Origin of the sequence: Parafrankia sp. EUN1f, assembly GCF_000177675.1 — a bacterium.
Classification (GTDB): domain Bacteria; phylum Actinomycetota; class Actinomycetes; order Frankiales; family Frankiaceae; genus Parafrankia.
The window spans coordinates 1-45,313 of the sequence record NZ_ADGX01000069.1; the positions used below are offsets into that span (position 1 = coordinate 1).

Genomic DNA, 45,313 nt, shown 5'->3' on the forward strand with positions numbered 1-45,313 from the left:
GCGAGGAGCCCTTCCTGGCGCAGGCGCGGCGCATCCGCGACTTCGGCGCCGGCGTGGTCGTGATGGCGTTCGACGAGCAGGGCCAGGCCGACACCACCGAGCGCAAGGTGGCGATCTGCGCCCGCGCCTACGACCTGCTCACGCAGAAGGTCGGCTTCCCGGCGACGGACATCATCTTCGACCCGAACGTGCTGGCGGTGGCCACCGGCATCGCCGAGCACAACGGCTACGCGAAGGCGTTCGTCGACGCGCTGCCGCTGATCAAGCAGCGGTGCCCCGGGGTGCGCATCTCCGGCGGCATCTCGAACCTGTCGTTCTCCTTCCGCGGCAACGACGTCGTCCGCGAGGCGATGCACTCGGCGTTCCTGCTGCACGCGGTTCGCGCCGGGCTCGACATGGGCATCGTCAACGCCGGCCAGCTCGCGGTGTACGCGGACATCCCCGCCGACCTGCTGGAGCTGGTCGAGGACGTCCTGTTCGACCGCCGCGACGACGCCACCGACCGCCTCGTCGCGTTCGCCGAGACGGTCAGCGGCAGCGGCACGAAGCGCGTCGTGGACCTCTCCTGGCGCGAGGCGCCGGTCGCGCAGCGGCTCTCGCACGCACTGGTGCACGGCATCGTCGACTTCATCGAGGCCGACACGGAGGAGGCCCGCGCGGTGGCGGCCCGCCCCCTCGACGTGATCGAGGGCCCGCTGATGGACGGGATGAAGATCGTCGGCGACCTGTTCGGCTCCGGGAAGATGTTCCTGCCGCAGGTGGTCAAGTCCGCCCGGGTGATGAAGCGTTCCGTCGCCTACCTGGAGCCGTTCATGGAGGCGGAGAAGCAGGCGCTGCTCGCCGCCGGCGGCTCCGCCGAGGCCGACTCGGGCCGCCGCGGCAACGGCCGGGTGGTGATGGCGACCGTCAAGGGCGACGTCCACGACATCGGCAAGAACATCGTCGGTGTGGTGCTGGGCTGCAACAACTACGAGGTCATCGACCTGGGCGTGATGGTCCCGGCGAAGGTCATCCTCGACACGGCGGTGGCCGAGGGCGCGGACGCGGTCGGCCTGTCCGGGCTGATCACCCCGTCGCTGGACGAGATGGTCGCGGTGGCCGCCGAGATGCAGCGCCGCGGGCTGAAGCTGCCGCTGCTGATCGGCGGTGCGACCACCTCCCGCCAGCACACCGCGGTGCGCATCGCCCCCGCCTACGACGGCACGACCGTGCACGTGCTGGACGCCTCCCGGGTCGTCGGTGTGGTCTCCGATCTGCTGGACGACGACCGGGCCGCCGAGCTCGCGATCCGCAACCGCTCCGAGCAGCAGGAGCTGCGTGAGGCGCACGAGAAGCGCCAGCAGCAGCCGCTGCTCACCCTCGCCCAGGCCCGGGCGAACCGCGAGCAGGTCTCGTTCGACGACCTGCCCGTGCCCGCGTTCACCGGGCTGCGCGTCGTGCGGCCGGAACTGGCCGAGCTGCGCGCGATGATCGACTGGCAGTTCTTCTTCCTCGCCTGGGAGCTCAAGGGCAAGTACCCGGCGATCCTGGAGCAGCCCGTCGCCCGCGAGCTCTACGACGACGGGAACGCCCTGCTCGACCAGATCATCGCGGACGGCGGCCTGCGGGCCGAGGGCGTGTACGGCTTCTGGCCGGCCGCCGCCGACGGCGACGACATTCTGATCGACGTCGCCGCGGCCGGCACCGCCGCCACAGTCGAGCCGACCGTCTCGGCCGCCGATGGCCGGCTTCGGCTGGCGATGTTGCGCCAGCAGACGACCAAGCCCACCGGTCGGCCCAACCGCAGCCTCGCCGACTACGTGGCGCCGGCCGGCGACCACCTCGGCGCGTTCGCGGTGGCCATCCACGGCGCGGACCGGCTTGCCGCCGAGTACGAGGCCCGCCAGGACGACTACCGGGCGATCATGGTGAAGGCGCTGGCCGACCGGCTGGCGGAGGCGTTCGCCGAGTACGTCCACCTCGAGGCCCGGCGGGCCTGGTTCGAGCCGGGCTCCGAGCCGGCGCTGGAGGACCTGCACGCCGAGCGGTTCCGCGGCATCCGGCCCGCGTTCGGCTACCCGGCGAGCCCGGACCACACCGAGAAGCGGCCGCTGTTCGACCTGGTGGGCGCCGAGCAGGTCGGCCTGGGCCTGACCGAGTCGTTCGCGATGACCCCGGCGTCCGCCGTCAGCGGGATCATCTTCGCGAGCCCGGCGGCGCGCTACTTCACCGTCGGGCGGATCGGCCGTGACCAGGTCGAGGACTACGCGGCCCGGCGCGGCATGAGCGTCGCCGAGGCCGAGAGGTGGCTGCGCCCCAACCTCGCCTACGACCCGGAGTAGTCGCCGGTCGTCGCGGTCGTCGCACCGCGTGGCCGCGGGTCGTTGCACAGGGCCGCTCCCCTGGTGTGGGATCCGCGGTGTCGGGGTGGTCCGGGTGCCGGGGGCGGCCCGTGCAGGGACCGCCCCGGGCCGGGAGGCGCCAGGTGGTCAGATCGTCCGAAGCGCCTGACGGGTCGGCGCGACCCGACGGGTCGGAGTCGGCCGGGCAGTCGGACGGCCGGCTGGGCCGATACCAGCGGAAGCGGGACTTCGGCGCCACCCCGGAGCCTGCCGGTGGTCTGACGGTGGCGCGCCTCGGTCCCGACGGCGCGGCGCGGTTCGTCGTCCAGCGTCATCGCGCCCGACGGCTGCACTACGACCTGCGCTTCGAGATGGGCGGGGTTCTCGCGAGCTGGGCGGTCCCCCACGGCCCGACGCTCGATCCCGCCGCGCGGCGCATGGCCGTGCACGTCGAGGACCATCCCGTCGAGTATCTGGACTTCGAAGGGGTGATCCCGGCCGGCCAGTACGGCGCCGGTGATGTGATCGTGTGGGACATCGGCACCTGGGCCCCGCACGGCACGGATGACCCGGTCGCCGCCGTCGCCGCCGGCGAGCTGCACGCGGACGTGTTCGGCCACAAGCTGCGGGGCCGGCTCGTGCTGATCCGCCGGCAGGAGCCGCAGTGGCTCCTGCTGCACAAGCGGGACGCACAGGCTGTGGCCGGCTGGGACCCGGAGAAGCACCCGCGCTCGGTGCTCAGCGGCCGCACCAACGACGAGGTCCGGGCCGCGCCCGACCGGATCTGGCGGTCCGGTCCGTCCGCGGGCCAGGACGCGGCGGACGCGGCGGACGCGACAGGCACGACAGGCGCGGTGGGCACGACAGGCGCGGTGGGCGCGACAGGCGCGGTGGGCGCGACAGGCGCGGTGGGCGCGGTGGGCACGACAGGCGCGGTGGGCACGGCGGATCCCGCGGCGCCGCCACCGGGGGACGACGAGCTGCGGGCCCTCGACGAGCTGGGCGCGGGCGGGGTCTGGGAGGTCTTCGGCCGGCGGCTACGCCTCACCAATCTCGACAAGGTGCTGTTCCCAGCGGGGGCGGGACGGCCCGCGGCGACCAAGCGGGACCTCGTGCGCTACGCGGCCCTGATCGCGCCGACGGTGCTGCCCTACCTCGCCGGCCGGGCTCTGAACATGCACCGCTTCCCGAACGGGGCGCAGGCCCCTGGCTTCTGGCACAAGCAGGTCCCGGCGCACGCGCCCGACTGGGTCACCCGCTGGCATCCCGGCGGCGGTACCGCCGCCGGGGGGACCACCGAGCATCTGGTCGTGGATTCGCCCGCCACGCTGGTGTGGGCGGCCAACTTCGGGGCGCTCGAATGGCATGCGTGGACGGCGCCGGTGAACGATCCGAGGCACCCGTCCTACGCCCTCATCGACCTGGACCCGGGAACGGAGACGGCCTGGGAGGACGTCCTCGTGCTGGCCCGGCTGCACCGCACGGCGCTCGCGCATCTCGACGTCCGGGCGGGGATCAAGGTCACCGGGCGCCGCGGCATCCAGATCTGGGTTCCCATCACGCCCGGGCCGGACTTCGACAAGACCCGTGACTGGGTGGAGCAGCTCTCGCGGGCGGTCGGAGCCGTCGTCCCGGAGCTGGTGAGCTGGAAGTGGGAGGTGCGTGAGCGAGCCGGGCGCGCCCGGCTCGACTACACGCAGAACGCCCGGAACAAGACGCTGGTCGCCCCGTACAGCCCGCGCGCCGCCGCCGGTGCGCCGGTGTCGGCCCCGATCGACTGGGACGAGCTCGACGACCCGTCGTTGCGCCCGGACGGTTTCACGATCCGCACGTTGCTGGCCCGGCTCACCGAGCGCGGTGACCCCTTCCGGACCGTGCTGGCAGGCGGCCAGCCGCTCCCACCGGTGCGCTGATCCCCGATGCGCCGGGCAGCGGCCCCCCGTAGCCGCAGCTCGAAGATCTGAGGATTTCGGTTGTTCCAACGACCACGATCCTCAGACCTTGCTCGGCAGCAGCTCAGTCGTCGCCATCGATCTGGCTGATCTGCATGACCGGGGTGATCGTGGTGTAGTTCGACAGGTCCGAGGCGATCGCGGTGCTGTCGGCCTTCATCGCCGTGCTGAGGGCGTCCATCGAGTCGAAGCGGAAGTGCGCTGCCGCCACATACGGCCCACGGATGCCCCGGTCGACCTCCACCTGGGTCAGCCCCCACATCCTGCAGGCCATCGGGATGTGCTTGTTCAGGTAGTAGTCATGGTCGAACGTCGCGCCCTCGGTCTTCGGGTACAGCACGCTGAGCCGGATCACGGCGATGGCCTCCTCGCTCGCGGCGCGCCGGATGCGTCGCCTTTTTCCCAGCTTCCCGCAGACCCCCCGACAGGCGCATCTTTCGTGGCAGACCGGGCCGGCCCGGCGGCCGCGAAGTAGTCCAGCGTGGCGCGCGTCTTGGTCTGCTGCGGGCCGGTGAGGTCCACCCCGTGCCGGCGCAGGACGTCGGCGGTGCGGGCGGCGACCCGCAGGGCCTCGGTGGGGGCACAGCGGGTCGACAGCTCGACGATGCGGGAGCCGTCGGGGTAGGTCCACCGCTCGACGAGCAGGCGGCGGCCCAGCCCCTCCGGGCGGATCTTGGCCCGGCGCACGTCCACCGGGCCGAACACCCGCAGCTGGTCGAGGCCGAGACCGGTGGGCAGACGGGCGCTGAGCAGGCGCAGCTGCGGGCGGGTGAACAGGCGGTGCAGGCCCCGGCCCTGGGCCATCACCCGTTCGACGTCGTCGGCGCCGAGGCGGGCCCGCAGCGCGCCGGAGCAGACGTAGTAGCCGGGCATTCCGTCGACCTCGACGACGAAGTCCTTCGATCGGCGCAGCCGCCGGGAGACGTCGCCGGGAACCATCGGACGTAGCTTGACCACCGCGTCGTCCGGGCCGCCGACGATGCTGCGAACCCGGGCGACCGCACCGTTGCGGTGCAGGGCGCGGTCCGCGGTGTCGAGGTAGAAGACCCGCTGCCGGCGGCCTCGGGTGAAGTCGACACCGAGCGCCGCGCAACAACTGTCGTGGGCGTCCACCGGGACGACCAGCTTCAGCTCGACCCGGTCCACCTCGCTGGCGAGCTCCAGCAGCCGATCGAGCTCCTTGTCGGGCAGCTGCCAGAACCGCTGGGCGGCCAGCCGCCGCCGGGCCGACCGGGCTCCGTTCGCCACCGTGGGCCCGGCGTGCGACCGGCCACGGGAAGGACCACGCGACAGGCCGGGCAGGCCGGCCGCGCGGGACACCCGCAGCACGCGCACAGCGCCGGGTCGGTGAGGTTTCATCGTGAATGATCGTAGAGAAGCGGGCGGCAATTCACGCAGCAAAGGGGCTCATTTTTCTTCCAGCCGGGGCTTGACAGGAGGAAATACGTGCACGGGCGGACGTGCCGCCCGTGGTCCCTGCCAGCTCCCCCCGCGGGCCGGGCTCAGTCGTCCGCGAGGCTGATGGCCTGCTTCGGGCAGGCCGCGACGGCTGCCTTCAGGTCGGCGCGCAGGTCCTCGCCGGGCTCCTCGTCCAGGATCACCAGATAGTCGTTGTCGTCCAGCTCGAACACCGACGGCGCGATGCCCACGCACAGCGCGTTGCTCTCACACAGCTTGAAATCGACGACTACTCGCATGCTGACCTCCGTCAGACAGACAGTTCGAACCCGGATGACGCCCGCCGCCCCCGGTGCCGGCTTCCACCGCCGCCGGAGGAGCCCGATGGACGCCATCCCCGTCATCCTTTCGCGCACCTGCTCGGTGTGCGGAGGTCAGGCTACGACCTCTTCGCCTACGAGGGTGGTTCGGTGCATCAGTCTGCGCGACGTAGCCGTGTACGGAATTGCCCGGTGCAGCATGCCGGTGTTGTCCCAGATGACCAGGTCGCCCGGGCGCCAGTGGTGGCGCAGGACGAACCGCGGCTGCGTCGACCAGGCCAGCAGCCGGTCGAGCAGGGCTCGGCTTTCCTCCTCCGGCCAGCCGACGACGTGGCTGGTGGTCGCGCCGACCAGCAGGGACTTGCGCCCGCTGCGGCGGGTCCAGACCAGCGGGTGCTCCCGGCTGGGCACCCGGGCCCACAGCGCCCGGGTCTTCTCCGAGGCGTCCGGCTCGGCCAGACGCTGGGAGGCCGCGAAGCTGTGCACGACGCGCAGCGTGGCGAACTGGGCCTTCTCGTCGTCCGTCAGGGCGTCGTAGGCCGCGTAGGTGTTCGCGAACTCGGTGTCGCCGCCCTCGTCGGAGACCTGGCGCGCCGTCAGCAGGGTGGCCTTCTGCGGCAGCTCGTCGTTCGCGCCGTCGATGTGCCAGAAGAACGTGCCCTTGCGGTACGCGGCGAGCACGCTCTCCGCCGGGTCAAGGGTGATCTTCGAAACCTCGGGGAGACCCTCGATCCCGCCCGTGGGCGCGACCACGACGGTGCCGAGCATGCGGCTGAAGGCGACAAGATCGGCGTCGTCGATGTTCAGCTCGCGGTAGACCACCACGCCGTGCTTCTCCAGCAGCGCCTGGCACTCCGCCGCGGCGGCCGGATCGACGAGCTGGTGGCCTCGCAGGCCGGCGACCTCGACGCCGACCTCGGGGCTGATCGGGGACACGGTCCCGGCCATGGGGAAACTCCTGTCAGATCGTCCTGATCGGACCGTCCGGTCAAACCGTCCGTGGGGCCTTCCGGTCAGATCATCGGTACGGTGCGGTGCCGCCCCCGGCCGATGCCAGGGCGGCGGGATCGTTCGCGGTCGTGACTCGCAACGGTCAGTTCCGGCTCACGACGGTCAAACGGTCAGTTCCGGCTCGCGACGGTCAGTCGTGGCTCTCGTGGAGGTCGTCGTCGAGTGGCAGCTCGAACGAGCTCATCATCATCGCGAGCATGTCGTAGGTGCCGGTGGTGAAGATGATGTCGAGCAGCTGCTGCACGTCGAGCTTGCTGGCGAGAAACTCCCACGTCGCCGCACCGATCCCGCCGTCGATGATCAGTTCGTCGACAGCGCGCAGGAGGGCCGCGTCGAGCGGGTCCAGGAAGGGCGCGTCCGGGCCCCAGGCCACCCGCGCGATCTCCGCGTCGGTCATGCCGAGATCGCGAGCCATGATCACGTGCTGCGCCCACTCGTAGCCGACCTTGCGCACCGTGGCCACCCGCAGGACGATCATCTCGCGCTGACGCAGCGTTAGCGTCGTACCGCGCAGGATGTGCCCGTTGAACGTGAAGAACGCGTGGGCCAGCTCGGGATGGTGGGCCATCGTTCCCAGCGTGTTCAGGGCCTTGGAGCGCCCCTCGGTGGGCAGCGGAGGATGCCGGGGCGCCTCCGGAGTCATCGCCGCGAGGGCCGCGCGCATCTCCTTCGGCCACTCCCGCAGGGGACGCGGTTCGATCCGTGCCATGTAGGCGGCTCCTCTGCCCTTGAACCCAGCACATGCCCTTGAACCCAGCGCACGCGGCCCGACCCCGGCACACGCCCGACAACCGACCGTGATAGCGATCACATTGGGTGCCTTCAGGCCATCATCGCCGAGCCCGGCCCCGAAAGCACCCGATCGACCGAGCCCGACCACCGCCCGGGTGACCACAGCCCAAGCGACCATCGTCCAGGGTGACCACAGCCCATTCGAACGCAACCCACGCTACTGGGCCCACAAAATGCCTATCACCTGGTGTTCGACTGGTCAAGAGCCGCTGATTGACCCTCGACCAGCCGCCAGCCCGGGCCCGCAGGCACTCGCAGGGGCCGCCCATAGCACAATTCTCACCGGCATCACGAGGGCATCTAAGAGAACCCTATATAGCGGCTTCGAGAACAGCCCGCCGTGCGCTTCTCCGCCGCTCTGGAGGTCCAGTTGAAGATCACCTTCTGCGCCCGCCCACAGCGCTCCAGCGAGGTCGACTCCTCGTAGCTCATCAGCTCCGCGCTCGGTCGCGGGTAGCGCTCGACCCGGCCCCCCAGACGGGTTCGCGAAGTGTGGCATCGGCCGGCTCCCGCCGCATCAGCCGTCAGACCGTGAGCAATATTCTCCATTAACGAGAGGCATATTTCCGTTAAGGAGAGCGGAAAGATGACGAACGGAAGGAGTGACCCGAACAGGCCACGGAAGAAGCGTTCGCAGCCCATTGAGAAGCGCGACCGAAACCATTTTCGCGAACCACTCACCGGCGGCCATGTATTTCATTTCGCGGCCACTTCGAAGCCATTTTTCCGGTTTCTTCACGGAGGTTTCCCCGAGCCGGCCACGGGCCGCGAGATGCGGGCTCCGGCGAGATCGGCACCGCGGGAGACCGGTGCCGGGAGAGGTCAGCCGTCCCGAACGAACGGGTAGATCCGGGTGAAGTCGGCCCCGGCCTCGGCGGCCGCGAACCGGTTCCACACCCGCGCCGTGACCGGGGCGACCACCGGCGGGCGGCCGAGCTCTCCGACAGCCTCCAGGTAGAGCGCCACGTCCTTGGCCATCAGCGTGTTGGCGAAGCCGGCGGCGTAGCGCCCGGTGAGAACGTGGTGGGGAAACTTGTCACTGGTCGCCGTGTTCTGACCGCTCGCGCCGTTCAGGACGTCCAGCATGGTGGCCAGGTCGAGGCCGGCCGCGGTGCCGAACGCGACAGCCTCACTGGTGGCGACGAGCGCGGTGGCGGAGAGGAAGTTGTTCGCCAGCTTGAGCGCCTGGGCGAGCCCAGGCCGCACGCCGACCCTCAGGCACCGGTCGCTCAGACCGGCGAGAACGGGCCCGACCGCCGCGCAGTCGTCATCCGAACCGGCGAACATCACCGCGATCGTGCGGGCCCGGGCCCCCGCGACACCGCCCGACACCGGGGCGTCGACGTAGCCGATACCCGCGCCGACCAGCAGCGCGGCCACCCGCCGTGCCGCCGCCACCCCGATCGTCGAGGTGTCCACGACCTGGGTGGCCCGCCGATCCGCCGACCCGACGATCTGCTCGGCGACCTGCTGACTGGCCGCACCGTTCGGAAGACTGAGCACCATCACCTCGGCCCGCCCGGCTACCTCGGCGACACCGCCGGCGCCGGCGGCACCGGCCGGCACCCGCTCCGGCCCGGCGGGGTCGAACGCCACGACCTCGAGCCCCGCGGCGACCAGGTTCGCGGCCAGCACCCCGCCCATGTTGCCCAGGCCGACGAAGCCGACCACCGGGCCGCCGCTCCCTGGACCGCCGCTCCCTGGATCGCCGTCCGCCGGGTGGCCGCCCGCCGGATCGCTGCCCGGACCCGCGTCCGTCATCGCGCGCCCCCTCCCGCCGGCTCCCGACCTTCGAACCCGTCGCGGCACGGCCAAAAGTAGACCTCAACGTATACTTGACGCCCATCACATCAGAGGTCGGACCAGGTAGCAAGGGCCGAGCCCCTCGCGGTCCGCCAGGCTGGACGAGCGGGGCAAGACTTGACAGTAAGTATACGAGTCAGTCTACTTATGGCATGAAGTCGGAGGCCGAGACCACCGAGACCGGGGCGGTGGTGCGGACCCGCACCGGACGGCCGACACCGGCCGAGGCAGCCGAGATCACCGCGCGCCTGCGTCGGGCAGCCGTCGAGATCTTCCTGCGGGACGGCTACGACCGGACCACGATGGAGGCGGTCGCGCAGGCCGCGGGGATCACCAAGCGCACCCTCTACGCGCGCTATGCCGACAAGCGGACCCTGTTTCTCGCCGTGATCTCATGGGCGCTCGCCCGGCACGAGAGGGACCCTGTCGAGCTCGACCGGGTGCCCGACGGCCTGACCGAGGGCCTGACCGTCATCGCGCGGTCGCTGCTGGCCCGGGCGGTGGACCCCGACCTCGTCGCACTGCACCGGATGGCGATCGCCGAGGCGGCGCGGTTCCCCGAGTTCGCCGCGCACTCCCGGACGCTCGTCTGGTCGCCGCGGCTGCAGGCGGTCATGAGCCTGCTGCGCAGGCACGCCGAGCGGGGAACGATCGTCGTCGACGACGTCGAGATCGCCGCGGAACAGTTCATCGCCCTCGTCAGCATGTCTCCGGCCTGGCTGGCCACGTTCGGCATCACTCGGGACCCGGAGGCCGCCGAGCGGCACCTGCGCCACGCGGTCGCGCTCTTCCTGAACGGTGTGCGCCGCCGGGACAACGCCCACGACGCCGGCTTCCCGGCGTCGCACTGACACGCCGGCGGGTCCCCCTCGCCGGCGACCAGCGGAAGGAAGTGTGGAGATGGCTGGGACACTCGCCGGCAAGGTAGCGGTCGTCACCGGTGGCGCCTCGGGGATCGGCCGCGCCTGCGCCGTCCGCCTGGCCCGGGACGGCGCCCAGGTGGCGGTGCTCGACCTCAACGGCGGCGAGGCCAAGGGCGTCGCCGAGGAGATCGAGGCGGCCGGCGGAACGGCCCTGTCGGCCACCGTCGACGTCGCCGACCGCGCGAACATCGACCAGGCGCTGGCGGAGGTCCGTGAGCGCTTCGGGCCGGTCGCGATCCTGGTGAACTCGGCCGGCAAGGAGGGCTTCAAGCGCTTCCTCGACATCACCGTCGAAGCCTGGACGTCGATCCTCACCGTCAACCTGACCGGGACGTTCCACTGCTGCCAGGCCGTCGTCCCCGACATGGTCGAGGCCGGCTGGGGCCGGATCGTCAACATCTCCTCGTCCAGTGCCCACAGCGGCCAGCCGTACATGACCCACTACGTCGCCTCGAAGGCGGGCGTCATGGGCTTCACGAAGGCGCTCGCGCTGGAGCTCGGGCCGTCCGGCATCACCGTGAACACGATTCCGCCCGGTTTCATCGACACCCCGATGACGCGCCGCAACGAGGAGCGGGGCTTCTTCGGCTCGACCGTCGACGAGCTCGCGGCCCGCACACCGGTGCGCCGGGCGGGGCTGCCGGAGGACATCGCCGCGGCCTGTTCGTTCCTCGTCTCCGAGGAGGCCGGCTATGTCACCGGTCAGGTCATCGGTGTCAACGGCGGCCGCAACACCTGAGCCGGCTGCTGACCGCTGGCCGCTGACCGCTGGCTGCTGACCAGGCCGAAACGCCCAGCGCGGGCCCCGTCCGCAGTAGTCCGGACGGGGCCCGCGCTGTTGTCGCAGGACAGCCTTCCCGGCCAGGGGCCGGGAGTGTGCTCAGCGGCGGCTCGAGCCGCCCCGCGGCACGTCGCGGAACGCCACCCCGCGGTCGAGCGCCTGCTCCCGGGGCATGCCGAGCACCCGCTCGGAGACGACGTTGCGGGCCATCTCGGTGGTGCCGCCACCGATGCAGCTCACCTGCCGCAGCAGGTAGTCGTTGCCGCACTCGGCGGTCGCGCCGTCGGCGTCCTCCCAGGCCGCGCCCGTGCCGCCGGCGATCTCGAAGGCCAGCGTCGTCGTCCGCGCGGCGACCACACCGGTGAACAGCCGCCCGACGGCCGCCGACTGGTCCGGAATCCGGCCGGAGCGCAGGCCGACGGCGATCCGCTCCTGCAGGGCGTGGGTGACGACGTCGAGCGTGCGGCCCTCACCGATGAGGTCCCGGGCCAGCGGGTCGTCGAGGCGACCCGCGTCGCGGGCGATCTCGACGAGGTGGGCGGCGCGGATGCTGCCGCGCGCCCCGCCCTTGGGAATGGTGACCAGGGGCGAGTTGTGCAGCATGCGCTCGTGGAACATCCACCGGGTGCCGACGGTCCAGCCGTCGTCGACGTTGCCGACCCGGTCGGAGTCCGGCACCCGCACGTCGGTGATGAACTCCTGGCAGAACTCCTTGTTGCCGTTGAGCATCTCGATGCGGTTCACCTCGATGCCGTCCTGGTGGATCGGCAGGATGAAGACCGTCAGACCACGGTGCTTCGGCACGTCCCAGTTCGTGCGGGCCAGCACCAGGCCCCAGTCGGACCACCAGGCGCCGGTCGTCCAGATCTTGGAGCCGTTGAGGATCCAGTCATCACCGTCCCGGACCGCCGTGGTCAGCGCCGCGGCGACATCCGAGCCCGCGCTCGGCTCGGACAGGAACTGCATCCACAGTTCCTCGCCCTTGAGGATCGCCGGGATGTGCTGGCGCTTCTGCTCCTCGGTGCCGAAGTCCAGGAGCACCGCGGCGCACGGCGAGAAGGTCGGCGCCTGGATCTCCGACGGGTACTCGTACCCGGAGATCTCCTCGCTGAAGGCGGCCTGGTGCTCGGGGGTGAGGCCCTGCCCGCCGTACTCCTTGGGGAAGCAGATGCCGGCGAAGCCCGCGTCGAAGAACATCCGCTGGATCTCGCGCTGGCGAGCGATGGAGGCGAGCTCCTCCTCGTCGCTGTGGCTGGCCCGCATCACGCCGACCAGGGCGTCCGCCGAGAGCGGCGCCAGGTTCGAGCGGATCCAGTTCCGCGCCCGGAGCCGGAAGCTCTCGACGTCCTCGATGTCGCTCGCCGTCGCGGCGCTGCCGCCTGTCGCGCCCGTGCTCATGCTGACCGCTCCTTGAGGTGCTCGACCACACCGGCGATGCGCTGCCGGTGCTCGGCCGGTGTTCCGAACAGCGCCCGGTCAAGCACGACCCGGCGCAGGTAGAGGTGCAGGTCGTGCTCGAAGGTCACACCGATACCACCGTGCATCTGGACACAGTCCTGCAGCAGCTCGGACCCGTAGTCGCCGATGAACGCCTTGGCGATGCTGACCAGCTCGGCCGCGTCGGGCGACTGGGCGTCCACCGCGGCGGCCGCCTTGTCGCTGATGGCGTGCGCCGCCTCCAGCCACGACTTCATGTCCGCGAAGCGGTGCTTGAGCTCCTGGTAGGAGGCCAGCGGCCGACCGAACGAGTAGCGCTCGAAAGCCCACTGGACGGTCAGGTCGAACGCGGTCTGCATCGCGCCGACGCTCTCCGCGGTCAGGATCACCAGCGCGATCTGGAGCTGGCGTTCCACCTGCTCCGCGGCACCGCCCAGCTCACCGACGACGGCGCTGCGCGGCACCCGCACACCGTCGAACCGCACCGTCGAGAAGCGCCGGGTCAGGTCGACCGTCTTCAGCGGGGTGATCGTGATCCCGGGTGCGTCGGTCGGGACCAGCACCTGGGTGAGGCCCTCCTCGGCGCGCCCGGTGACCAGCAGGTACCCGGCCTGGCCGGCCGACTCGACCGGCCGCTTCACCCCGTCGAGGACGATCTCGTCGCCGTCGACCCGGCAGGTCAGCGTCACCGTGCCCAGCCGGTCGTTCGGCGCGGGCTCCGTGTGCGCCCACGACGCGATGGTCTCCCCGGCGAGCAGCGCCTCCAGGACCGCCAGGTGCGCCTCACCGCCGGCCGCGCTCAGCGCCGCGGCGACGACGTTCGCCGACGCCAGCGGGCCCGGGGCCGACCGCACGCCGAACTCGTAGGCGGCGATCGTCAGGTCGACCAGGGGCGACCCGCTGATCGACCCACCGCCGTGTTCCTCCGAGACCAGCAGGGACGTCCAGCCGAGCTCCGCCCCGGCCTGCCAGTAGCCCGCGTCGAAGCCGGCGGGGTCGTCACGAAGCGCCCTGATCCGGTCGACCGGGACGCGGTCGGTCAGATATCGGGCCGTCGCCTCCCGCAGGACTTCCTGATCAGCGTCCAACTCCAGCAGCACAGTCTGATACCTCCACGTTGCTCGACCCCTCACGCGACATCCAGGTCCGCAGGAGGTGACAAAAACTTATAGGCGAATTTGACCAGCGTTCAACCCTTGCCGCGACATCGGACGTCCGGAGCCCGAGCGGACCCCCCAGCAGCAGCGATACTGGCCTGCGCCGGGTGCCGCCGGCAGCCGACCAGGCCCGCAACTGGGACACCGGTCAGCTCACCCGTCAGCGGTTCCGGCGGCAGCCTCGCCAGCGCTTCCGGCGGCGGTCCCGGCGGCAGCCTCGCCGGCGGTCCCGGTGGCGGCCTCGTCGTCCGCGCCGATCTCGAAGTCGTACTCCAGTGGGACGATCGACCGGTACGGCAGAAAGGCGAGCTCCTCGTACGCCCCGCGGTGGGCCGGGTACCGGCCGACGGCCCGCCAGTACACCCTGGCCCGGTCGATCCGCTCCATCACGGCCGCGGGATCGTCCTCGCACAGCAGCAGGTGCAACACCAGGTCGGAGTGCCCCTGCTCCTGGGCCGACGACCCCCGGCCCGGATCGGCCCCTGGAGCAGCCCCCGGAGCGGCCGCGTCGTCGGCCCCCGGAGCGGCCGTGTCGTCGGCCCAGCCCAGCCGGACCGCGGCGAGCACGCCGGGCACCGCCGCCAGGTCGGGCAGGTGCACCCGCTCCCACCAGTCCACCGCCTCGCCCAGCCGGTCGGCCGACGGTGCCCGCCCCAGCGCCACGATCACTCCGCGGTGGGCCAGGTACGGCACGGCCACCGGACGGACCAGGCAGCCGGGGCGGGTCCACGCCGAGGTGACCCGCCACCGCGAGTTGTGCCGCGCCCGCCCGGGCCGCCAGAACCGCCCGGAACGCAGGATCGTCCGGTCCAGCGCGAGCCAGCCCTCGCGGGCCTGCTCCCCGCACATGTCGAGCGGCCCGCCGAACCAGTAGGTGGTCAGGTACGGCGGATGCCCGCCGAGCAGGTCCGAGCGGACGATCCCCGGCGCGGCGCGCAGGTCGCGAGCCGCCACGTAGCGGCGGCCGGCCAGCACGTCCGGTTTGGCGAGGTGCTCGGGCATGTGATCGAGGTCGTACCAGCGGTTGTACTCCGCGGTGAACTCCGCCGGGATCTCCAGCAGCGCGAGCATCATTCCGGTGATCTCCACACCAGCCCCTTCCAGTCGCCCGTTTTCACCCTGGCACCCGGCGCCCGCACGAGCTCGGGACGCCACCGGTCGCCGGTGTTGGGATCTGTTGACCCTCGGTGTGCCGGTGTGGGTCAATGCGGCATCGGCACCGAATTTCGGGGGCCGTCGATCACGGTTTGCATCCGTCCGCCTGCTTCCGGCGAAGGAGACCGATGCGTCCCGAGCATGTTGGCTACGACGTCGTCGACGATCACATCGGTGTCATCACGTTCCGCCGGCCCCGCGCCGTCGAGGACCACGGCGCCCGCGGCGCCCACCACGCGCAGCTCCTGCGCGAGCTGGACGACGCCTGGCAGACCGCCGCGGCGGACAGTCGGGCTCGGGTCATCCTGCTGAGATCAACCGGCCCGAACTTCTTCGCCGGGCCGGACGGCTCCGGCGACCGCGCGGGAGCCGGAGCCGGTGCCGGAGCCCGCGCCGGTGCCGGAGCCCGCGCCGGTGCCGGAGCCCGCGACAGCGCGGTGGTCGCCGCGGCTGGTGCGTGCAATGGTGACCACGACTGGGAGGTCCGCCAGCAGCTCCACTACGCCCAGGTCTGGCGCGACATCCCCAAGCCCGCGGTCGCGGCGGTCCAGGGCCGGTGCATGGCAGGCGGGGTGTTGCTCTGCTCGCCCTGCGACCTGGTCGTCGCCGCTGACGACGCCGAGTTCGCCCGCCCCGTGACCGGCACGGGCGGCGGCCCGGCCGCGGCAGGCAGCCCGCCTCCGGGAGGCAGCTCGGTCACGGCAGGCAGCTCGGTCACAGCAGGCAGCTCGGTCACAGCAGGCAGCTCGGTCACGGCAGGCGGCTCGGCTCCAGCAGGCAGCTCGGCTTCGGCCTGCGCCATCCTGACCGCCGCGCAGGCTCAGGACCTCGGCCTCGTCACCACGGTCGTGCCGCTCGCCGCGCTGCATCGCACAGCCCTCGCGCTGGCCCGCGACCTGGGCGGGAACCGGTGACCGCACGGCCGTAACCACTCAACGAACGCGGCTGGGCGCCTGAGCGTGATGGCCAGGGGGCAAGAGGGCGAGTCCGCCGAGTGCAGGATTGTGGTCGTTCGGGAGCCCGTCGTAGAACCCCGAGCTTCGGGTTTCCGCCGTCGCCACTGCTCTCGAGCAAGAAGTGAGGATTCTGGCTGCGGCAGCATCCGAAATCCTCACCGCTTGCGGATCGCCAAGCAACCTTGCGTCCCGTTTGCGGGGCTAGCCTCCGGCGGCGCGGGCCTGCCGGTCGTCCAGGACCACCACCAGCGCGACGAGCGCCCACACCGGCAGCGCCGCCAGGACCGCGAACCAGGGCAGTGGCAGGCCCGCCGCGGCCGCGGCCGCGATGGCGGCCAGTGCGCCGCAGGCGATGACGACAACACCGAGGCCGGTGATCGGGAACGCGTGCAACGGGGCGTGCAACACCCACACCAGCAGCAGGAACACGATGATCGGCAGTGCGATCGCGAACCCGACGACACCGTCGGACACCTTGATGTGATGGACGAGCGTCTCCGCCGCCACCTCCAGACCGGCACCCAGCGCGGCCAGCGCGGCGAAGACACCGTAGTGGCCGTAACCCCATCCGAACGCCCGCTCCGGGTGGCGGGCGAGCCCGTGCCCGGCGGGAGCCGCGAAGTACAGCCACCAGCATCCGAAGAGCAGCAGCAGCCCGCCGGCACCGAGCAGGACGGTGTCGGCGGTCGCGCCCGCCTCGACGGCCGGCGCGAGCGCCCGGGACGCGGCCAGCACGCTCTCCCCGAGCACGATGATGACGAACAGCCCGTAGCGCTCGGCGATGTGATGGGGATGCCAGGACGTCCGGGCCGCGCGCTCGGCCCACGGCGGGACGGCCAGCTCCAGCGGCACGAGTACGAAGAACGCGATCAGCCCGGCGGTGTCCGGCAGCGCGAGCCGGGCGAGCCAGCCGGCCTGGATCACGGCGGTGCCCAGCGCGTAGCGGTACGCGGTCGCCCGGCTGGCCCGATCGCCACGACCGGCACGCACCCACTGCGTGACCATCGCAACCCTCATGATCACGTAGCCGACGGTGACAGCGGTGTAGTCGGTGTCGTCGAAGGCGGCCGGCACGCCCGCCGCGAGCACCAGCACCCCGGCCATCTGCAGCAGGGTCAGCAGCCGGTACGGGACGTCGTCGCTGTCATACGCGGAGGCGAACCAGGTGAAGTTCATCCAGGCCCACCAGATGGCGAAGAAGACCATCACGAAACCGACGACACCGTGGCCCAGGTGGTCGTCGGCCACGGCATGCCCGAGCTCCGCCGCGGCGGCGGCGATGGCCACCACGAAGGTCAGGTCGAACAGCAGCTCCAGCGGGGTGGAGGCCCGGTGCGGCTCCTCGGCGGAACGCGCACCCATCGGCAGCCGCCACCGGCGCCCGGCGGACGGGCTCGCCGGTTCAACGGTCTCCGGCATACACGCCCCCTTCGTGGTCGGTTGCTGTGGCATCGTCGCCTACCGGCAGCGAGACGCCGAACGCCGCCCCGCCCTCCGGGGCGTGGCCGGCGAAGGGGGTGCCACCGAGCCGGCGGGTCAGGCCGGCGACCAGCGCGAGACCCACCCCGGTCAAGACCGGCCGCCGGCCGCGGTAACGCTCGAACAGCGCCGAACGCTCGAAGGCGACAGCGAGGTCGTCGTCGGTGAGGCCGGGACCACCGTCACGGACCTCGATCACGGCGGCGACCGGGTCCGCGCGCAGCGCGATCACCACCGGCTGGCCGGCCGGCACCACCCGCAGGGCGTTCTCGGCCAGGCCGTCCACGATCTGGCGGAACCGCATCGGATCGGTGCGGGCGGGCACCGGCGCGCCGGGCAGCTCGACCCCGAGACGGACACCGGCAGCCTCGCAGCGGGGGCGCCAGACCGCCGCCGCCTCGGACATCAGTGCCCGCAGGTCGACCTCGGCGAGATCGACACGGAAGTCGTCGGCGCCGAGGCGGGCCAGGTCGAGCAGGTCGCTGACCAGCCGGTCCAGGCGCTGGGCCTCGCCGAGAATGATGCGCCCGGTGCTGGTGACGTCGTCCGGTTCGGTCACGCCGTCCGCGAGGGCCTCGGCGAAGCCCCGCACCGCGGTCAGCGGTGTGCGCAGCTCGTGCGAGACGGACAGCAGGAACCTGCGCTGGCGGTCCTCGCTCTCGGCGAGCGCGGCGGCGAGACCGTCGAGCGCCGCGCCGACGTCCGCGACCTCCGCCGGCCCTGAGCGGACGGTCACCGTCTCCGCGACCGCCCGCCCCGGACGGCCCACCCGCCCCGGCCCTCCCAACCACCCGGGACGGCCCAGCCACCCCGGACCTCCCGCCCGCTCCGGGGCCACGTGCTCCGAGGCCTTGTGTTCCGAGGCCACGTGCTCCGAGGCCTTGTGCTCCGGGCGCACGGCGGCCCGCGGGTCGCGGCCTCGGCGCCCCGCGGCGAGCTGGTCCGCCACCTCGGCGAGGCGCCGCAGCGGCCGGGCGAGCCGGCTGGCGAGCAGCAGCCCGACGGCCGTCGCCGCGGCGAGCCCGCCGGCCAGCGCGACCCCGAACCGCCGCAGCATCGCGCCGGCCAGCTCACCGTTCTCTGTCGCGGGCTGCACCAGCGCGATGGCCCCGCCGCCGTCGAGCGGCCTGGCCGCCACGATCACCCGCCGACCACCGACCGTGCGCGCCGCGCCGACGTCCTGCCCGGCGCCGATCCTGGTGAGGACGTCCGCGGGCAGTTCGAGGCCGTGGCCGGCCCCGGGACCCTGGCGGGTGATCGGGCGGCCGTCAGCCGTGACCCGCACGAAGGTCACCCGCTGAGCCGCGATCGTCCGGGCCACCCCGGCCCTCAGGTCCGCCGTGGCGTTCGGCCGGGCGAACAGTGTCGCGACGACGTCCGCCTGCCGGCCGAGCGCGCGGCGGGCCTCGTCGTCCGCGGCGCCCCCGACCAGACCGGCGAAGATCGTTCCGGTGAGCGCCACCGCCAGCACCGCGACGGCGGTGGTCGCCAACGCGATGCGCGCGGCGAGGCCCGCGGGCCGTCGGCCGTCACGCATCGGCGGTGTAGCCGACGCCGCGGACTGTGCGCAGGGGGCTCGCCGGGCCGAGTTTCGCGCGCAGCTGCGCCACATGGACGTCGACGGTCCGGCTGCCGGCCGCCGCCTGATAGCCCCAGACCTCCGCCAGCAGGCGGTCCCGGGTGTGCACCAGGCCGGGCCGGCGCATCAGCACCGCCAGCAGGTCGAACTCGGTGGCGGTCAGGGTCACCTCCCGCTCGCCGGCCATCACCCGGCGGCGGTCCACATCCAGCCGGACCTCGCCGGCGCGCAGCAGGCGGCCCGGTTCGGAGCCGGAGATCGAGGTCGGGTCCGGGCTCGGGCTCGGGCTCGTGACGGTGCCCCGCGCCGGTGCGTCCCGCGCCGACGCGGCCCTCGCCGACGCGGCCGGGCCGGACGTCCGCCGCAGGACGGCCCGCAGCCGCGCGACGAGCTCCCGCGGGGAGAACGGCTTGGTGAGGTAGTCGTCGGCGCCGAGCTCAAGCCCGACGACGAGATCCACCTCCTCGTCCCGGGCGGTCACCATCAGCACCGGAACCCAGTCGCCCTCGGCGCGCAGGGTGCGCAGCAGTTCGCGGCCGTCCAGGCCGGGCAGGCGGACGTCCAGGATCATCGCGGCGGGCCCGAGGGTGCGCGCGGCGGTGAGGCCGGTCGGGCCGTCGGTGCGGATCTGGACCTCGAAACCCTCCCGGGTGAGGTACATGCGGATGAGCGCGGCGATGTGCGCCTCGTCCTCGATCACGAGGATCAGGTCGGCGCGGAGATCGTCCCTGTCCGCGGGCACACGGGTATCCACCGGTTCGAGTGTGCTTGCCGGTGTCGGCAGGACCGACACCGGATGGGCTGGCACGACCGGCCGGTCAGACGAACGCCAGGCGGGGAAGGCGTGCGTCCGAGCCGAGGACGACGTCCGCCTCGGTCCCGAGCACGCCTTCCAGCAGGGTCGCGTACACCGAGCGGAAGTCGGTGGTCACCCGCAGGTCGCCGTCGTCGAGCGCGGTGAGGCTGGGCTGCTCGCCGAAGCAGCCGCCGCGCACCGGGTGGCCCAGGATCAGCACGGGGCCCGCCGTTCCATGATCGGTTCCTCCGCTGGCATTGGGTACGACCCGCCGCCCGAACTCCGAGTAGACCATCGTCGTCACGGCGCCGGCCCGCGGGCCGGCGGCCAGAGCCCGGTCGAAGCGGGTCAGCGCGGCGTCGAGCTCGCCGAGCAGGCGGGCGTGGGTGCCGCTCTCGGCGGCGTGAGTGTCGAAGCCGCCGAGGCTCACCGAGTAGACCCGGGTCGGCACCCCCGCGGCGATCGCCCGGGCCACCACGTCGAGCTGCACGCCCAGCTCACCGCCATCACCGCCGTCACCGCCGTCATCCCCGGCACCGCCGGCAGCGCCGGAGTCACCGCCGCCGGGCGCCGCGCCCTCGAGCTGGCCGGAGGTCCCCGCGGCACGCTCGGGGGTGTCGGCCAGCACCGGCCCGAGAGCGCCGGCGACCGTGAACATGTCGGCCCCGGACCGCGCCACGCGGGCCCGCAGCGGGCTGTCGGCCGGGTCGGGGCGGTACAGCGTCCGCAGCAGCTCCCCCGCCCGGCCGCCCGGCGCGGCGAACTGGCCGGTGGGGACGGCCGCGCCGACCGCGTGCTCGCCGACGAGCAGTGGCGGGAGCGTCGGCCCGATCGCCAGCGCGAGCAGCGGATCACCGCCGGACGACCCGGTCCGCGTCGCCGTGGCGTCCAGCCACCGCCCGATCCAGCCGGAGGTGGACGCCGCGCGTGGCGACGCCGACTGCCAGATGGCCATCGACCGGAAGTGGCTGTGGTCCGGCTCGGGGTACCCGACTCCGGACACGACCGCGAGCCGGCCCGCGTTCCACAACCCGGCGAGGCCGGACAGCGCCGGGGCGAGCGCGAGGCCGTCGGCGAGCGGGTGGACGTCCTGGGCTGCCGCGGCGAGGTCGCCGCGGGCGGTGCGGTACGCCGGGTCCTCGATGGGCACGAGGGTGTCGAGCCCGTCGTTGCCGCCGTAGAGGGTGACGATCACGAGGATGCCGGTGCCGTCCGCGAGTGGTCGCCGGGTCGCCGCGTCGTGCAGGACATCCCAGCTGACGGCCCCGGCCCCGGCGGCGACGGCCGCGGCCCCGGTCACGCCGGAGGCGAGGAGGAAACGGCGGCGGCTCAGCGGCATGGCGGTCCTTCCGGGTCAGGTCGGGGTCGCGGCTCCGGGCCGCGGTTCGGGGTCGCGGTTCGAGGCCGGGGCCGCGGTTCCGGGCCGGAGTCGGGAGTCGGAGTCGGGAGTCGGAGTCGGGAGTCGGAGTCGGTCAGGTGACGACGTACTCGGGGGCGAGCAGGGCGAGGGTGACCAGCTGCCGCGGGTCGTCCCGGGCCGCCGACAGCGCGTCGCGGGTGCGGGTGCTCCACGCCGGCACCGAGAGCAGCCGGGCCGCGGCGTCGACCCGTTCACCGGGCGGGACGTCCGCCACCGCCGACAGGTCGGCCAGGCCGGTGACCGCGGTGGCGAACCGGGTCCGGGTCAGGCTCGCCGCGGTCGTCAGCCAGGCGCCGCCGGCCGGCCAGCCACCCACGCTCGGCGGGACGAACGGGACCTGCCCGAGGCCGCGCAGCACCGCGATCAGGCGGCTCGGCGCCGCCGCACCCGCCGCCCCCGCCCCCGCCGCCGCACCCGGCTCCGGTACCGCGAGCCGCAGCGCGCGGAGCACACCGACGACGTACTCCACCGGCGGGACGACCAGCTGCCCGGCGGTGGCGCGCAGGCCCGGCGCGAGCAGCATCGCGCGCAGCGCCGCGCCGGTGTCGAGACCGGGACCGTAGGCGGCCAGCAGCCCGGCGATCGCCGGATCGCCCGGTGCCACCGGTGCCGCGTACCGGCTCCACAGCCGGGAGCACACCCAGCGCGGGGACGCCGACGCGTGCGTCACGAGGTCGATGACGTCCTCGCCGCCGAGGTTCCCGGTATGCCCCAGCACGGTCTTGGTGCCGGAGTCGTGCTGGCGGGCCAGCACGGTGAACCGCCCGGACCGGTCGGCCCGCCAGCCGGTGAACGCCCGCGCGGCCTCGCGGACGTCGGTCTCGCCGTACGCGCCGATACCGAGGGTGAACAGTTCCATCAGCTCGCGGGCGAAGTTCTCGTTGGCGTTGGCCCTGACGTTGCGGCCGGCGTCCAGCCAGAGCAGCATCGCCGGGTCCTGGGCGACCGCGAGCGTCAGCTCGTCGAACCGGCCGCGGCCGACGCGGCGGAGGATCTCGTTCTGCGCCAGCATCAGGGCCGGTGACCGCACCTTCTGGATGGAGGTGGCGAAGTGGCCGTGCCAGAAGAGAGTCAGCTTCTCGGTGACCGGGTCGGCGGTCGCCACCATGCGGCGCAGCCACCAGCCGATCAGCGCCTCGGTACGCTCCCGCAGGCCCTTCGCGTAGGCGGCGCGGGCCGCCTTGTCAGCGAGGTCCGGGGGTCGGTGATCGGCCTCCCGGTCGAGGTCGGGTGGTGCCACCGCGGCGGGATCCGGGCGGTCGCGTGCTCGCAGCAGGCTGTCGACGGTCGCCTCGAAGCCGGCCTTCTCGGCGGCGTCGAGCTCGTCGGGGCGGGCGCCGAAGCCGGCCCGGCGGAACAGCAGCGCGAGGGCCGCCCGCCCCTCGGCCGGGGCCCGCTCCTCGGCCGGGGTGGGTGGGCTGACCCGGCCCGGCGTTGTGGCGGCTGGGCCGGATGCGGTGGCGAGAGCCATGGCACCGAGGATGGCGGCGCAACATCAGGAACCGGCGAGGGTCCTGTTCGGGTTCGGTAAGGATCCGAATCAGCCCATGCCGGGCGCGAGTCGTCCGCGTGACCGTTTCGCCACCCGGATCGGCTGCCGTTCGGAAAACTTCCGGTCCGTTCCGGTGGCCGACTCCGACCGCCCCCCGTACAGATGTCGAAGCGAGAGTCATTCGACCACACACCGCTACCAATTAGCATACGGAACGCGATGTTCGTCTTTGGCGAATCAGATGCGCAGCGGCGCCCGGCACGGGATTGTCTGTCATGGCGGATCCCGCCGGGTCCCGCCGCCGTCCCGCTCAGCCTCGTCCAGTGGAAGGTCGACCGATGCACTTCGAACTCACTTCGGATCAGGAGCAGCTCAGGGCCGGGGCGCGCGAGCTCGCCCGCAGCTTCGGGGACGACTACTGGGCGGACAAGGACCAGAAGTGCGAGTTCCCGTGGGAGTTCTACAACGCGTTCGCCGAGGGCGGCTGGCTCGGCATCGCCATCCCGACGGAGTTCGGCGGCGGCGGGCTGGGCATCACCGAGGCGGCGCTGCTGCTGGAGGAGATCGCGGCCTCCGGTGCCGGCATGAACGGGTGCAGCACGATGCACCTGACGATCTTCGGCCTGAACACCATCGTCAAGCACGGCAGCGCCGACCTGCAGAAGGAGATCCTGCCCCGGGCGGCGGACGGCTCCCTGCACGTCTGCTTCGGCGTCACGGAGCCGAACGCCGGTACCGACACCACCCGGATCTCCACGTTCGCCCAGCGTGTCGACGGCGGCTACGTGATCAATGGCCGGAAGGTCTGGATCACCAAGGCCGGCGACTCGCAGAAGATGATCCTCATCACACGGTCGACGAAGCGTGAGGAGGTCACCCGTCCCACCGACGGCATGACGCTGTTCCTCATCGACATCGACCGGGAGAAGATCGACCTGCGGGCCATCCCGAAGATGGGCCGCAACGCCGTCTCCTCCTACGAGGTGTTCATCGACAATCTCTTCGTTCCGGAGAGCGCGCGTATCGGCGAGGAGGGCAAGGGCTTCAAGTACCTGCTGGACGGGCTCAACCCGGAGCGCATCCTGCTCGCCCACGAGGCGCTGGGGATCGGGCGCGCGGCCATCGAGAAGGCGACCCGGTACGCCAAGGAGCGGGTCGTGTTCGAGCGCCCGATCGGCCAGAACCAGGGCGTCGCCTTCCCGCTCGCCGAGGCCCAGATCCGGCTGGACGCCGCCGAGCTGATGGCGCGCCAGGCCGCGTGGCGCTACGACCAGGGCCTGCCCTGCGGGCCGCAGGCGAACATGGCGAAGTGGCTGTGCGCCGAGGCCGGGTTCCAGGCCGCCGACCAGGCCGTCCAGACCCACGGTGGGATGGGCTACGCCCGGGAGTACCACGTGGAGCGCTACTTCCGGGAGTCCCGCGTCATGCGGATCGCGCCGGTCAGCCAGGAGATGGTGCTCAACTACGTCTCCCAGCACGTGCTCGGCCTGCCCAAGTCGTACTGAGCCCCCAGCTGCCCAGGTCCCGGAAGGCCGGTGGGTCCCCTCCCGCCGGCCCCGGGAGCGCGCCGGGCTCAGGCCCGGGTGGAGGAGACGAACTCCAGCAGGTCGGTGCTCAGGCGTTCCCGGAAGGTGACGGCCAGGCCGTGCGGACCGCCCTCGTACACCTTGAGCGTCGCGTCCTTGATCAGTTCCGCCGAGCGCTTCCCGCCGACCTCGAAGGGCACCACCTGGTCGTCGTCGCCGTGGATGACCAGGGTCGGCACGTCGAACGCGGCGAGGTCCGGCCGGAAGTCGGTCGCCGAGAAGGCTGCCACGCACTCGTAGGAGCTGCGCAGGCTGGACTGCATGCCCTGGGCCCAGAAGGAGTCGCGGGCCCCCTGCGAGACGTTGCTGCCGGGCCGGTTCGCGCCGAAGAACGGGCCGTCGGCGAACTCGCGGTAGGCCTGGGCGCGGTCGTTGACCAGGCTGGTGCGGATTCCGTCGAAGACCTCGATCGGCAGGCCCTCGGGGTTGTCGTCCGTGCGCAGCATGAACGGCGGCACCGCGGAGACCAGCGCGACCTGCGCCACCCGGAACGTGCCGTGCCGGCCGACGTAACGGGCGACCTCTCCCCCGCCCATCGAGAACCCCACCAGCGTCACGTCGTGCAGATCGAGGTGGTCGATCAGGGTCGCGAGGTCGTCGGCGAAGGTGTCCATGTCGTTGCCGTCCCACGGCTGCGACGAACGACCGTGCCCGCGGCGGTCATGCGCGACGACGCGGTAGCCGTGGGCCGCGAGCGCGACCGCCTGGGATTCCCAGCTGTCCGCGTTCAGCGGCCAGCCGTGGCTCAGCACCACGGGACGCCCCGTGCCCCAGTCCTTGTAGTAGATCTCGGTTCCGTCCTGCGTCGTCACGGCCGCCACGATCGTCCCCTTCTCCGCGTGGGTGGGTGAGGGTTACGTCCCCCTCTCACGCTAGGCCCGCCCACGGGAGAACGCGCACCGATCAGGCACCGATCGACACCGCGCAGCCGCCGACCCGGCCCGACCCGACCCGACCCTGCCCGACCGGCGGCTGCGCGGACAGCCACCGGCCGGCTCAGGCGGCTGTCAGGCCGCGGCGGGGCGGCGGCGCCACGGCCGGAGCAGGCCGCCGGGATCGCGGGCGACCACGCCCGTCACCGCTCCCGAGACGGCACCGCTGACGGTGCCGGTCATCATCGCCGTCACCGCGGCCGCGGCGGTGGGCAGGCGCTGGGCCGGCACGGTGACCCGGGCCCGCGGAGCACCGTCGCACGGGGAGCTGTCACGCAGCGCGGCGAGCTCGTCGAGCCACAGCTGCGCGAACCGGTCGTGGTTCGGCACGCTGTCGCTGGCGACGACCATGACGCCGACCCGGTCGTCGACACCGAACATCGCCACGGCCAGGTGCTGGCGCCCTACCAGCAGCGGGCCCATGCCGATCAGGCCGGTCATCCGCCGGCCGGCGACGGACAGCGGGCCGCGGATGGTCCGCGCGTTGGTCGCGACCAGCGCCATCTTGCTGATCTGGGTCGGGTAGCTGCCGACACTCGCGAGCATGCGCTTGCTGGCGAACCGCGCCATGGCCGGGAAGTGGGCCCGCTCCACCAGGCCGAGGCCGCCCTTCTTCATCCGCGCTGTCGCCTCGGCGATCCGGGCGAGACGGCGGGCCGGGTCGGGCTCGCCGCAGTACAGCGGGACCCGCACCCCGGTGTTGTAGTTCGACAGGACGTCCTGCTCGGCCAGCGTGCGGATGCTCACCGGCATGAGTGCGTGGACGGGACGTGACCCGCTCTCCCAGTCGGCCGGTGACCAGGCGCGCAGCGCGCCGGCGAGCGCGGCGAGGTACACGTCGTTCACGGTCACCCCGTGCTGGCGGGCGATCGACCGCAGGGTGCTCAGCTCGGTGGTGACCCAGCTGTGCCGCGCGGGGCCGGACGGCGGGCCGCCCCAGCCGGCGAGGCGGCGGGTCGGCAGCAGGCAGCCGATGCCACGGCTGACGAACTTCGCGTACTCGACCGGGCGGGGGCGGCGGATCGTCTCCGGCAGGCCCAGGTCGATCCGGTCGCTCTCCCCGAAGAGCAGGTACATGACGCGGTAGAGCGCCATCCCGTCCTGCTGGATGTGGCTGGAGCGGTAGACCATCGCCGTCCGGGTCGCCGCCGGGTCCGGGTCGCGCAGCAGGTAGAGCATCCACGGCGGCCGGGTCATGTCGACGGGCCGGCTGACGATGTCGTCGACGGCCGCCTGCAGCCGGGCGTCACCGAAGCCCGGGTCCCCGCCGATGTGTGCGGCGGCGTCGGCGCCTTCCCCTGCGCCGGCACCGGCACCCGCGTCGGCACCGGCACCCGCGTCGGCGGGAGGCAGGTCGACGACGACGATGTGGTGGTCGAGGTCCACCCCGGGGTCGGAGACCCAGCGGGTCTCCTTCGCCGAGGATCCCCGCTCGGGCGACCAGATCGTCACGGTCTCCAGCCGGTCGGTCAGCATTCGCGCCCGCGGGTCGCGCAGCCGTTCGGCGATGTGCGCCCGCAGCTCGTCGATGCCCACCTGGGGACCGTCGAAGAACAGCAGGGCACCGATGTTCTGGTACTCCCCCGGATTGCGGTCGACGAACGCGAGATACGCCCGGTCGCCGGGGGTCAGCGGGCGCACGTGCGCCGGCGTGTAGTCGGTCTTCCTGAGCGCGCCGAGCAGAGCCATCAGACGCTCCCCCAGCCCGTCCGCGGGCAGTGGGTACAGGTCTGAACCGTCCGGTCGTCAGCCCTGACAAATGGGCGCAACTGCGCGCAAAACGTACCTATACCCATGAACCAATTACAACTGGTCACTAACGCGGTAAGCGTGGCTGTGTCGGACGTCTCCACGCCAGCGTTGTGACACGCACGGCAAGAGGGTGATCGCAAGTAGCGATGGAGAAGGATGAGCTGCGGATACGCCGCGTTCCCCCATGACAACGGTACAACCGGCGCGCGGGCACCAAGGTGGCTCGGCGCCGGCGCGACGGCGGCGAGCGGCTCAGTTCCAGTGCACCGCGAGGCCGTCCCGACGCCCGAACCGCTCCAGGTGCGAGCCCACGACGTCCTTCACCACGTCGAGCTCCTCGGCGGTCGGTGCGGCCGCCAGCAGGTCGAGCGCCTCAGCCCGCGCCGTGAGCGGCCGGGCGGTCCGGGCGGGTCCGGGCCTGGGCCCCGCCACCCCGACCACCTGCCCGGATATCCGCCGGTAAAAGACCCGGCCCGACCTGGGACGGGAAGGCGACAACGCCGGAGGGCACCTTCGGCAGGCACTCCCGAGACGCTGCTCACAGCCCTCCAGAAGGCGCCGCAGATCGTGTTCATCCAGGATTCCCTCCGGCGGGGGCACCGAATCCCGGCCGCGCCGGACGAGCCGGCGGCCACGGCGCCCGCATCGCACCGTCCTAGGCCTTTCTCCCCGCGAATGGGCCGCCCAACCACGCGCCGCCAGAGCTCTGACCAGGTAGAACCCGTGCCAACACCGGGTTCCAGACGTTCCCGGCGCGGCAGCGGAAATCGGTTTCAGCCGCAGCGGCGACCTTCTTTTCCGGCAGCATCCCGAGTTCCCCGGGCTTTCTTCCGACGGCCGGCGACACCATTCTCTGGCGATTTCCAGCACGGCCCCGAGTAGGCCCCAGGGTGATTCTGAACACGATCCGCCCCCGCACCCGAGGCGGAAAATCGGTTGGCAGCGACCGACTACCGCCGCAGTTCTGGTCCGCCACCAACCGCCTCCGCCACCAACCGCCGAAGGTGGACCTTGACGATCCTCGACGCCAACACCACCCCCGGGCTCGCCGGGCAGCCGAGCTCCCACGGCCCGCGGCGCGACGCCGCGCCGCTGCTGCCCGAGCGTGAGCCGGTCCGCGTGCTCGGAACGGAGGCGGCCGGCACGGTCGACCCCGACCTGCTGCGCGATCTGCACCGCCGCCTGGTGCTGGGGCGCCGTTTCAACCAGCAGGCCACCACGCTCGCCCGGCAGGGCAGCCTCGCGGTGTACCCGTCGTCCACCGGGCAGGAGGCGTGCCAGATCGCCGCCGCGATGGTGCTGCGCGAGACGGACTGGCTGTTCCCCACCTACCGCGACACCCTCGCGGTGATGGCCCGGGGCGTGGCGCCGATGGACGTCCTGGCGCTGATGAGGGGTCACACGCACTGCGGCTACGACCCGCGCCGGTACCGGACGGCCCCGCTGTCGACCCCGCTGGCGACCCAGGCCTGCCACGCGGTCGGGCTCGCGCACGCGGCCCGGCTGCGGGCCGCCGGCGACCCGGGCGGTGGTCACGACGTGGTGGCGCTCGCGCTGATCGGCGACGGCGGGACCAGCGAAGGCGACTTCCACGAGGCGCTGACCTTCGCCGGGGTGCTCAACGCGCCCGTGGTCTTCCTCGTGCAGAACAACGGCTACGCGATCTCGGTGCCGCTGACCCGGCAGAGCGCGGCGCCGACGCTGGCGCACAAGGCGGTCGGCTACGGCATCACCGGCCGCCTGGTCGACGGCAACGACGCGCCCGCCGTGCATGCCGTGCTCGGCGCCGCCGTCGAGCACGCGCGGTCGGGCCGGGGTCCGGTCCTCGTCGAGGCCATCACCTACCGACTGGACGCGCACACCAGCGCGGACGACGCGACCCGCTACCGGACATCCGAGGAGGTCGAGGCCTGGCGCGCCCGCGACCCGCTCACGCTGCTGGAACGGCACCTGCGCGGCGCCGGCCTGCTCGACGACGCGGGCCTGGCCGCCGTGACCGCGGCCGCCGAGGAGCTGGCCGCCTCGATGCGGGCCGCGGTGGCGCGGGCGGACACGCCCGACCCGCGGTCCCTGTTCTCCCATGTCTACGCCGAGCCGACCAGCCAGCTCCGTGAGCAGGCGGCGGCACTGGCCGCCCGGCTCGCGGACGAGGCTTCGACCCCCGCGACCCCCGCGACGCCCGCCGAGGCCCAGGCATGAGCGGGGCCGCCGGAACGACCATGGTGCAGGCCCTCAACACCGCGCTGCGCGACGCACTGCGCGAGGACCCCGACGTGCACCTGCTGGGTGAGGACATCGGCGCCCTCGGCGGCGTCTTCCGGGTCACCGACGGGCTCGCCGCCGAGTTCGGGACCCAGCGCTGCCTGGACACCCCCCTGGCCGAGGCGGGCATCCTCGGCACCGCCGTGGGCATGGCCATGTACGGCCTGCGCCCGGTCGTGGAGATGCAGTTCGACGCCTTCGCCTACCCTGCCTTCGAGCAGCTCGCCTCGCATGTCGCCAAGATGCGCAACCGCACGGCGGGCCGGCTGCCGCTGCCCGTCACGATCCGGATCCCGTACGGGGGCGGCATCGGCGGGGTCGAGCACCACAGCGACTCCAGCGAGGCGTACTACGCCCACACCCCGGGCCTGCACGTCGTCACGCCCGCGACGGTCGCCGACGGCTACGGTCTGCTGCGCGCCGCGATCGCCTCCGACAACCCCGTGGTCTTCCTGGAGCCCAAGCGCCTGTACTGGTCCAGCGAGCGGTTCCCGCCGACCGCGGTGGCGCCGATCGGCCAGGCGGTGGTGCGCCGGCCCGGCACCGACGCGACCCTGCTGACCTACGGGCCGTCGCTGCCGGTGTGCCTGCGGGCCGCCGAGGCCGCCAGCGCCGAGGGTCTGGAGCTCGCCGTCGTCGACCTGCGCTCACTGGTGCCGTTCGACGACGAGACGGTCTGCGCGGCGGTGCGCGCCACCGGGCGTGCCGTGGTGGTGCACGAGTCGGCCGGGTTCGCCGGGATGGGTGCGGAGATCGCCGCCCGGGTGACCGAACGCTGCTTCCACCACCTGGCCGCCCCGGTGCTGCGGGTGACCGGGCTCGACATCCCGTACCCGCCGCCGCTGCTCGAACATCACTACCTGCCCGGCGTGGACCGGATCCTCGACGCCGTCGCCCGACTCCAGTGGGAGCAGTGACCTCCGTGGCCGCGGTACGCACCTTCGCCCTGCCCGACCTCGGGGAGGGGCTGACCTCCGCCGAGATCGTCCGCTGGCTCGTCGCGGTCGGGGACGTGATCGTCATCGACCAGCCGGTGGCCGAGGTCGAGACGGCCAAGGCCGTCGTCGAGGTCCCGTGCCCGCACGCCGGCGTGATCACCTCGCTGGCTGGGCCGGCCGGCAGCCAGCTCCCGGTCGGCGCGCCCCTGGTCACCGTGGCCGTCAGCGAGGCCACGGATGAGGCTGCCGGCGCGGCCGCCACGGATGAGGCCCCGGTCAGCCCACCTGAAGGATCGGGCAGGCCCCTCGTCGGCTATGGCGTCCGGGACGAGCTCGGTGGCTTCGGCACCGCCGCCGTGTCCGGTGCGCCGCCGGGACGGACGGTGCCCAAGGTCATCTCGCCGCTGGTCCGCCGGCTCGCGCGCGACCACGCCATCGACCTCACCCGGCTCACCGGTTCCGGACCCGACGGCCTGATCCGTCGCGGGGATGTCGAGAACGCCATCGCCGCCGGTGGGTCTCCGTGGCCGCCGCCCGCCGCGCCGCAGCCGCCGCCGTCGTCAACGACGCAGCCCATGCCGCCGTCGACGGCACATTCAACGGCGCAGCCCACGGCGCCGCAGGCGGCGGCCGGCGCGATCACCGGGCCGGGCGGTTCCGCGGAACCGTCCGTCGTCGCCCTCAGCCCGCTGGCCCGCCACGCGGCGGAGACCTTCGTCCGCAGCCGGCGGGAGGTCGCCGACGCCACCTGCTGGGTCGACGCGGACGCGACCGCCCTGCTGGCGGCGAAGAAGGAGCTGAACCAGGACGCCGGTCCCGGTCCCGGAGCCGGAGCCGCGTCGACGGACGGCGCCATCGGCCTGCTCGCGATCATCGCGCGGATCTGCGTCGCCGCGCTGCTGCGCTTTCCCGACCTGAACTCCCAGGTCGTCACCGATCTGGACGGGCGGGCGACCGCGGTGCGCCGCCACGGTGCCGTCCATCTGGGCTTCGCGGCGCAGACGCCGCGCGGCCTGGTCGTCCCGGTGGTCCGAGACGCGCACGCCCGCAGCACCGCCGCGCTCGCCGCCGAGATCACCCGGCTGACCGCGGCGGCCCGGGCCGGCCGGCTCACCCCCGCCGACCTCGCTGGCGGCACGTTCACGCTGAACAACTACGGCGTCTTCGGGGTGGACGGGGCCACCCCGATCATCCACCACCCCGAAACCTCGATGATCGGCATCGGCCGGATCATCCCCCGGCCGTGGGTGGTGGACGGGGCGCTGGCCGTCCGCAGTGTCACGCAGCTGTCGTTCACCTTCGACCATCGGGTCTGCGACGGGGCGACGGCGGGATCGTTCCTGCGGTTCGTCGCGGACGCCGTCGAGGCGCCCACCCGCCTGCTGAGGTTCCTTTGACGACCCGCCCGGTCCTGCCGGTGGTCGATGTTCCCCGGCAGGTCGGCGACAGCCGCCGCCGGCCCCGTCCGGGAAAGGATCTTTTGCCTGCTCACCCGCAGCGATGCACCTACCTCGGGCCGGAGGGGACCTTCACCGAGGCCGCGCTGGGCACGCTGCCCGAAGCCACCACCCACGAGCTGTTCCCGTCCGCGACGGTGGCCGCCGCACTGGACGCCGTACGCGACGGCGACGCCGCGGCGGCGCTCGTGCCGATCGAGAACTCGGTGGAGGGGCCGGTGACGGCGACCCTCGACGAGCTCGCCACCGGCCAGCCGCTCACGATCCGTCGGGAGGTCCTGCTGCCGATCAGCTTCGCGCTGCTGGTACGTCCGGGCACCACCCTGGACGACGTCAAGAGCGTCACCGGTCATCCGGTCGCCCAGGCGCAGGTGCGGCGCTGGCTCGCCCGGCACCTGCCGCACGCCGTGTGGGAGTCGGCGGCGTCCAACGCCGAGGGAGCCCGGCTGGTCCGGGACGGCCGCTACGACTGCGCCTTCGCCGGCGAGTTCGCCGCCCGCCGCTACGGGCTGGAGGCCCTGGTCACCGACGTCAACGACGCCGCCACTGCGACGACCCGCTTCGTCCTGCTCGGGCCGCCGGGCCGGGCCGCGGCGCCGACCGGCCGGGACAAGACCTCGGTGGTCGTGTGGCCGGAGGCCGACGGCCCCGACGCGCTGCTGGAGGTGCTGCAGGAATGGGCCGTGCGCGGGGTCAACCTGCTGCGGGTCGAGTCCCGGCCGACCGGCGAGGGCCTCGGCCGGTACTGCTTCTCCATCGATGCCGAGGGCCACATCGGCGACCGGCCGGTCAGCGAGGCTCTGATGGGACTGCACCGCATCAGCCGCAAAATCCGCTACCTGGGATCATACGAACGCGCGGACCGGGCGGACGCGACGATGCAGGCCCGCCGGGCCGAACGGAGGTTCGCGCTGGCGGCGGACTGGCTCGCCCGGTGCCTGCATGGTCTCGGCGACAACACGGCGCCCTGACCCGGGAGATCGCGACGGGGGTGGGTGGCGTGGTCGGTGGCGGCCCGATGTCCGGGGTGCGCGTGCTGGAGGTCGCCACCCATGTGTTCGGGCCGGTGGCGGCGGCCGTCCTGGCCGAATGGGGTGCCCAGGTCATCAAGGTCGAGCATCCCGGGACGGGGGATCCCTACCGGGCGCTGACCACCGTCGGCCTGCACCCCGAGTACCGGGGGGTCGACCCGTACTTCCAGTCCGCGAACCGGGGGAAGCGGTCGGTCGGCATCGACCTGACGCACCCGCGGGGACGTGAGCTGCTCGACCGGCTCCTCGCCGGCAGCGACGTGTTCGTGACCAACCTGCGTGAGGGCGCCCGGCGCCGGCTGGGCATCGACGTCGACGACATCCGCGGGCGGCACCCGTCGATCGTCTACGTCCGGGCGAGCGCGTTCGGTGCCCGCGGCCCGGACGCGCACCGCGGCGGCTACGACGCCGGGGCGTTCTGGGCCCGCAGCGGCATGCAGCACCTGCTCGGCTCACCGGGCACGGCGGGTGCGGCGGACGCGGCGGGTGGGCAGTGGCCGGGGCCGCCGCGGCCGGCCTTCGGGGATCTGGTCGCCGGGCTGGCACTGGCCGGCGGGGTCAGCGCCGCCCTGTACCGCCGGGCGACGACCGGGGAGGGCGCGCTCGTCGACGGATCACTGCTGGCCGCGGGCCTCTGGCAGGTTCAGCCGGACATCATCAACTCCTGGATCGACCAGGCCGAGCGCTCAGCCGCGGAACCCGCCGGCGGCCGCACGGAACCGGGCGGCTCCGCGGAACCGGGCGGCAGCACCGAACCGGGCGGCAGCCCGGAACCCGCAGGCAGCGCGGAACCAGGCGGCACCGCGGAACCAGGCGGCTCCACCGGCCCCCGGTCCGTCCGGCACCGGGCCTGGAATCCGCTGATGCTGCCGTACCGGACCGCCGACGGCCGTTTCGTCGCCCTGATGATGCTGTCCCCGGACCGCAACTGGCCCGCGCTCTGCGACGCCCTGGGCCGGTCCGACCTGGCCACCGACCCGCGTTTCGTGGACCTCGACGCCCGGCGCCGCAACGCCCCCGCCTGCGTCGACGAGCTCGACGCGATCTTCGCCGCGCGCCCGCTGGCGGCCTGGCGCGACGCCCTCGCCGGATTCGGGGGCGAATGGGCGGTCACCCAGCATCCGGGTGAGGTGCACGATGATCCGCAGGTGGCCGCCAACGGCTACGTCACCGAGGTCGAGACGGGTGGCGGCTTCGGGATGCCGATGGTCACGACTCCCGTGCAGTTCGACGGACGTCCAGGACGTCCTACCCGCGCGCCCGAGCACGGCGAGCACACCGAGGACGTCCTGCTCGAACTCGGGCTGACCTGGGAGGAGATCCTGCGCCTCAAGGAACACGGCGCGATCCTCTGACGGCAGCTCACCCGTCCCCTGCGGCCCAGCCCGGCCCGGCGAAGCTCGGGAGTTGCCGTCGACTCTCCAGCGACCAGGATCCTGGGCGACGGCCCGCCAGACGATCGGTTGGGCGCAACCACTCCCCTGTCAGCCACAATGTGGCTAATCTCACCGTCTATGACGCGGGACGAGCACAGCGGGGCGCTTCGGCCGTACCGAGCGGTGCGGCCGTCGGAGGAATTACCCGTCACGCCAGCGTGGTGGAGCCACCCACTCACCGGGCTCCTCGCCGCGATCCGCGCACGGCCCGCTGGTGCCGCTGGTGCCGCTGGTGCCGCGGGAACGACTGGAACCACTGGAACCACTGGAACCACCGGGGCCGGGCGCTCCGGAGCCGGGGTCGGCCGTGCTGGCGCCGACCTCGCCGGCCGGACCTTCACCGGCCGGAACCTGCGCGGGGCCGACCTGCGCGGGGCCTTTCTCAGCGGCGCCGACCTGCGCGGCGCGGACCTGCGCGGGGCGTGCCTGCGCGGCGCCGACCTGCGGGACGCCGACCTGAGCAGCGCCGCATTGTCCGGCGCGGACCTGCACGGGGCGCTGCTCGTCGGCACCTATCTCAGCCGCGCCGACCTGCGCGGCGCCGATCTGGGCCGGGTGTACCTGCGCCGGGCTGATCTGCGCGGCGCCTTTCTCGGGCGCGCCGACCTGCGGGGAGCGGACGCCGCCGAGATCGTCCTGCGCGGTGCGGTCCTGCGGGGCGCCGAGGCGACGGGCGCCGTCCTGGCCACCGCGGACCTGCGGGGGGCGGACCTGCGTGGGCTCCGGCTGGCCGGTGCGCGCCTGCTCCGCGTCGACCTGCGTGGGGCGGATGTGCGTGACACCGACCTCGGCGAAACCGTCCTCTGTGCCGCCAGGCTTGATCGACTGCGCTGGTCCACGACGACGACCTGGCCCCGCGACGAGTGGGCTCACCGGGTGCGCTCGGCCTCCCATCGGACCTCCCCCGACGTGTTCGAGGTCGTCGACGGCTCGGCGCGCTGACCCTCGCCGGCTCTCCCCTGCATGACGCTTCGGCCTTACCAGTCGAGTCCGAGACGGGTTCGTCCTACGATCCACTGATGAGGCTGAGCCTGATGAAGCTGAACCCGCGGCGTACGACCACGGTGTGCGCTCCGAGGTCTGCCTGATGGGCCTGTTCCGGCGCCGCCCGGACGCGGCGCGTGACGACGAGCCGGCCCCGACCTTCGGCGGGCGGACGTTGAGCCGGCTGTTCGGGGTCTCCTGCACCGAGTGCCGGCTCGGGCCCGCGTCGTTCACCCGGGTCGCGGCCGAAGCCTACGCCTGGGCCAACACCCACAACGAGCTGCACCACCCGGCCAGGTCCTCCGCCCGGGTCGTCACGCACCGCTGACCACGACTAGCGGACCGCGGGCTCACCCGCCGCCGCCGACGGCGACGGCAGCCGAGCGGGGTGCCTGGTGAGCGAGGGCAAGATGTTCGCCGGCGAGGTCGATCATGATACCCGACCCGTCCGCCACCTCGCCGGCGACCAGGGCCCGACCGATGCGGGTCTCGACCTCCCGCTGGATGAATCGGCGCAGCGGCCGGGCGCCGAACACCGGGTCGAAACCCTCCCGGGCGATGAACTTCCGGGCCTCGTCGGTGATCTCCAGTGTGATCCGACGCTCGGCCAGGCGGACGCGCAGGTCCGCGAGGAGCAGGGTGACGATCCGCTCGATCTCGACCAGGGTCAGCGGCTTGAACAGCACGGTCTCGTCGAGCCGGTTGAGGAACTCCGGCCGGAACCGCTCCCGCAGCTCGGCCGTCACCCGGGAGCGGGCCTCCTCGTCGATGTCGCCGTCCGGCCCCACCCCGTCGAGCAGCCACTGTGAGCCGATGTTCGACGTCATGATGATGACGGTGTCGGAGAAGGAGACCGTGCGGCCGCGGCCGTCGGTGAGCCGGCCGTCGTCGAGGACCTGCAGCAGCGTGTTGAAGACGTCGGTGTGCGCCTTCTCGATCTCGTCGAGCAGGACGACGCTGTACGGCTTGCGGCGCACGGCCTCGGTGAGCTGACCGCCCTCCTCGTGGCCCACGTAGCCGGGCGGCGACCCGATGAGCCGGCTGACGGTGTGGCGCTCCTGGTACTCGCTCATGTCGATGCGGATCATCGCGTCCTCGGAGTCGAACAGCGCCTCGCACAGCGCGCGGGCGAGCTCGGTCTTCCCGACCCCGGTCGGGCCGAGGAACAGGAAGGATCCGACCGGGCGCCGCTGGTCCCGGATGCCGGCCCGGGCCCGGATGACCGCGTCGGCGACCAGCCCGACGGCCTCGTCCTGGCCGACGACCCGCTCGTGCAGGATGTCGTCCAGGCGCAGTAGCTTCTCCCGTTCGCTCTCGACGAGGCGGGAGACGGGGATGCCCGTCCAGCGGGACACGATGTCGGCGATCTCGTCCTCGGTGACCTGCTCGCGCAGCAGCGGCTGGCCCTGCTGGCGCCCGCCGAGCCGGTCCTCCTCGGTGGCGAGGCGCCGGCGCAGGTCGGGCAGCTTCCCGTGCCGCAGCTCGGCGGCGGTGTTCAGGTCGTAGGCGCGTTCGGCCTCCTCGGCGTGCCGGCGCACCTGCTCAACCTCCTCGCGCAGGTCCCGCACCCGGCGGATCGCCTGGCGCTCGGACTCCCACCGGGCCCGCATGGCGTCCGCCTCGGCACGCAGGTCGGTGAGCTCCTTGCGGAGCTGGTCGAGCCGGGCGACGCTGGCCGGGTCGTCCTCCTTGGCCAGCGCCGCCTCCTCGATCTCCAGCCGGGTGACCCGTCTGGTGGTCTCATCGAGGGCGGCCGGCATGGAGTCGATGTCGGTGCGCAGCATGGCGCAGGCCTCGTCGACGAGATCGATCGCCTTGTCGGGCAGGAACCGGTCGCTGATGTGGCGATGCGACAGCACCGCCGCCGCCACCAGGGCGCCGTCCTGGATGCGCACCCCGTGGAAGATCTCGAACCGTTCCCGCAGCCCGCGCAGGATCGAGATCGAGTCGGGGACGGACGGCTCGTCGACCGCCACCGGCTGGAACCGGCGCTCGAACGCGGCGTCGGACTCGATGTGCCGGCGGTACTCCTCCACCGTCGTCGCGCCGATCAGGTGCAGCTCGCCGCGGGCCAGCATCGGCTTGAGCATGTTCCCGGCGTCCATCGCGCCTTCGGCCGCACCGGCGCCGACGACCGTGTGCAGCTCGTCGACGAACAGCAGGATCCTGCCCTGCGCGGCCTTGACCTCGGCCAGGACCGCGGTGAGCCGCTCCTCGAACTCGCCGCGGTACTTCGCCCCGGCGATCAGCGCCGCCAGGTCCAGCTGGAACACGATCCGGTCGCGCAGCCCCTCGGGGACGTCCCCGTGGTGGATGCGCTGGGCGAGGCCCTCGACGATCGCCGTCTTGCCCACCCCCGGGTCACCGAGCAGCACCGGGTTGTTCTTCGTCTTCCGGGAGAGGATCTGGATCACCCGGCGGATCTCGGCGTCCCGCCCGATGACCGGGTCCAGGCGGCCCTGTGCCGCGGCGGCGACCAGGTCCTGGCCGTACTTCTCCAGCGCCTCGTAGGTCGCCTCCGGATTCGGCGAGGTCACCCGCTGGTGCCCGCGGATCCCGGACAGGGCGCCCAGCAGCTTCTCCCTGGTCACGCCACTGCCGGCAAGGAGGCGCCCGGCCGCGGTAGCCGGGCCCTCCTCGGCGAGGGCGAGGGCGAGATGCTCCACCGAGACGTAGTCGTCGCGCAGCCGCTCGGCCTCGCGCGCGGCGGTGTCCAGCAGGCGGGCCATCCGCTGGGTCACGTACACCTCGCCCGGGCGCGCACCCGGCCCGGACACCCGCGGCCGCCGGTCCAGCTCGGCCGTGACCGCCTCCGCCAGCGCGGCCGGGTCGGCGCCGACGTCCGCCACCAGCCGCCGGACGAGGCCTTCGGACGGTTCGAGCAGCGCGGCGAGCAGATGCTCGCCGTCGACCTCGGCGTTGCCCTGCCGGACGGCGCGGGCCTGTGCCTCGTCCAGCGCCTCGCGGGACTTCTCGGTCAGCCGGTTCATGTCCATCTGTGCAGCACCTCGCCTCGGGCGGGTCGGGCGGCTCGCAGCAGCCGTTCCAGATCGTCGATGCGGTCGAGCAGGTCGAGCACGACCCCGGACGCCGTGTAGGTGATCCCGAGATCGCGCCGCAGCCGTTCGATGCGCCCGGCGCGGGCCACCGCACGCACTTCCAGGACGTACCGGCCGCCCGGGTCGGTCTCGGCGTCGAGCAGGCCCAGCGCGACCAGCCGGCGGACCAGGTCGGGATGCAGCTGGGTCACGGCGCAGAACGCGTCGAGCTCGAGGCGGTCGGGGCCACCGGGACGGTCCGCGCCGCCAGTGCGGTCGGGGCCACCGGGGCCGTCGGGGCCACCGGGGCCACCGGGGCCACTGCCCGCGGGACGGTGGCCCCGCGACTGGACCCGGACGAGCAGCGCGTTCATGCCGCCTCCCTCACCTTCATGCCGCCTCCCTGGGGTTGAAGGAGGAATCCCGGGCGAGCTCGCGGAACAGCTCCGTCTCACGTTCCGTCGGGCTGGCCGGGACCATGATCCGAACCTGCGCGTACAGGTCACCGCCGCTCGGTTGTTTCCGTCCGGGCAGGCCCCGGCCTCGCAGGCGCAGCCGGCGGCCGCTGGAGGTGCCCGCCGGCACGGCGAGGCTCACCCGCTCGCCGTCCGGCGTGTCCAGGCTGACCGTGGTCCCCAGCGCGGCCTCCCACGGTGTCAGCGGCAGGTCGGTGTGGACGTCGCGCCCTTCGACCCGGAACCGCGGGTCGGGCAGCAGCCGCACCACCAGGTACAGGTCGCCGGCGTTCCCGCCGCCCCGGCCGCGCCCGCCCTGGCCGGCGAGCCGCAGCCGCTGGCCGTCGCGGATGCCCGCGGGGATCGTCACCTCGATCTCCCGCGGGCCGTCGGCGCCCGGTAGCGTCACCCGGCGCCGCCCTCCGTGGTACGCCTCGCTCAGGGTGGCCTGGATCTCCGCCTCCTGGTCGGCACCGGGCACCGGGCCGGCACCGCCCCGTCGGCGGGAGAAGGCGTGCGCGCCCATGCCGAACAGGTCGCCGATGTCGAACCCCTCGAACCCCTCGAAGCCGCCGCCGAGTCCCCCTTCGAAGCCGCGAAAGCCCGCCGCGTCCTCGAAACCGAACCGCTGGCCGGCTCCTCCGGCCCCGGCCCGACCGCCTCGGCGGGCGCCGGCCCGCGCCCCTGCCGCCCAGTGCTCCGCCCCCTCGGGGACGCGGCGGAAGTCGGCGCCGAACCGGTCGTAGCGGGCGCGGGCACCCGGGTCGGAGAGCACGTCGTACGCCTCGGACAGATCCTTGAACCGTTCCTCGGCCGACGGATCGGAGTTGATGTCCGGGTGGTACTTCCGGGCAAGCTTGCGGTACGCCCGCTGGATCGCGTCCGAGTCAGCGTCCCTTGGAACGCCGAGGACCTCGTAGAAGTCCTGGCCGGTCGCCCCGGTCGCGCCGCCGCTCACGGCGACGTCCCCGGCGGCGTCCAGGCCGGTCGCCCCGCCGACCTCGGCCCCTCCGGCCGCGGCGATTCCGGCCGACGACCCACCGTCCATGGCGTCTGCGGCGCCCGTGGCGCCTGCGCCGTCTGCGGCGTATGCGGTGTCCCCGTCTGCGGGCCGGCGCTCACCGCGACCGACGCGGGCCGCAGCACCCGGCCGTCCGCGGCGAACCCGGAACGCAGGACGTCCATCACGGTGCCGGCGGGCGGCGGGTCCGGTGTGGTCGAGACGTCGACCACCGCGCCCACCTCGTGCCGGTTCGGGTCGAACGGGCCGTGCTCGTCGTCCAGCCGGACGACACCGCAGCGACGCAGCGCCTCCAGCGCGAGCTGGCGCACCCCGCGCACCCCGTCGAGCAGCGAGGCGGGTTCAGCGGACGCGTGCGACAGTGCCAGCTCCAGGTGATCGAGCACGGGCAGCCAGGCGAGCACGACCCGGTCCCGCTCGGCGGTCCGGGCCGCCGCCAGCTCCCGGCCGGTGCGGCGGCGGAAGTTGTCGAAGTCGGCCAGCGTCCGCAGCTGTCGGTCCCGGCATTCCTCCAGCTCGACCGCCAGGTCTGTGGCCGCCGGCGCCTTCTCGGGACGCCCGTTCTCAGTCATCGCCGCGGGTGGTGAACTCGGCGTCGATCACATCGTCGCCTGCCGCACCGCCCCTTCCAGCACCAGCCCCGCCAGCCCCGCCAGCCGCACCAGCCCCACCGGGCCCGCCGGCCGCACCGGCTCCACCGGGCCCGCCGGCCGCACCGGCACCGGCTCCCGCTCCCGCGGAGCGACCGCCGCTCGGCGCCGACGCCGTCTCCCGCGCCGTCGCCGACGGCAGGCCGTAGAGCACCTGCTGAAGATCGTTCACCAGCGGGCGGACCCGGTCGAGTTCGGCCCGCTCCTCCAGCGCCCGACGCGCATCGGTGATCAGCTGATCGGCACGGGCCCGCTCGTGCACCGGCACCTCGTCGCCGAGTTCCGTCAGCCGACGTTCCACCTGGTAGACGATCGTGTCGAGCTGGTTACGGGCGTCGGCGTTCTCGCGCAGCGCCGCATCCTCCGCACGGTTGCGCTCGGCGTCGGCGATCATCCGTTCGATGTCCTCCGACGGCAGGTTCGTGTTCTCGGAAATGGTGATCTGCTGTTCCGCGCCGGTGTCGGCGTCCTTCGCGGTGACCTTCAGAATGCCGTTGGCATCGATGTCATAGGTGACGTTCACGCGGGCCTCGCCGCGAGCCGCCGGGCGTATTCCCTCCAGCCGGAAACGGCCCAGCGTCCGATTGTCCGCGGCCATCTCACGCTCGCCCTGCAACACCACGATGTCGACGGCCGACTGGTTGTCCTCGGCTGTCGAGAACGTCTCCGTGCGCCGCGCGGGAATCGTCGTGTTGCGCTCGATCACCTTGGTGCTCACACCACCGAGCGTCTCCACTCCGAGCGAGAGCGGGGTGACGTCGAGCAGCAGCACGTCGGACACCTCGCCCTTGAGCACCGCGGCCTGCACGGCGGCACCGACGGCGACGACCTCGTCCGGATTGACGGTCATGTTCGGGTCCTTGCCGGCCGTGAACCGGCGCACCGCGGCCTGCACCGCCGGCATTCTGGTCGCACCCCCGACCAGAATGACCTCGTCGACGTCCTGCTCCGCGGTCTTCGCGTCCTTCATCGCCTGGCGCAGCGCGGGTGTGCACCGCTCCAGCAGGTCGGACGTGCTCGCTTCGAACTGCGCCCGGGTGAGCGTCGTGCTCAGGTGCTGGGGCCCGTTCGCGTCGGCCGTGATGAAAGGCAGACTGACCTGCGTCTGGGTGACCGACGAAAGCTCGATCTTGGCTTTCTCCGCCGCCTCGAACAGCCGCTGCAGCGCCTGCGGGTCCTTACGCAGATCGATACCGGACGTCTTCGCGAAGTCGTCCGCGAGGACGTCCACCAGGCGGCGGTCCCAGTCGTTGCCGCCCAGGTGGGTGTCACCCGCCGTCGCCCGCACCTCGACGATGCCGTCACCCACGTCGAGAACCGAGACGTCGAACGTGCCGCCACCGAGGTCGAACACCAGGACGGTCTCATGCGACCGTTTCTCCAGCCCGTAGGCGAGCGCCGCGGCGGTCGGCTCGTTGATGATCCGCAGGACCTCCAGGCCGGCGATCCGGCCGGCGTCCTTGGTGGCCTGTCGCTGCGCGTCGTTGAAATAGGCCGGCACGGTGATCACCGCTTCGGTGATCCGCTCCCCCAGGAACCGGCCGGCGTCGTCCACCAGCTTGCGCAGCACCATCGCCGAGATCTCCTCGGGCGCATACCGGCGCCCGTGCACCGCGATCCGGACGGCGTCGTCCTTTCCCGCCTCCAGATCGAAGGTGACGGTCTTGAGCTCACTGGCCACCTCGCTGTAGCGGCGGCCGATGAACCGCTTCACCGAGGTGATCGTGCCCTTCGGGTTCAGGATCGCCTGCCGGCGCGCCAGCTCACCCACCAGCCGCTCGCCGCTCTCCGTGAAGGCGACCACCGACGGTGTCGTGCGCGAGCCCTCGGAGTTGGGAACGACGGTCGGTTGACCGCCCTCGACGACCGCGATAACCGAGTTGGTCGTCCCCAGGTCTATTCCAACAGCCTTTCCCACAATGTCCTCCCGCTGGGGGATCGTCCTGCGCAGCGTTGCCACCGAAAACAGGCGGTTGCCACCGAAAACCGTGACGGGCACGCAGGACCGCCGGCGATGTCTCACCGGACTCACCGGACCGATCCGGCGCTGTCTCACCGGACCGATGGCGCCTGACTGTGCGATACCACTGGTTGCCGGTCCAAAACTCGGCGAGCATTCGGCGGGCCCGTGACGACTCCCGCCGTACCAGCCGTGCCGGCCAGGCCGATCAGGCCGATCAGGCCGCCTGCGCCAGCCCGAGTTGCCGGTCGGGCCGCTCGGACAGACCATCGCCGGGTAGCCGATCGAGGCCATCCAGGGAGGTACCACGATCATGTCTCAACCTGTGCGCGCAGGGTCCGACCAACCGCTGCCGACCGTCCGCTGGGACCCGTTCCGCGAGATCGAGGACGCCTGGACCCGAATGGGGAGCCTGCTCGGGGACGTGGTCGGAGGCGAACGCCGGCCCTACGGCGTCCTGGCCGGCCGGACGCCCGGCCTGGACATCGAGGAGACCGACGACGCCTTCATCGTGGAGCTGGAGCTGCCCGGCGTCCGATCCGAGGATCTGTCGATCGACCTGCGGGACAACGAGCTGACGGTCAGCGGCGAAGTCAGGGAACGGGAGGCCCGCGGAACCCTTCGCCGCCAGGGCCGGCGGACGGGCCGGTTCGAGCACGCGATCGCCGTCCCCGGCGAGGTCAACCCGGATACGACAACCGCCAGCCTCGACTGCGGCGTCCTGACGCTGCGCCTACCGAAGGCCCACAGCAGCCAGCCCCGCCACATCAGCATCTCCGAGCCGACATCCACGGAAACGACCTGACATTCAGCGGCGCCCGTAGGAACGCTTCCCGATCAGAGTCAGGCTTCGCCGGATGTCGAGGCGGACACGTCGGCGAGTGACGCCTTGGCGGTCCGCGTCGAGGGGTGGCCGGGGCCGAGCACCCGCGTTCCTCGGGCCCCACCGGTCGGCATCCTGCGCAACTCACCGAGAACGCCGATGGGGAGGCACGCCGAACCGCTTCCGGTGCGACTGATGATAAGCACCTGTTCGTGGCATTGTTCGTCCGTCACCGCATCGACGCGACCATGGGTGACGTCCTGGCCGCCCTGCTCGCCCTGGCTGCGGGGGCCACCGGGGTTTGGTCCCGCACCGGCCGCCAGTCAGCGGGCGGCTCCGGATCCGGGCTCCCGACCGGTGCCATCGCCGGAGCGACCAGGTGGGGACAGCTCGAGGACGGCCTGCTGTGCCTGTCGGTACGGTCCGCCTTCCACCTGCTGCTGAGCGTCGCCGAGGTTCCCCCCGGAAGCGAGGTCGCGATCTCCGCGGTGACCCACCCGGACATGGTGCGGGTCATCGAGCTGCACGGGCTGCGGGCCGTCCCCGTGGACATCGACCCCGGCACGCTCGCCGTCGACGAGCGGGCACTGGAAACGGCCATCACCGAGCGGACCCGGATCATGGTCGTCACGCATCTCTTCGGCGCTCGGTCGTCGATGGATGCCGCCGCACGGGCAGCACGCGACCACGGATTGCTCCTCGTCGAGGACTGCGCGCAGTCCCTGCAGGGGCCGGACGACCGGGGTGATCCGCGGGCGGATGTGTCCCTGTTCAGCTTCGGGCTGCTCAAGACCGCGACCGCGATGGGCGGGGCGGTCGCCTGGGTGCGCCCGCCCGGGCTCGCCGCCGCCATGCTGGCCCGGCAGGAGGGCTGGCCCGCACAGTCCCGGAGCTCCTACGCAGCGAAGGTGCTCACCTGCATGGTGGCGCTCGTCGCGTCCCATCCGGTGCTGTACGGGCTCCTTTTCGGTGGGGGGCGGCGACTGGACCCGACCGCTCTGGTGCGTTCCCGGGTCCCGCGGGACGAACCCGGCTTCACCTGGTGGCTGCAGCGCGGGCCCTGCGACGCGCTGGCCCGGACCATCGCCCGACGGTTGGCCCGGTTCCCCTCGCACCGGCTGCGCCGCCGCACCGAGGCCGGAGAGGCCTTCGCCGCCGCGCTCGGGCAGAGGGTGTCCCGGCCGGGCGCCACCGCGCCGCGGCACACCCACTGGGTCTTCCCCGTCACCGTTGACGACCCGGACCGCGTGGTCCGTGAGCTGCGCGCCGCCGGCGTCGACGCAACGCCGGCCACCAGTCAGATCGCCGCGGTCGAACCCGCACCGCCGGGCGCCGCCAGGGTGCTCGCCGGCCTGGTCTTCCTCCCGGCCTACCCCGGGCTGCCCGCGGCGCAGCGGGACCTGACAGCGGCCGCTGTCGCCACCGCCGACTGAGGCCGCGACAACCAGTTACCCGCACCGGAAACCTCGGGTTCAGCGACACCGACCCGTCAGGGGTGCGAGGCGGCGAGGGCCGGGTGCGGGATGCGGTCGTGGGCCGCGAGGGTGGCGAGCGCGCGCACCGTCACGATGCCGCGCCATTCCACCGTCTGCGCCGGTGACCATCCGAGCCAGTCGAACGTCCACCCGCCGTCCGCCCGCTGCCCCTGTTCGAGCCGGTCCAGCCCTGCGCCGATCTGCTCGTCGCTGAACAGGGCCCGGCTGCGCAGCCCCGGCCGCGGGGACAGGTCCAACGCGGTGAGCCGCTCGGCCTCGGTGCCGCCGGGCACCGGGATCGAGCCGTCGGCTCCGATGTGGGGGCGCAGCGCCTCGATCGATCGCCCGGCGTGCTCCGCGTCGGGTACCCGGTCGAGAAAGTCCAGCGCGAACTTCAGCACATAGCCGCCGAGCGCCCCCGGATCCGCCAGCGCCGCCCAGCACCATTCGGTCGCACGCTCCAGCCACGCCCGCGTGGCATCGGCGGCATGTACGTGCGGCGCGGCACGTGCGAGCAGCTGCCGCAGAACACCCGCGAACGCGAACGTCAGCTGGGATCCTCCCTCACTGGGCACCATCCACGGCGCGTGCGGATGGGCCGCCGCACCGGGGTGAGCACCAGGCCGAGCGCATCCGGCCGCGGGCTGCGCACGTGCAGGAAGTGGATTCGCTGGCCATCGATCTCGGTGACGAACTGCGGGTAGCTGTTCAGCTCGGCTTCCGCGGCACGCCAGTCGTACC

General features: G+C 72.8%; 38 protein-coding genes and 1 pseudogene. 15 read left to right on the forward strand and 24 right to left on the reverse strand.

Annotation, left to right across the window (positions count from 1 at the left end):
• Together FREUN1FDRAFT_RS20580 and FREUN1FDRAFT_RS20585 are read left to right on the forward strand one after the other, a co-directional pair.
• A partial coding sequence (locus FREUN1FDRAFT_RS20580) for a vitamin B12 dependent-methionine synthase activation domain-containing protein (protein ID WP_006542094.1) occupies positions 1–2,321 on the forward strand: 2,321 nt, incomplete at its 5' end.
• A gap of 143 nt (positions 2,322–2,464) precedes the next feature.
• Positions 2,465–4,234 carry a DNA polymerase ligase N-terminal domain-containing protein gene (locus FREUN1FDRAFT_RS20585; RefSeq protein WP_006542095.1) on the forward strand — a complete coding sequence of 590 codons (1,770 nt, stop codon included), beginning with the start codon at positions 2,465–2,467 and terminating at the stop codon, positions 4,232–4,234.
• Between the two features lie 103 nt (positions 4,235–4,337).
• Here the strand turns inward: FREUN1FDRAFT_RS20585 and FREUN1FDRAFT_RS20590 are convergent, their stop codons facing one another.
• From FREUN1FDRAFT_RS20590 to FREUN1FDRAFT_RS20615, 6 genes are all read right to left on the reverse strand, one after another.
• The gene (locus tag FREUN1FDRAFT_RS20590) at positions 4,338–4,628 is read right to left on the reverse strand and encodes an EthD family reductase (protein WP_006542096.1); all 291 of its coding nucleotides are present in this window, start codon (positions 4,626–4,628) and stop codon (positions 4,338–4,340) included.
• Positions 4,625–5,632: a hypothetical protein gene (locus tag FREUN1FDRAFT_RS20595; RefSeq protein ID WP_006542097.1), complete on the reverse strand. Its 1,008-nt coding sequence runs from the start codon at positions 5,630–5,632 to the stop codon at positions 4,625–4,627. The genes FREUN1FDRAFT_RS20590 and FREUN1FDRAFT_RS20595 overlap by 4 nt, the downstream gene beginning before the upstream one ends.
• A gap of 143 nt (positions 5,633–5,775) precedes the next feature.
• Positions 5,776–5,970: a ferredoxin gene (locus FREUN1FDRAFT_RS20600; protein WP_035952675.1), complete on the reverse strand. Its 195-nt coding sequence runs from the start codon at positions 5,968–5,970 to the stop codon at positions 5,776–5,778.
• A 135-nt stretch (positions 5,971–6,105) separates the two neighbouring features.
• Positions 6,106–6,939 (reverse strand): TauD/TfdA family dioxygenase, encoded by an 834-nt coding sequence (locus FREUN1FDRAFT_RS20605; protein ID WP_006542099.1) that lies wholly within the window; start codon positions 6,937–6,939, stop codon positions 6,106–6,108.
• A 193-nt stretch (positions 6,940–7,132) separates the two neighbouring features.
• Positions 7,133–7,711 carry a carboxymuconolactone decarboxylase family protein gene (locus tag FREUN1FDRAFT_RS20610; protein ID WP_006542100.1) on the reverse strand — a complete coding sequence of 193 codons (579 nt, stop codon included), beginning with the start codon at positions 7,709–7,711 and terminating at the stop codon, positions 7,133–7,135.
• Between the two features lie 905 nt (positions 7,712–8,616).
• Positions 8,617–9,555, reverse strand: a complete 939-nt coding sequence (locus FREUN1FDRAFT_RS20615; RefSeq protein WP_006542102.1) for an NAD(P)-dependent oxidoreductase — start codon at positions 9,553–9,555, stop codon at positions 8,617–8,619.
• Positions 9,556–9,749: 194 nt separating this feature from the next.
• On the opposite strand from FREUN1FDRAFT_RS20615, the gene FREUN1FDRAFT_RS20620 reads away from it, so the two are divergent.
• Both FREUN1FDRAFT_RS20620 and FREUN1FDRAFT_RS20625 read left to right on the forward strand, forming a co-directional pair.
• A complete protein-coding gene (locus tag FREUN1FDRAFT_RS20620) occupies positions 9,750–10,448 on the forward strand; it encodes a TetR/AcrR family transcriptional regulator (protein WP_006542103.1) in 699 nt (232 codons plus the stop codon).
• Positions 10,449–10,497: 49 nt separating this feature from the next.
• Entirely contained in the window at positions 10,498–11,259 is a 762-nt protein-coding gene (locus tag FREUN1FDRAFT_RS20625; protein WP_006542104.1) for an SDR family NAD(P)-dependent oxidoreductase, read from the forward strand.
• A gap of 141 nt (positions 11,260–11,400) precedes the next feature.
• On the opposite strand, the gene FREUN1FDRAFT_RS20630 is transcribed toward FREUN1FDRAFT_RS20625, so the two are convergent.
• The 3 genes from FREUN1FDRAFT_RS20630 to FREUN1FDRAFT_RS20640 form a co-directional block, all read right to left on the reverse strand.
• Positions 11,401–12,699: an acyl-CoA dehydrogenase family protein gene (locus tag FREUN1FDRAFT_RS20630; RefSeq protein WP_006542105.1), complete on the reverse strand. Its 1,299-nt coding sequence runs from the start codon at positions 12,697–12,699 to the stop codon at positions 11,401–11,403.
• On the reverse strand, positions 12,696–13,838 hold the full coding sequence (locus tag FREUN1FDRAFT_RS20635; protein WP_006542107.1) for an acyl-CoA dehydrogenase family protein: 1,143 nt from the start codon (positions 13,836–13,838) through the stop codon (positions 12,696–12,698). The genes FREUN1FDRAFT_RS20630 and FREUN1FDRAFT_RS20635 overlap by 4 nt, the downstream gene beginning before the upstream one ends.
• A 210-nt stretch (positions 13,839–14,048) precedes the next feature.
• A complete protein-coding gene (locus FREUN1FDRAFT_RS20640; protein WP_232295308.1) occupies positions 14,049–14,984 on the reverse strand; it encodes a hypothetical protein in 936 nt (311 codons plus the stop codon).
• A 194-nt stretch (positions 14,985–15,178) separates the two neighbouring features.
• On the opposite strand from FREUN1FDRAFT_RS20640, the gene FREUN1FDRAFT_RS46560 reads away from it, so the two are divergent.
• A complete protein-coding gene (locus tag FREUN1FDRAFT_RS46560; protein WP_006542110.1) occupies positions 15,179–15,964 on the forward strand; it encodes an enoyl-CoA hydratase-related protein in 786 nt (261 codons plus the stop codon).
• 243 nt (positions 15,965–16,207) lie between these two features.
• Here FREUN1FDRAFT_RS46560 and FREUN1FDRAFT_RS20650 read toward each other — a convergent pair whose 3' ends face one another.
• The 5 genes from FREUN1FDRAFT_RS20650 to FREUN1FDRAFT_RS20670 form a co-directional block, all read right to left on the reverse strand.
• On the reverse strand, positions 16,208–17,425 hold the full coding sequence (locus tag FREUN1FDRAFT_RS20650; protein ID WP_006542112.1) for a low temperature requirement protein A: 1,218 nt from the start codon (positions 17,423–17,425) through the stop codon (positions 16,208–16,210).
• Positions 17,409–19,022, reverse strand: a complete 1,614-nt coding sequence (locus tag FREUN1FDRAFT_RS46565) for a HAMP domain-containing sensor histidine kinase (RefSeq protein WP_006542113.1) — start codon at positions 19,020–19,022, stop codon at positions 17,409–17,411. The genes FREUN1FDRAFT_RS20650 and FREUN1FDRAFT_RS46565 overlap by 17 nt, the downstream gene beginning before the upstream one ends.
• Positions 19,015–19,725: a response regulator transcription factor gene (locus tag FREUN1FDRAFT_RS20660; protein WP_157475090.1), complete on the reverse strand. Its 711-nt coding sequence runs from the start codon at positions 19,723–19,725 to the stop codon at positions 19,015–19,017. The genes FREUN1FDRAFT_RS46565 and FREUN1FDRAFT_RS20660 overlap by 8 nt, the downstream gene beginning before the upstream one ends.
• A 157-nt stretch (positions 19,726–19,882) precedes the next feature.
• Complete coding sequence (locus FREUN1FDRAFT_RS20665) at positions 19,883–21,199, reverse strand: DUF1501 domain-containing protein (RefSeq protein ID WP_006542115.1); 1,317 nt, start codon at positions 21,197–21,199, stop codon at positions 19,883–19,885.
• A gap of 133 nt (positions 21,200–21,332) precedes the next feature.
• Entirely contained in the window at positions 21,333–22,751 is a 1,419-nt protein-coding gene (locus tag FREUN1FDRAFT_RS20670; RefSeq protein ID WP_006542116.1) for a DUF1800 family protein, read from the reverse strand.
• Positions 22,752–23,110: 359 nt separating this feature from the next.
• Here FREUN1FDRAFT_RS20670 and FREUN1FDRAFT_RS20675 point away from each other — a divergent pair, with 359 nt between their 5' ends.
• The gene (locus FREUN1FDRAFT_RS20675) at positions 23,111–24,277 is read left to right on the forward strand and encodes an acyl-CoA dehydrogenase family protein (protein WP_006542117.1); all 1,167 of its coding nucleotides are present in this window, start codon (positions 23,111–23,113) and stop codon (positions 24,275–24,277) included.
• Between the two features lie 68 nt (positions 24,278–24,345).
• Here FREUN1FDRAFT_RS20675 and FREUN1FDRAFT_RS20680 read toward each other — a convergent pair whose 3' ends face one another.
• From FREUN1FDRAFT_RS20680 to FREUN1FDRAFT_RS20690, 3 genes are all read right to left on the reverse strand, one after another.
• A complete protein-coding gene (locus tag FREUN1FDRAFT_RS20680; RefSeq protein ID WP_006542118.1) occupies positions 24,346–25,179 on the reverse strand; it encodes an alpha/beta fold hydrolase in 834 nt (277 codons plus the stop codon).
• A 186-nt stretch (positions 25,180–25,365) separates the two neighbouring features.
• Positions 25,366–26,979 carry a WS/DGAT domain-containing protein gene (locus tag FREUN1FDRAFT_RS20685; RefSeq protein ID WP_006542119.1) on the reverse strand — a complete coding sequence of 538 codons (1,614 nt, stop codon included), beginning with the start codon at positions 26,977–26,979 and terminating at the stop codon, positions 25,366–25,368.
• Between the two features lie 315 nt (positions 26,980–27,294).
• Positions 27,295–27,474: a DUF2218 domain-containing protein gene (locus FREUN1FDRAFT_RS20690; protein WP_006542120.1), complete on the reverse strand. Its 180-nt coding sequence runs from the start codon at positions 27,472–27,474 to the stop codon at positions 27,295–27,297.
• Between the two features lie 579 nt (positions 27,475–28,053).
• Between FREUN1FDRAFT_RS20690 and FREUN1FDRAFT_RS20695 the strand changes: the two genes are divergently transcribed.
• The 7 genes from FREUN1FDRAFT_RS20695 (at position 28,054) to FREUN1FDRAFT_RS20725 (ending at position 35,478) form a co-directional block, all read left to right on the forward strand.
• Positions 28,054–29,241: a thiamine pyrophosphate-dependent enzyme gene (locus FREUN1FDRAFT_RS20695; protein ID WP_035952663.1), complete on the forward strand. Its 1,188-nt coding sequence runs from the start codon at positions 28,054–28,056 to the stop codon at positions 29,239–29,241.
• A complete protein-coding gene (locus FREUN1FDRAFT_RS20700; protein ID WP_006542122.1) occupies positions 29,238–30,221 on the forward strand; it encodes an alpha-ketoacid dehydrogenase subunit beta in 984 nt (327 codons plus the stop codon). Before FREUN1FDRAFT_RS20695 ends, FREUN1FDRAFT_RS20700 begins: the two co-directional genes overlap by 4 nt.
• A gap of 5 nt (positions 30,222–30,226) precedes the next feature.
• The gene (locus tag FREUN1FDRAFT_RS20705) at positions 30,227–31,639 is read left to right on the forward strand and encodes a dihydrolipoamide acetyltransferase family protein (RefSeq protein ID WP_035952693.1); all 1,413 of its coding nucleotides are present in this window, start codon (positions 30,227–30,229) and stop codon (positions 31,637–31,639) included.
• A gap of 83 nt (positions 31,640–31,722) precedes the next feature.
• Positions 31,723–32,670: a prephenate dehydratase gene (gene pheA, locus FREUN1FDRAFT_RS20710; protein WP_035952696.1), complete on the forward strand. Its 948-nt coding sequence runs from the start codon at positions 31,723–31,725 to the stop codon at positions 32,668–32,670.
• A 47-nt stretch (positions 32,671–32,717) separates the two neighbouring features.
• Positions 32,718–34,085 (forward strand): CaiB/BaiF CoA-transferase family protein, encoded by a 1,368-nt coding sequence (locus FREUN1FDRAFT_RS46570; protein ID WP_006542125.1) that lies wholly within the window; start codon positions 32,718–32,720, stop codon positions 34,083–34,085.
• 159 nt (positions 34,086–34,244) lie between these two features.
• A complete protein-coding gene (locus FREUN1FDRAFT_RS20720; RefSeq protein WP_006542126.1) occupies positions 34,245–35,108 on the forward strand; it encodes a pentapeptide repeat-containing protein in 864 nt (287 codons plus the stop codon).
• A 124-nt stretch (positions 35,109–35,232) separates the two neighbouring features.
• Positions 35,233–35,478: a hypothetical protein gene (locus tag FREUN1FDRAFT_RS20725; RefSeq protein ID WP_232295310.1), complete on the forward strand. Its 246-nt coding sequence runs from the start codon at positions 35,233–35,235 to the stop codon at positions 35,476–35,478.
• 22 nt (positions 35,479–35,500) lie between these two features.
• Here FREUN1FDRAFT_RS20725 and clpB read toward each other — a convergent pair whose 3' ends face one another.
• From clpB to dnaK, 5 genes are read right to left on the reverse strand one after another with little or no spacing between them, the layout of a single operon-like run.
• Complete coding sequence (gene clpB / locus FREUN1FDRAFT_RS20730; protein ID WP_006542128.1) at positions 35,501–38,146, reverse strand: ATP-dependent chaperone ClpB; 2,646 nt, start codon at positions 38,144–38,146, stop codon at positions 35,501–35,503.
• The gene (locus tag FREUN1FDRAFT_RS46575; protein ID WP_006542129.1) at positions 38,137–38,562 is read right to left on the reverse strand and encodes a chaperone modulator CbpM; all 426 of its coding nucleotides are present in this window, start codon (positions 38,560–38,562) and stop codon (positions 38,137–38,139) included. The genes clpB and FREUN1FDRAFT_RS46575 overlap by 10 nt, the downstream gene beginning before the upstream one ends.
• Before the next feature lie 16 nt (positions 38,563–38,578).
• Entirely contained in the window at positions 38,579–39,601 is a 1,023-nt protein-coding gene (locus tag FREUN1FDRAFT_RS20740) for a DnaJ C-terminal domain-containing protein (RefSeq protein WP_006542130.1), read from the reverse strand.
• Entirely contained in the window at positions 39,598–40,236 is a 639-nt protein-coding gene (gene grpE / locus FREUN1FDRAFT_RS20745; protein WP_006542131.1) for a nucleotide exchange factor GrpE, read from the reverse strand. Before grpE ends, FREUN1FDRAFT_RS20740 begins: the two co-directional genes overlap by 4 nt.
• On the reverse strand, positions 40,229–42,232 hold the full coding sequence (dnaK, locus tag FREUN1FDRAFT_RS20750; RefSeq protein WP_035952704.1) for a molecular chaperone DnaK: 2,004 nt from the start codon (positions 42,230–42,232) through the stop codon (positions 40,229–40,231). Before dnaK ends, grpE begins: the two co-directional genes overlap by 8 nt.
• A 355-nt stretch (positions 42,233–42,587) precedes the next feature.
• On the opposite strand from dnaK, the gene FREUN1FDRAFT_RS20755 reads away from it, so the two are divergent.
• Positions 42,588–43,079: an Hsp20/alpha crystallin family protein gene (locus tag FREUN1FDRAFT_RS20755; protein ID WP_006542133.1), complete on the forward strand. Its 492-nt coding sequence runs from the start codon at positions 42,588–42,590 to the stop codon at positions 43,077–43,079.
• Between the two features lie 230 nt (positions 43,080–43,309).
• Positions 43,310–44,530 carry an aminotransferase class I/II-fold pyridoxal phosphate-dependent enzyme gene (locus FREUN1FDRAFT_RS20765; protein WP_035952669.1) on the forward strand — a complete coding sequence of 407 codons (1,221 nt, stop codon included), beginning with the start codon at positions 43,310–43,312 and terminating at the stop codon, positions 44,528–44,530.
• A gap of 56 nt (positions 44,531–44,586) precedes the next feature.
• On the opposite strand, the gene FREUN1FDRAFT_RS20770 is transcribed toward FREUN1FDRAFT_RS20765, so the two are convergent.
• Positions 44,587–45,150 (reverse strand): hypothetical protein, encoded by a 564-nt coding sequence (locus FREUN1FDRAFT_RS20770; protein WP_006542135.1) that lies wholly within the window; start codon positions 45,148–45,150, stop codon positions 44,587–44,589.
• A gap of 32 nt (positions 45,151–45,182) precedes the next feature.
• A pseudogene (locus FREUN1FDRAFT_RS20775) lies at positions 45,183–45,313 on the reverse strand (epoxide hydrolase N-terminal domain-containing protein); the annotation flags it as partial.

Excerpts from the sequence above, each read along its gene's own strand:
- FREUN1FDRAFT_RS20595 (WP_006542097.1), bottom strand. The coding sequence starts at position 5,632 with ATGAAACCTCACCGACCCGGCGCTGTGCGCGTGCTGCGGGTGTCCCGC.
- FREUN1FDRAFT_RS20600 (WP_035952675.1), bottom strand. The coding sequence starts at position 5,970 with ATGCGAGTAGTCGTCGATTTCAAGCTGTGTGAGAGCAACGCGCTGTGC.
- FREUN1FDRAFT_RS20605 (WP_006542099.1), bottom strand. The coding sequence starts at position 6,939 with ATGGCCGGGACCGTGTCCCCGATCAGCCCCGAGGTCGGCGTCGAGGTC.
- FREUN1FDRAFT_RS20610 (WP_006542100.1), bottom strand. The coding sequence starts at position 7,711 with ATGGCACGGATCGAACCGCGTCCCCTGCGGGAGTGGCCGAAGGAGATG.
- FREUN1FDRAFT_RS20615 (WP_006542102.1), bottom strand. The coding sequence starts at position 9,555 with ATGACGGACGCGGGTCCGGGCAGCGATCCGGCGGGCGGCCACCCGGCG.
- FREUN1FDRAFT_RS20620 (WP_006542103.1), top strand. The coding sequence starts at position 9,750 with ATGAAGTCGGAGGCCGAGACCACCGAGACCGGGGCGGTGGTGCGGACC.
- FREUN1FDRAFT_RS20625 (WP_006542104.1), top strand. The coding sequence starts at position 10,498 with ATGGCTGGGACACTCGCCGGCAAGGTAGCGGTCGTCACCGGTGGCGCC.
- FREUN1FDRAFT_RS20630 (WP_006542105.1), bottom strand. The coding sequence starts at position 12,699 with ATGAGCACGGGCGCGACAGGCGGCAGCGCCGCGACGGCGAGCGACATC.
- FREUN1FDRAFT_RS46560 (WP_006542110.1), top strand. The coding sequence starts at position 15,179 with ATGCGTCCCGAGCATGTTGGCTACGACGTCGTCGACGATCACATCGGT.
- FREUN1FDRAFT_RS20650 (WP_006542112.1), bottom strand. The coding sequence starts at position 17,425 with ATGCCGGAGACCGTTGAACCGGCGAGCCCGTCCGCCGGGCGCCGGTGG.
- FREUN1FDRAFT_RS46565 (WP_006542113.1), bottom strand. The coding sequence starts at position 19,022 with ATGCGTGACGGCCGACGGCCCGCGGGCCTCGCCGCGCGCATCGCGTTG.
- FREUN1FDRAFT_RS20660 (WP_157475090.1), bottom strand. The coding sequence starts at position 19,725 with ATGTACCTCACCCGGGAGGGTTTCGAGGTCCAGATCCGCACCGACGGC.
- FREUN1FDRAFT_RS20665 (WP_006542115.1), bottom strand. The coding sequence starts at position 21,199 with ATGCCGCTGAGCCGCCGCCGTTTCCTCCTCGCCTCCGGCGTGACCGGG.
- FREUN1FDRAFT_RS20670 (WP_006542116.1), bottom strand. The coding sequence starts at position 22,751 with ATGGCTCTCGCCACCGCATCCGGCCCAGCCGCCACAACGCCGGGCCGG.
- FREUN1FDRAFT_RS20675 (WP_006542117.1), top strand. The coding sequence starts at position 23,111 with ATGCACTTCGAACTCACTTCGGATCAGGAGCAGCTCAGGGCCGGGGCG.
- FREUN1FDRAFT_RS20685 (WP_006542119.1), bottom strand. The coding sequence starts at position 26,979 with ATGGCTCTGCTCGGCGCGCTCAGGAAGACCGACTACACGCCGGCGCAC.
- FREUN1FDRAFT_RS20700 (WP_006542122.1), top strand. The coding sequence starts at position 29,238 with ATGAGCGGGGCCGCCGGAACGACCATGGTGCAGGCCCTCAACACCGCG.
- FREUN1FDRAFT_RS46570 (WP_006542125.1), top strand. The coding sequence starts at position 32,718 with ATGTCCGGGGTGCGCGTGCTGGAGGTCGCCACCCATGTGTTCGGGCCG.
- FREUN1FDRAFT_RS20720 (WP_006542126.1), top strand. The coding sequence starts at position 34,245 with ATGACGCGGGACGAGCACAGCGGGGCGCTTCGGCCGTACCGAGCGGTG.
- clpB (WP_006542128.1), bottom strand. The coding sequence starts at position 38,146 with ATGGACATGAACCGGCTGACCGAGAAGTCCCGCGAGGCGCTGGACGAG.
- FREUN1FDRAFT_RS46575 (WP_006542129.1), bottom strand. The coding sequence starts at position 38,562 with ATGAACGCGCTGCTCGTCCGGGTCCAGTCGCGGGGCCACCGTCCCGCG.
- grpE (WP_006542131.1), bottom strand. The coding sequence starts at position 40,236 with ATGACTGAGAACGGGCGTCCCGAGAAGGCGCCGGCGGCCACAGACCTG.
- FREUN1FDRAFT_RS20755 (WP_006542133.1), top strand. The coding sequence starts at position 42,588 with ATGTCTCAACCTGTGCGCGCAGGGTCCGACCAACCGCTGCCGACCGTC.
- FREUN1FDRAFT_RS20770 (WP_006542135.1), bottom strand. The coding sequence starts at position 45,150 with ATGGTGCCCAGTGAGGGAGGATCCCAGCTGACGTTCGCGTTCGCGGGT.